Below are 52,174 nucleotides of genomic sequence, written 5' to 3'. Positions count from 1 at the left end.
CGCACGGCGTGCTGAAACGCGCGCAATGGTTCAGTCGGCGGTTCGTCATGGGCATAACGCAGTTCCAGGTAACTCCTCATCAGGCTTGCCAGTTCATCGCGTTGACCCGGCAGCGCACGGGCGGCGCGGCTCAGGTAATGCTGCGGGCCTTCGGCGGGGCGGCGCGCAATGCCCTTGCGCGCCAGCTTCCGCTCCAGCTCGCGCAGCGCGCCGCGCAACGGATCGCGTGGCTGCCGCCGCAACAATGCCCACGCCAGCCCGATCGCGACGAACAGCACGCTGCTGATCGCCAGCAGCACGCCGAGCGTCGCCGTGTCGGCATCGCGGATGCCGAACGGTGTCAGCAGGCCGCGCTGGCGTAGCGCATCAAAGCCGATAACGCCCTGGTCCCACCAGCGGTTGACGATGTCCCAGCGATTGCGCAGGCCTTGCAGCCAGTCGTTGCGGTACCAGGACAACTGGTCGCCGGCGGCCGCGGCCGCGCCCAGCGAAACCCGCTCCGGGCGCACCGCGCCGGTGGGATCGACGCGCACCCAGCCGCGTCCGGCCAGCCACACCTCGCTCCACGCATGCGCGTCGGAATAGCGCACCAGTAAGTAATCGCCGAGCTTGTTCCAGTAGCCGCCCTGGTAGCCGGTGACCACCCGCGCCGGGATGCCGGCGGCGCGCATCAGCACGGTGAACGCCGACGAATAGTGCTCGCAGAAACCCTCGCGGGTGTCGAACAGGAAGTCGTCCACCGAGTCGCGCCCCAGCGGCGCCGGCGCCAGCGTGTAGCGGAAGCCGCCGTCGTGGAACAGGCCCAGCGCGGCCTGCACGATCGCGGCATCGTCGCCGCCGTAGCGCTGCCGCCACTGCGCGGCCAGTGCATGCGTGCGCGGGTTGAAATCCGCCGGCAGGCGCAGGCCGAGCCGGCGCGAGCGCTCGTCCAGACTGGGTTGCAGCCGGTACTGCAGCGCCGAGCGCGCGGCGTAGTCGAGCTGGTCGTTGACCGGCTTGTCGGCCATCACTTCATGGTCGGCTTGCAGGGTGGCCTGCGCCGGCGCCTGCAGCGGCACGTCCAGCATCGGCAACACGCGTCGCCGGGTGGGCTGCAGGTTGATCTGGTAGCGGATCGAGCCGGCGGCCTCGAGCGGCGCCGGCTGCCGTGGCGGGGCGTATCGCGGGTCGAGGTGGCGCCAGCTGCGGCCGTCGAAATTCCACATCACGTAGGCGCGGAAATAGCGCTGGTCCGGTGGTGGCGGCGCGCCGTCGAAACTGACCCGCATCGCCGGATGGTCGTCGGTGAGCAGGTCGGTGAAATTGCCCGGCGTCATGCTGTCGCTGAGGCCGGTGCGTGCCTGGTCCTGTGATGGGGCGCCCCACAGCGGCGAGCTCAGCCGCGGCACCAGCAGGAAGGCCAGCAGGGCCAGCGGCAGGGCCGCCGCGGACAGCGCCAGGCCGGGCAGCAAGGCGCGCGGCAGGCTGGTCGGCAGTTGCCCCGGTTCCAGCGCGCGCAAGGTGGCCAGCGCCGGCAGCAGGCCCAGCGCGACCACCACGGTGGCGATCAGGCCCTGGTCGAACAGCAGCGCGGTCATCAGCGCGAAGCAGGCGAAGCTGATGCCCACGCGGACGTCGCGCGCGGCCTCGGTCTCCAGCAGCTTCAGGACCAGCAGGCCGACCGCCAGCGCCGCCCCGGGTTCGCGGCCGAAGATGTTGCCGTACTGCACGATCACCGCCAGCGTCAGCAGGACCAGCAACGGCAGCTTGAGCCAGCGCGGCACCCGGCCGGCCTGGCGCCGCCGCTGCCACCAGCGCCAGCCGAGGATCAGCGCCAGCGCGATGCCGAGCCACCACGGCAGGTGCGGCGAGTGCAGGCCCAGCACCAGCGCCATGGTCAGGCTGAGCAGGTCGAACGCGCGAGTGTCGATCGGCCGCTCGCCTGGCGATTTTGGTCGTGGTGGCGTCATGGCAGTTGTGCCAGCGCGCTCATGCAATGCGCGTAGTGCAGCGGCCCGCTGCCGCCGGGAATTTCGTTGCCGGGCAGCCACAGGCTGTAGTGGCCGCGCTGGGCCTGTGCCTCGTTCAGCCAGCGCGCCAGCCGGGCGATGCGTGCCTCGTTGTCCAGTCCGCCCAGCCGGCGCCAGTCCAGCTGCCATTGCGGGCGGCTTTGCGGCTGCTCGAAATCCTTCACCAGCAGGTTCTCGTGGCGGGCGCTGGCCTTCCAGGCGATGTGTCGTTGCGGGTCGCCGGCGCGGTAGTCGCGCAACGCGGCCAGTTCGTCGCCGCGATGCAGGCGCATGTGGCGGGCGTCGTCGGCGGGTGCGTGCGGTTGCGGCCCGGCCGCTTCCGCGCGTGGCCACACCAGTATCGACTGCTCGGGGTGCAGCCAGCTCCACGCGCGGAACAGGCCCAGCGGCCAACTGGTCCACACCCGTATCCGCGGCAGCGGCAGCCAGCCGCGTTGCGCGGTGGGCAGGGCCAGCTTCACATGGATGCTGGTGCGGCCGTCGAGCGCGAAGGCGAGAGTGCGGTCACCGAGGTCGACGCGGATGGCGTTGCGCGGGCGGCCGGAGTCGAACGTCAGGATGAGTTCGAGGGGCTGGCCGGCGACCGCATGGCCGGCGCGGATGTGGCCCAGGCGCAAGCCGTCGAGGCTGCGGAACGCCACCAGCATGCTGGCCGCGCTGGCCGCGCCGAGCAGGCAGGTGAGCAGCAGGGCGGCGTTGTTCGCATAGTTCAGCGCGCCCACCAGCATCACCAGCAGCAGGACGGAGAAGCCGAGGCCGAAGCCGGTCGGCACGATATAGATGCGCCGCCGGTGCAGTTCGATCGGCAGGCTTTCCGGGCGGCGGTAGCGGGTGAGTGCGGGCAGCCGGTGCTCGGCCCGTCGTTGCAGGCGCTGCAGCAGATCGCGCATCAATCCACCGCCACCTCGGCCAGCAACTGCCGCGCCAGCGTGTCGCCGTTGGCGCCGCGCGCCGGCAGCAGGCGGTGCGCGGCCAGCGGCACGAACAGCGCCTGGATGTCTTCCGGCAGCACGTGGCCGCGGCCGCTGAGCAGCGCCCACGCGCGCGCCGCCGCGAGCAGCGCCAGGCCGGCGCGCGGGGACAGGCCCACGCGGATGTCGGCGTGCCGGCGGCTGGCGGCGAGCAGGGCCTGCAGGTAGTCGAGCAGGGCGGTGCTGGCGGTGATCGCCTGCGCCTGCCGGTGCAGCGCGAGCAATGCCGTGCCGTCGAGTTGCGGCATCAGCTGGGCCAGCAGGTCGCGGCGGTCGCTGCCGGTGAGCAGGGCGCGTTCGGCGGTGGCATCCGGGTAGTCCAGCGACAGCCGCAGCATGAAGCGGTCGAGCTGCGAGTCGGGCAGCGGGAAGGTGCCGTTGAGATCCAGCGGATTCTGCGTGGCGACCACGAAGAACGGCTGCGCCAGCGCATGCGTCTGGCCGTCCACGGTGACCTGGCCCTCGGCCATCGCCTCCAGCAGCGCGCTCTGCGTCTTCGGGCTGGCGCGGTTGATCTCGTCGGCCAGCAGCAGGCCGGTGAAGATCGGGCCGGGGTGGAAGCGGAACTGGCCGGTCTCGCGCTCGTACACGCTGACTCCGATGATGTCCGACGGCAGCAGGTCGCTGGTGAACTGCACGCGCTGGAACTCCAGCGCGAAGGTGGCCGCCAGCGCGTGCGCCAGCGTGGTCTTGCCCACGCCGGGCACGTCCTCCAGCAGCAGATGGCCGCCGGCGATCAGGCAGGCGAAGGCGAGTTTCACCTGACGCGGCTTGCCCAGCAGCACGCGATTGACCTGGGCCATCGCGGCGTCCAGTCGCTGCTGCAGAGGTTCGTCGTGGGGCTGGGTGATGGCGGACATGGATGCGGGTTCTTCGCTGGCAAGGTGGGACCGAGGGGCAGTGTAACTGCCGCTTTCTAGGGCAGCGCGATGCCTGCTTCGCGCAACAGTTGCGCCAGCGCGATCAGCGGCAGGCCGATCAGCGCGCTGGGGTCGGAGTTGTCGATCGCCTCGAACAGGCTGATGCCGAGGCCTTCGCACTTGAAACTGCCGGCGCAGTCCAGCGGCTGTTCGCGCTCGACGTAGCGGGCAATTTCCGCGGCGTCCAGCGTGCGGAAGCGCACGCGGGTGTGGTCGACGTGGGTATGCCGCCGGCCATTGCGCGTATCGAGCAGGCACAGCGCGGTATGGAAGTGCACCTCGCGGCCGGAACTGGCGGCGAGCTGGGCGCGGGCGCGTTCGGCGGTGCCGGGCTTGTCGAGGATCAGGCCGTCGAGCTCGGCGACCTGGTCGGAGCCGATCACCAGGGCATCCGGATAGTCGCGCGCGACCGCCGCGGCCTTGGCGATCGCCAGGCGCAGGGCGCGCGCCGCGGGCGCCTCGTTCGGCAAGGGGGTTTCGTCGGTTCCGGGTGCGGCCTGCTCGAAGTCCGCGAGCAGCCGGCGCAGCAGCTCGGCGCGGTAGCGCGATGTCGAACCCAGCACGATGCGTGGCGGTTGGCGGGTCGGGATCATGTATCCGATTCGCGCCGGATGTGTTCGCGCATCGCGCTGTTCAGGTCGGTCTGGGCCTGGTCGAGGGCCTTCAGCAAGGGTTGCAGACGGTCGCGGGTGCCGCGCATCGACGCAGCGGCCTCGTCCAGTTCGTGCTGGCTGGCGTGCGGCGAGCGGTCGCGGATCCACAGCCGTTGCTGCAGCAGCGCGCGCAGGCCGGCGTCGATCGCATGCTGGGCGTCCTGTTCGCTGGCAGCGGGCAGGTCGGGGTTGAGCGACATCACCGCGTGCGCCTGCTGCAGGCGACTGCGGCAGGTCTTCAGGTCGGTCTCCAGCCGGTCGGCCAGGTCGAGGAGGGTCTTGAGGCTGCTGCCGCGCAGTGTCTGGCGCCGGCGCAACAGCAGGGCCGCGCCCACCAGGGCAATCAGCAGCCCCAGCAGCACGGCGGCACCGAGCGTCAGATAAGAGTTCAAGGGGCAGTGGCTCAGGCGGCAGGGAGATTCAGTCTGCCGCATCGGGGCCGCATCAGGCAAAATAAGCGACCGCCGGGGCGGGGCAGGGCCGTTCCGGCGCCATGCCGGTTGACTTCAGGCGGCTTCGAACCTAACATTTCACGATTATGTCCGTGACACTGCCAGAGTCCGTGGACGCTTGGCGCATGGTCTCGGCGCGGCGTTCGTTCGAGGGAACGCTACCCATCGCGACCATGTCCCGCCTGTGCGAGATGCTGGCAAGCACTGACGGGCTGCTGCAGTTCGAACTGGATTTCGGGCGCGACGAACTGGGTATCAGCTACGTCGACGTTCACGCGCGGGCTTCGCTGACGCTGGTCTGCCAACGCACGCTGGAACCGTTTGTACTGCCGGTCGCGGTGGATACCCGGCTAGGCCTGATCAGGCAGGAGCGCGATGAGGCCGGTTTGCCGCCCGATTGCGAACCGCTGCTGGTGGCCGAGGATGGCCGGCTGAATCCGGCGGATGTGATAGAAGACGAATTGCTGTTGGCGCTGCCGCTGATTCCGGTCAACCCGGACAGCAGCCTGCCCGACGAAGTGACAGGCCACGACCCGGACTCTGCCGGCGAGGGGCACTCCGAAAGTCCGTTCGCGGTGTTGCGCGAACTGAAGAAGTAACCGCCGACCCGGATCATCCGACCCGGGTCATGACGCCACAGATCATCCTGGTTTCAATCATCAAGTTTCAGTTGGAGAACTACCATGGCAGTTGCCAAGAGCCGCCGTACCCCGTCCACCCGCGGCATGCGTCGTGCGCACGACGCGCTGAAGACCGTGCAGTTGTCCACCGATCCGACCAGTGGCGAAGTGCACCTGCGCCATCACGTCACCAAGGACGGCTACTATCGCGGCAAGAAAGTGATCGAGACCAAGGGCGCGGTGTCGGTCGAGGATTGACCGGTTTCGCGGAACCCTGCGGGGTTCCCGGACTTCGGTCAGGCGAGACGGCGCGGCGACGCGCCGTTTTGCGTTGACGGACATCATGAATGCCGCAGGGGACGGTTGCGCTGGCGCCGCCCAGGGCGTTCAATCCTTCGTTTACGTTGATGGACAGCTGAATGGCCCAGATCTACTCCCGCATCATCGCCACCGGCAGTGCGTTGCCCGAGCGCGTGGTAACCAACGCCGACCTGGAAAAGATCGTCGACACCAGTGACGAGTGGATCCGCACCCGCACCGGTATCCGCCAGCGCCACATCGTCGCCGACGGCGAGACCACCGGCGACCTGGCATTCCTTGCCGCGCAGCGTGCGCTGGAAGCGGCTGGCGTCAAGGCGTCCGAACTCGATCTGATCATCCTCGGCACGACCACGCCGGACATCATCTTCCCGTCCACCGCCTGCCTGGTGCAGCATCGCCTCGGCGCGAACGGCTGCGCCGCGTTCGACGTCAATGCGGCGTGCTCGGGCTTCGTCTATGCGCTGGGCATCGCCGACAAGTTCATCAGGAGCGGGCAGTCGAAGAAGGTGCTGGTGATCGGCGCCGAGACGCTGACCCGGATGGTCGACTGGAGCGAGCGCGAAAGCTGCGTGCTGTTCGGCGACGGCGCCGGCGCGGTGGTGCTGGAGGCGTCCGGCGAGCCGGGCATCTACACCACCTGCCTGCATGCCGACGGCGGCTACAAGCACCTGCTGTACAACCCGGTCGGCGTGTCGGTCGGCTTCAAGGACGAACCCAATCACGGCGTGCGCATCAGGATGGCCGGTCGCGAGGTGTTCAAGGTTGCGGTGAAGACGCTCGATTCGCTGGTCGATGAGACCCTGCAGGCGGCCGGCATGGCCGAGTCGGACATCGACTGGCTGATTCCGCACCAGGCCAACCTGCGCATCATCGAGGCGACTGCCAAGCGCCTGAAGATGTCGATGGAGCGGGTCATCGTGACGGTCGACAAGCACGCCAACACCTCGTCCGGTTCGGTGCCGCTGGCACTGGACTACGCGGTGCGCTCGGGCAAGGTACAGCGCGGCCAGAACCTGCTGCTGGAAGCGTTCGGCGGTGGCTTTACCTGGGCTTCGGCGCTGCTGCGCTACTGAGCCGTCATACGTTCGAAGCGTCCTCCGCGATGCCGCCTGCCCGGGCGGCATCGTGCTTCGTGTCCCGGAAAACGGCGAATACAGCTGCGTATGGGCGGTGATGCTGGCACCATGGCGGTTTTCGTCGGCAGGATTTGCGCATCCATGAGTTCCACTTCCGCTTCGCTCGCTTTCGTTTTCCCCGGCCAGGGCTCGCAGTCGGTCGGCATGCTGGCCGAACTGGCCGTCGCGCATGCCGAGGTGCAGGCCACGTTCGAGGAGGCCTCGCAAGGCGCCGGCGTCGATCTGTGGAAGCTGAGCGCGCAGGGCCCGGAAGACCAGCTCAATCGCACCGAGAACACCCAGCCGGCGCTGCTGGCTGCCAGCGTGGCGGTGTGGCGGGTGTGGCAGAAGCTGGGCGGCGCGCAGCCGGCGCAGTTGTCCGGCCACAGCCTGGGCGAGTACAGCGCGCTGGTCTGCGCCGGCGCGCTGTCGCTGCATGACGCGGCGGCGCTGGTGGCCGAGCGCGGTCGGCTGATGCAGATGGCGGTGCCGGCCGGCGTGGGCGCGATGGCGGCGATCCTGGGCGGCGACGACGCGCAGATCGCGCAGGTGTGCGAGGACGCGGCACAGGGCCAGGTAGTGGCGCCGGCCAACTTCAATTCGCCGGGGCAGCTGGTGATCGCCGGCAACGCCGAGGCGGTCGATCGCGCGCTGGCGAAACTGGCCGAGCTGGGCGTGAAGAAGGCGATCAAGCTGGCCGTGTCGGTGCCGTCGCATTGCGCGCTGATGCGCGGGGCGGCCGACCGCCTGGGCGAGCGGATGGCCGCGATCGACTGGCAGCCGCCGTCGATCCCGGTGATCCAGAACGCCGAGGCGCGCAGCTACGCCACGCTCGATGACATTCGCGGCGCGCTGCAGCGCCAGCTGTACCTGCCGGTGCGCTGGACCGAGTGCGTGCAGGCGCTGGCCGCCGGTGGCGCCGCACGCATCGCCGAATGCGGTCCGGGCAAGGTGCTGGCCGGCCTGATCAAGCGCATCGACAAGAGCGTCGAGGCCCGTGCCATCGGCACCCCGGCGGAACTCGACGCTGCACGTGCCGAGTGGGGCTAGGTGGCGACGGCTTTTGTGAAGAGTGCAGCCAGGGATGGCTGCTTCTTGATCCTCGCGATCATGGACGGTCGCATCAACGAACGGCATGAGAAGACGACATGACTCTCCCACTGCAAGGTGAAATCGCGCTGGTCACCGGCGCCAGCCGTGGCATCGGTGCGGCGATCGCGGACGAACTGGCGGCGATGGGCGCGACGGTGGTCGGCACCGCCACCAGCGAGAACGGCGCCGCCGCGATCGACGAACGGCTGGCCGCGCATGGCGGCCATGGCCGCGTGCTGAACGTCACCGACGGCGCGGCGGTCGACGGGCTGATCGACGCGATCGCGAAGGAATTCGGCGCGGTCTCGATCCTGGTCAACAACGCCGGCATCACCCGCGACCAGTTGCTGATGCGGATGAAGGACGAGGACTGGCAGGCGATCATCGACACCAACCTCACCTCGGTCTACCGCACTTCCAAGGCGGTGATGCGCGGCATGATGAAGGCGAGGAAGGGCCGCATCATCTCGATCGCCTCGGTGATCGGACTCACCGGCAATCCGGGCCAGTCCAATTACGCCGCGGCCAAGGCCGGCATCATCGCGTTCTCCAAGTCGCTGGCGCGCGAGATCGGCAGCCGCGGCATCACCGTCAACGTGGTGGCGCCGGGCTTCATCGACACCGACATGACCCGCGCCCTGCCGGAAGAATCGAAACAGGCGCTGCTCGGCCAGATCGCGCTGGGGCGGCTGGGCGAGGCGACGGACATCGCCAAGGCGGTGGGCTTCCTGGCCTCGCCGGCAGCGGCCTACATCACCGGGGAAACCCTGCACGTCAACGGCGGCATGTACATGCCGTAGGACGTGTGGACGCAGTTGTCGCCAGCGGCCCCGTTTTAGGCGACAATTGCGCTTTCGCGCCGGTCATCGGGGGGCCGCGCCCTCGTGTCACCGGCGAATCGTGGCGGCCTCGCGGTTTAGCCACTACAATGCGCCGGCCTTTTGCAGGCCTTATGCCGGCACAAACAAATCAATTACTCCTTGAGAGGTATGGGCAACATGAGCACCATCGAAGAGCGCGTCAAGAAAATCGTCATCGAGCAGTTGGGCGTGAAGGAAGATGAAGTCACGGCGAACGCTTCGTTCGTGGACGATCTGGGCGCAGATTCGCTGGACACGGTGGAACTGGTGATGGCGCTCGAGGAAGAGTTCGAGACCGAGATTCCCGACGAAGATGCCGAGAAGATCACCACCGTGCAGCAGGCCGTTGATTACATCAAGGCCCACTCCAAGGATTGATCGATCCGGGATTGATCGCCGCGCATCTGGACTGGCACGCGCCCGCTGGCCAGTCCGCCTACACGCGGCGATATCGAATGCTGCGCCATCTTGGCGCAGTTTTCGTTTCTGCAATTTGTAACGTCCGACCCCGTATGGTGGGCAGGATGCCTGCCAGGCGCAACCGGGCGACGTCCCCGCGACCCGTGCGAGGTGGCTGCCGGCAACGGCGGATCCACGCAATCACGTAAGGAACATCAGCATGAGCAAGCGACGTGTGGTAGTGACCGGCATGGGCATCATCTCGCCGGTCGGCAACGACATCGCCAGCGCCTGGGAGCGTGTCCTCAAGGGCGTCAGCGGCATCGGCCCGGTCACCCATTTCGACACCTCCGCTTATTCCACGCGCATCGCCGGCCAGGTCAGCGGCTTCGATCCGGCCGAGTGGATGCCGCTCAAGGACGTCAAGAAGATGGACCCGTTCATCCACTACGGCGTGGCGGCAGGCACCCAGGCCCTGCGTGATTCCGGGCTGGAAGTGACCGAGGCGAACGCACCGCGCATCGGCGTGGCGGTCGGTGCCGGCATCGGCGGCCTGTACACGATCGAGGCGACCACGCTGGAACTGGCGGCAAAAGGCCCGCGCCGGGTCTCGCCGTTCTACGTGCCCAGCTCGATCATCAACATGGTCTCGGGCCAGTTGTCGATCATGTTCGGCCTGAAGGGCCCGAACATCGCCTGCGTCACCGCCTGCACCACCGGCGCGCACAACATCGGGCTGGCCGCGCGCATGATCCAGTACGGCGATGCCGACGCGATGATCGCCGGCGGCGCCGAGTTCGCCACCACCGGTACCGCGATGGCCGGCTTCTGCTCGGCCAAGGCGATGTCCACCCGCAACGACGAGCCGACCAAGGCCAGCCGTCCGTGGGACAAGGACCGCGACGGCTTCGTGCTGTCCGACGGCGCCGGCGTGCTGATGCTGGAAGAGTACGAACACGCCAAGGCCCGCGGCGCGCGCATCTACGCCGAGCTGGTCGGTTTCGGCATGAGCGGCGACGCGTTCCACATGACCGCGCCGAGCGAGGGCGGCGAGGGTGCGGCACGCTGCATCCAGACCGCGCTGGACGACGCCGGCCTCAATCCGGCTGACGTGCAGTACATCAATGCGCACGGCACCTCCACGCCGCTGGGCGACCTCGGCGAGGTGATGGCGGCGAAGAAGGTGTTCGGCGACCACGCGTACAAGCTGGCGATGAGCTCGACCAAGTCCACCACCGGCCACCTGCTCGGTGCGGCCGGCGGCGTCGAGGCGATCTTCAGCATCCTGGCGCTGCGCGACCAGGTACTGCCGCCCACGATCAACCTCGACGAGCCGGGCGAAGGCTGCGACCTGGACTTCGTGCCGAACACGGCACGCGAGGCGAAGGTCGGCGTGGCGATCTCCAACTCGTTCGGTTTCGGCGGCACCAACGGCACGCTGGCATTCCGCCGCGTCTGAGCGTGACCTGCCATCGCCGTATCCTGGACGGCCGGCGCGACTTGCTCGCGCCGGCCGCTGCTTTTCCGCAGCGTTATCCGTGCCTGCTGGAAAGCGTGGTGCACGGCACCGCGCAATCGCGCTACGACATCCTGTTCGCGTTCCCGCGCGAGCGGCTGACCCTGCACGCCGACGGCTGCCTGCGCGATGACGCGGGTGTGGTGCGGCAAGGGCGCTTCCTCGACGCACTGGATGCCGCCTGGCGGGCCGAGCGGCTGCCGCCGGAGGGCGACGGGTTGCCGTTCCACGGCGGCTGGGTATTGCTGCTGGCCTACGAACTGGCCGGCGAGATCGAGCCGACGCTGAAACTGCGGCCGCCGACGACACTGCCGCTGGCGCTGGCCGTGCGCTGTCCGGCCGCGGTGATCGTCGACCATGTGCGCGATTGCACGATCCTGGTCGCCGAGGCCGGCCACGAGGATCTGCTCGATGTACTGGAAGCCGATCTCGCGATCGTGTCGCCGATTCCGCCGCTGGCCGCCCCGGTCGATTGGGACGAGGATGCGCCGCAACAGTTCCTCGACGGCGTGGCGCGCATCCACGAACACTTGTATGCCGGCGACATCTTCCAGGTGAACCTGTCGCGTGCCTGGCGTGCGCGCTACGCGCAACCGCCCGTGCCGGCATCGCTGTATGCGGTGCTGCGCCAGGCCAATCCGGCGCCGTTCGCCGGCCTGCTGCAGCAGCCGGGCTGGGCGGTGGCGAGCTCCTCGCCGGAACGGCTGGTCGAGGTGCGCGGTGGCGTGGCGCAGACCCGGCCGATCGCCGGTACGCGCCCCCGATTGCCCGGCGACGACGAACTGGCGCGCATCCGCGAATTGAGCGCGCACCCGAAGGAACGCGCCGAGCACGTGATGCTGATCGACCTGGAACGCAACGATCTCGGCCGCGTCTGCATGCCGGGTTCGGTCGAGGTCGACGAGCTGATGGTGGTGGAGAGTTACGCCCACGTTCACCACATCGTCTCCAATGTACGTGGGCGCCTGCGTGCCGACGTGACGCCCGGCGAGGTGATCGCCGCCACCTTCCCGGGCGGCACCATCACCGGTTGCCCCAAGGTGCGCTGCATGGAAATCATCGCCGCGCTGGAAGACGCGCCGCGTGGCGCGTACACCGGCGCGCTGGGCTATCTCGATCGCAACGGAGAGCTCGACTTGAACATCCTGATCCGCACCCTGACCCTGGCCGGCGATGAAGTGAGCCTGCGCGCCGGCGCCGGCATCGTGGCCGACTCGGTCGCCGCCAACGAGCTGGACGAGACCCGCGCCAAGGCGCGCGGCCTGCTCCGCGCGCTGGGAGTGCCGGACTGATGACGGCGCGCATGCTGGTCAACGGCGTGGCGGCGGCACAGGTGTCGGCGCTGGATCGTGGCCTGGCCTATGGCGACGGCCTGTTCGAGAGCATCCGCCTGGTCGGCACGGTGGCGCCGTTGTGGTCGCGGCACATGCAGCGGCTGACCGAAGGTTGCGCGCGCCTGCAGATACCGGCACCCGATCCGGCGCAGCTGTGGCGCGAAGCGCTGGAGGTCAGCCGTGGCATGCCGCAGTCGGTATTGCGCATCACCGTCACCCGCGGTCCCGGCGAGCGCGGCTACAGCCTGCCGGCCTCACCGCAACCGACACGAATAGTGGCCGCGTTCGTGCCGCCGACGGTCGCCGCCGATGTCTATGCGCAAGGCGTGCGCATGCGCGTGTGCAACATCCGTCTGGCGGAGCAGCCGCTGCTGGCCGGCATCAAGCACCTGAATCGGCTGGAGCAGGTGCTCGCGCGCGCCGAATGGAACGATCCGGCGATTGCCGAAGGCCTGCTGCTCGATAGCCACGGGCGGGTGATTTCGGCGACCATGGCCAATCTGTTTGCGGTGGTCGACGGTGAACTGCTGACGCCGTCGCTGGACCGCTGCGGCGTGGCCGGGGTAGCCAGGGCCGAGGTGCTGGCTGCGTGTCCGCAGGCACGGGTAGGCGAGCTGACGCTGGATACACTGCTGGGTGCCGGCGAAGTCTTCCTCAGTTCGAGCGTGCGCGGCATCCTGCCGGTACGTTCGCTGGATGGCTGCGGCTATGCGCCAGGTGCGACGACCCGCCGGCTGCAGCAGCATTGGCGGGACTTGGGATTTTCGATGGAGCAGGACGGATGAGCGACAAACCGATGCGCGGGCGCGCATGGCCACGGCTGCTGCTGATCGTGCTGCTGGCTTCGGTCGGCGCGCTGATCTATGGCTGGAACGACTTTGCCCGCTTCGGCACGGCACCGCTGAACGTGGCGGCGCAGGGCGACAGCATCGACATCGGCCGCGGCAGCAGCTTCAAGAGCATCGTGGGCGAGCTGCGCCAGCGTGGTTTCAGCTCGGCCAATCCGCTGTACTGGCGCCTGCTGGCCGAGCAGATGCACGTGGCCGGCAAGCTGCATGCCGGCGAGTACGCGCTGGAGCCCGGCATCACGCCGCGCCAGCTGCTCGCGAACATGGCGGCCGGGAGGGTGCTGCAACGTCTGTTCACCATCGTCGACGGCTGGACCTTCGGCGAGTTGCGCCAGGCGCTGGCCAAGGCCGAGAAGCTGAACCACGACAGCGCCGCGCTGGACGATGCCGCGATCATGCAGAAGATCGGCGCCGGCGGCGAAGCGCCGGAAGGCCGTTTCCTGCCCGAGACCTACGCCTACGTGAAGGGCGACAGCGACCTGGACATCCTCCGGCGCGCGCACGCCGCGATGGTGAAGACGCTCGACGAACTGTGGGCGGGGCGCGCGCAGGACCTGCCGCTGGCCACGCCGTACGAGGCGCTGATCCTGGCCTCGATCGTGGAGAAGGAAACCGGCATTCCGGCGGAGCGCGCGCAGATCGCCGGCGTGTTCGTGCGGCGCCTCAAGGACCGCATGCTGCTGCAGACCGACCCCAGCGTGATCTACGGCATGGGCGCGAACTACGCCGGCAACATCCGCCGCAGCGACCTGACCGCCGATACGCCGTACAACACCTATACCCGGCCTGGCTTGCCGCCGACGCCGATCGCGTTGCCGGGCAAGCCGGCGCTGGTCGCGGCGCTGCACCCGGCCGCCGGCGACGCGCTGTATTTCGTGGCGCGCGGCGACGGCGGCCACGTGTTCGCCCGCACGCTGGAGGAACACAATCGCAATGTCGACTGCTACCAGCGGAAACATTGCCGATGACGGCCCTGCGCGGAAAATTCATCAGCCTCGAAGGCGGCGAGGGCGCCGGCAAGAGCACCTTGCTGGCCGGCCTGCGCGAGCACATCGAACAGCACGGCATCGCGCTGGTGCAGACGCGCGAACCCGGCGGCACCGCCGTGGGCGAGGCGGTGCGCGCGATCGTGCTCGACCCGGCCCAGCACGGAGTGGCTGCCGAGACCGAGCTGCTGCTGATGTTCGCCTCGCGCGCGCAGCTGGTGCGCGAAGTGATCGAGCCAGCCTTGAGTGCGGGCCAGTGGGTGCTGTGCGATCGTTTTGCCGATGCCAGCTACGCCTACCAGGGGGGCGGCCGCGGCCAGCCGACGCCGCGCATCGCGGAGCTGGAACGCTGGGCCTGTGCCGGCGTGAAGCCCGACCTGACCTTATTGCTCGATCTGCCGGTGGCGACCGGCCGTGCGCGCGCTGCCGGCCGCGGCGACGCCGACCGCATCGAGGTCGAGGCCGATGCCTTTTTCGAGCGGGTGCGCACGAGTTACCGCGAGCGCGCCGCGGCCGAGCCGCAGCGTTTCCGGGTGATCGACGCCAGCCAGTCGCCTGCTGCCGTCCTGCGGGCGGCGACGCGGGCGCTGGCGGCATTGTTTGGAGAAGCTCAGGCATGAACGGATTGCCCTGGCACGCCGAACATTGGGCGCGGCTGCAGGCGCGCCGGCAGCGCGGTGCGCTGCCGCATGCCTTGCTGCTGTGCGGCGCCGCGGGCCTGGGCAAGCGCGCCTTCGCGCAGCGCTTCGTGCAGGGACTGCTGTGTGCCGAGCCGACCGGTGGCGATGCCTGCGGGCATTGCCGCAGCTGCCTGCTGCTCGCCGCCGGCTCGCACCCGGATGTGGTCACGCTGGGCTTCGGCTTGCGCAAGGACGGCGTGCAGCGCAGCGAGATCGTGGTCGACCAGATCCGCGAACTGTCGGCGCGGCTGGCCATGAACAGCCAGTTCGGCGGCTGGCAGGTGGCCAGCATCGACCCGGCCGACGCGATGAATCCCGCCGCCGCCAATGCGCTGCTGAAGACGCTGGAGGAACCGGCCGCGCAGACCATGCTGATCCTGCTGGCCGACGCGCCCTGGCGCCTGCCGCAAACCATCCGCAGCCGCTGCCAGCGGATCGAGTTCCACCTGCCCGCCACTGCCGACGCGCTGGCCTGGCTGCAGGCCGAAGGCGTGCGCGATGCGGCGGGTGCGCTTGCCGCAGCCGGCGGCAATCCCGGCCTGGCGAGGGCCTGGGCCGGGGAAGGTGCGCTGGAGCGGCGGCAGGAAGTGCGCAAGGATCTGGCCGCGCTGGCCGCCGGTCGCGGCCAGCCGACCGAAGTGGTCAAGCGCTGGCTGGACAGCGAACCGGCGCAGCGGCTGTGGTTTGCCGCCCAGGCCAGCGCCGACGAGATCAAGGCGCGTTCGACGGCTGGTCACGGGCCGCTGGCCAGCGCGATGGACGTCGAGGCGCTGGGCCACTGGTACGACGCGGCCAATCGCACCCGCGAGGGTTTGCGTGGTCCGTTGCGCGCCGACCTGCTGCTGCTGGAATTGCTGGCGCAGTGGCGATGAGCGGAACCGGCGCCCGCTCATCGCCGGCCACGGTGAACGGGTTGCCGGTATTTTCCGCGCAGACCCGCCTGCTGGTGGTGGCGCCGCACCCGGATGACGAGACCATCGCGACCGGCCTGCTGATCCAGCAAGTGCGGGCGGCCGGCGGCGATGTGCGGATCCTGCTGCTGACCGAGGGCGACAACAACCCGTGGCCGCAGCGCTGGCTGGAACGGCGCGTGCGCATCCGCGTTGCCGATCGCCGGCGCTGGGGACACCGCCGCCATGCGGAGATGCTGCAGGCGCTGCAGTGCCTGGGGGTGCCGGCGCAGGCGCTGCAGCCGCTGGGCTGGCCGGACATGGGCGTCACCGATGAGCTGCTGCGGTCGTGCCGCGCCGCGGTATCGGTGTTGGTTGCGGCGATTGGCCAGTTCGGCCCCAGCCTGGTGGTGGCGCCGGCGCTGGCCGACCGCCATCCCGACCATGCCGCGGCGCATGTGCTGGTGCGCCTGGCGCTGGCGGAACAGGCCCATCCGCCGCCACTGCTGAACTACCTGGTGCATGGTCGCGCCGGGGACGGCGATTCTTTCGAGATTCCTGGCACGGCGGCGCAATCGGCACGCAAGCGCGCCGCGCTGGCTGAACATCGCAGCCAGATGGCGTTGAGCGGCAAGCGCATGCTGCGCCTGGCCGCCCGCCCCGAACGTCCTGCCGGGCTGGCGTCGCCGCTGGCCGCCCTGCCGTGGCGACCGCCGGCCTGGCTGCGGCCCTGGCTGCGGCTCAGCGTGGCCAGTCCGGCGGGCACGCATAGCTGGCGTTGGCGCGACGCGCCGCTGCAGCGCGACCAGGCCGGCCGGTTGCACTTGTCGGTGCCGGCGGGGGCTCCGTGTTTCGTGCGGCTGGCGCTGACCTTGCGTTCACCGTGGATTTTCGACCACTGGGGCTGGTGCGAGCTGTCGGGCCATTCCGGCGGCGTCGCGGCGGGTCTTGCGCAGGCCGATTGACCGGACTAGCTTCGCGCCAGGGGAAATGGCTGCGGCACGGCTTGTCGTCGCGGCTTGCCGTGCTCGACCGGCACCGGCTGATCCAAGGCTCGTCTGAAGCAAGGCAGTAGCGGCTGAATCCGTCCATCTGGCTGACCCAAGCGAATGCATACACCGGATCAGAATTCGATGCAGGTCGATACAGGGGCGACGGCGGCGTCCAGCGAGAGTTTCTATGCCGCGTTGTCCGAGATCGGCCAGCTGCTGGTGCGTTCGCTGGATCCGCCGGTGCTGTACGAGGCGGTGATCGAGGTACTCGAGCGGCGGATCGGTGCGCGGTTGGTGATGGTGGGGGAACTGGACCGAGGCAACGGATGGCTGCGGCGGATCGCGCCTGCGCAGGTGGCGCCCGACATGGCCGACATCTACCCCGAGCGCATCCCGTTCTCGCTGGCGCGGCCGGCGTTCTGGCAGGGCGAGCCGCAACTGGAGGCCGATGTCCGCCATGCCGAGGGCCTGGAGATGTTCCGGCCGGCCTATGTGAGGCATGGCGTGCATGCCGTGGTCGCCGTACCGGTGCTGAAGTTCGGCGAGGTATGCGCGGCGCTGGTGATACGCGCTTCCCGGGCCGGCTTTTTCACGGCGCGGATGATCGAGCTGCTGCAACAGGCGGCGGCGAGCATCGGGCTGGGGCTGGAAGCGCATGAACAGCGTACGCGGCTGCTGCAATCGGTGCGGGACGAGGCGCGCCAGCGTCGCGCGCTGCGCTTGCTCAGCGAGATGGTCAAGCTGGTCACCCATAGTGCGGACGAACAGGCGCTGCTGGCCGGGGCGTGTCGCGTGGCGCACTGCATCGGCGGCTACCGCGTCGCCTGGATCGGCTTGTTCGACGAAGACGATCCGGCGAGCCTGCGGGTGCGCGCGCAGGAGGGACTGGCCGACGGCGTCGCGGCGGATTTCCGTTTCACCCGGGACGGCAGCGCGCATGCCGGGGATGCCGTGGCGCGCGCGCTGTCGAGCGGCCAGGTGCAGGTCGGCCATCCGGCGGGGGTGGATCATCTGGACTGGATGCCCGGCGCGCGCGCGTTGCTGGCGCTGCCGTTGCGGACGGACGGGGCGATCGTGGGCTGCTTCGTCATCGGCGCGGATGAGGTCGACGCGTTCAGTGCGGTCGAAGTCCAGGTCTTCACGGAAATGGCGGTCGAGCTGGGCCTGGGCATCCAGATGCAGTGCGCGCAGGCGGCCCGTCTGGCGGCGGAGCAGGAGCTGCGCTTCAACCTGCAGCACTTCCACACCATCCTGTCCAAGCAGTACGCGGGCATCCTGGTGATGTCCGAAGAGCATCGGGTGAGCTTCGCCAACGAGGCGTTCTGTACGTTGTTCGGCCTGTCAGAGACGCCGGCGGAACTGGAAGGCAAGTCGGTGGAGGCGCTGTACGCGCTTCTGCAGCAGGCTTACCGGGACCCCGAGCGCGAATGGCGCAGGATCCAGGAGATCATGGCCGCCGACGAGCCGGTCAAGGGCGACGAGGTGGCGATGAAGGGCGGGCGCACCTTCCTGCGCGATTTCACCCCGATCCGGATCGATGGCGTGCCGCAGGGACGGCTGTGGCACCAGCGCGACATCACCGAGCAGAAGATGCATGAGGCACGGGTCGAGCGGCTGGCCTTCTACGACGTGGTCACCGGCCTGCCGAACCGGCGGCTGCTGTTCGAGTTGCTTGAGCAGGCACGTGCGCGGGCCATGAAACAGGGCACCCTGCTGGCGGTGGGCGTGCTCGACCTCGACCGCTTCAAGAGCGTGAACGACACGATCGGCCATGGCGGCGGCGACCATGTGCTGGCGGAAGCCTCGGCGCGGATCCTGGGCATGTTGCGCGAGGCCGACGTGCTGGCCCGCTTCGGCGGCGACGAGTTCGCGCTGATGATCTCCGGCCTGGACAGCCGCGAGCAGCTGGACGTGATCAGCCGCTGCATCCTGCAGGCGCTGCGGGCGCCGCTCAACCTGATGGGCGAGCAGCTGTACCTGTCCGCCAGCGTGGGTTGGACCCTGTACCCGCTGGACGAGTCGGATGCGGAAGGCCTGGTGCGGCACGCCGACCTGGCGATGTACGCGGCCAAGGAGGAGGGCAAGGACCGTGGCTTGCTGTACGAGCCGGCGATGGAGCTGGAGCAGGTGCGGTTGCAGGCGATGCGCGAGCGGATCGCCCAGGCGTTGCAGCAATCGCGCCTGCAGTTGCTGTTCCAGCCGATCGTGTACATCGACGGTTTGCCGGGCCTGCACGGCGTCGCCGGGATGGAGGCGCTGCTGCGCCTGGGCGACACCCATGAGCTGATCGAGCCCGCGAAGTTCATGCATGTGCTGGACGACCCGCAACTGGCCCGGCCGATCGGCCGTTACGTGCTGGACGAGGCGCTGCGCTGCTGCCAGTCGTGGATGCGCTCGGGCATCTCGATCCCGGTCTCGATCAACATCAGTACCCGCCATCTGCTGCACCCGGCGTTCTTCACCGACATCGACGCGGTGCTCGACAACTACCCGGACGTGATGGACGTGGGCTTCGGTGTCGAGGTGACCGAAACCGGCCCGTCGATGGATCACGCCCGCGCCAAGATCGTCATCGAGGAGTGTCGCCGGCGCGGCATCCGCGTGGGCCTGGACGATTTCGGCACCGGCAGCGCATCGCTGAGCCACATCCAGAAGCTCGACATCGAGCACATCAAGCTCGACCAGAGTTTCGTGCGCGACATCCTCAGCGACGAGCGCAACATGGCGATCGCGGCGGGAGTGATCACCACCGCGCGCATGCTGGCCAAGACGGTGATCGCCGAAGGCGTCGAGACGGCGGAGCAGGGCGACCTGCTGGCTTCGCTGGGGTGCCACCAGCTGCAGGGTTTCTCGATCTCCCGGCCGATGCCCGCCGAGGCGGTGCCGGGGTGGGTCGCCGGCTGGGTGCCGCCGGCGTCGTGGGGCAGCCTCGTCAACGAACGCCAGTCATTGCTGGCCAGCCAGGCGGACGGCGCCTGAAGGTGCTGCGCGTCATGGCTGCGGCAAGGCGCATGCCGCAACAGTGGTGCGGGCGGATCACAACATCTAAGATCCGGGTCATCGATCGGGCGGTCCGGACGTCCGGCAGGAGCCAAGCATGAAACCCATGGCGGCCCGGCAGGGCATCATCTCGCTGAAAATCAAGGATGCGGCCTCGCTGTACAACGCCTACATGCCGTTCCTCAAGCATGGGGGCCTGTTCGCGGCGACGGCGCAGTCCTATTCGCTGGGCGACGAAGTGGTGTTGCTGGTGACCCTGGCCGAAGAGACCGAGCGCCTGTCGGTGGTCGGCAAGGTGGTCTGGATCAGCCCCGTCGGCGCGCAGGGCAACCGCACCGCCGGCATCGGCATCCACTTCAACGAGTCGGGCGATGCCGAAGCCGCCCGCAGCCGGATCGAGAACATCCTGGCCGGCACACTGAACTCCGAGCGCCCCACCCACACGATGTGATGCCGTGTCACGCAGGCATCACGAGTTTGCGGCGTTAATCCGCACGCGATCGGTCGTCAAGGCTTGTTGTACCCCCGCGCACTGATACAATGGGGAGATCGCGAATTCACCTCGCGAAACGTCGGACGCACGCGGCTGCCATGCCTGCGCGCGGGGCTGAGCAGCCCGTGGCCGTGCTGGCCCTGCCGAATCGAAATCGCCGGACCGTGAATTGCTGAATTCAAATCCCCACGGTCACTGATGCGCCCTGGCGCGGAGGTAAGTTGCATCGTGCTTGCCGAATACTGGCCCGTCCTGTTGTTCATCGGCGTTGCTGCCGGGCTTGGCCTGGTGCTGCTGGCCATCGGCCTGCTGGCCGGCCCGCGCCGCCCCGAAGCCGACAAGCTTTCGCCCTACGAGTGCGGTTTCGAGGCGTTCGAAGACGCCCGCATGCGCTTCGACGTGCGCTACTACCTGCTCGCCATCCTGTTCATCATCTTCGATCTGGAGATCGCCTTCCTGTTTCCGTGGGCGGTGGTGTTCCAGCAGATCGGCCTCATCGCGTTGATCGAGATGGGCCTGTTCCTGCTGCTGCTGGTCGTCGGTTTCGCCTACGTGTGGAAGAAGGGAGCACTCGAATGGGAGTGATCGATTCCGTCAGCCGGGTGATGCACAACCCGGAGCCGCTGAACCTGGTCGACGACATCCTGCTGCCGGCCGGCAACAATCCGGTGGTACAGCGCGGCTTCGCCACCACCAGCGTCGACGCGTTGATGAACTGGGCGCGTACCGGCTCGATGTGGCCGATGACGTTCGGCCTGGCCTGCTGCGCGGTCGAGATGATGCACGCCGGCATGTCGCGGCTGGACCTGGACCGCTACGGCGTGATCTTCCGCCCCAGCCCGCGCCAGTCCGACGTGATGATCGTGGCCGGCACCCTGGTCAACAAGATGGCCCCCGCGCTGCGCAAGGTCTACGACCAAATGCCCGAGCCGAAGTGGGTGATCTCGATGGGCAGCTGCGCCAACGGCGGTGGCTACTATCACTATTCCTACTCCGTGGTGCGCGGTTGCGACCGCATCGTGCCGGTGGACATCTACGTGCCGGGTTGCCCACCCACGGCCGAAGCGCTGATCCACGGCATCCTGCAGTTGCAGAAGAAAATCCGCCGCACCAGCACCATCGCGCGCTCTTGAACGGCACACTCCGAAGGCGCAGTCCATGACTGACATCCAAAAGACCTCGCTGGCCGGGCAGCTCGCTGCGCGATTCGGCGATACGCTGACCATCACCACGGTGCGCAACGAGACCGTCGCCGAACTGGCCGCCGCCGACCTGGTCGCCGTGGCCACGGCGCTGCGCGACGAGCCGGCGTTCCGCTTCAGCGAGCTGATCGATCTGTGCGGCATCGACTACCTCGGCTACGGCCAGACCGAGTGGGATACCGAGACCGTCTCCGGCACCGGTTTCTCGCGCGGTGTGGAAGGCCAGGCGCAAGGGCGTTTCGACTGGGCCGGGCGCCCGCGCGGCAACGGCGAGAACCAGCCGCGCCGCTTCGCCGCGGTGATCCAGTTGCTCTCGATCGAACACAACCGCCGCCTGCGCCTGCGCGTGTTCTGCGCGGACGACAGCCTGCCGATGGTACCGTCGCTGACCCTGGTGTGGCCGGGCGTGAACTGGTTCGAGCGCGAGGCGTTCGACCTCTACGGCATCATCTTCGACGGCCATCCCGACCTGCGCCGCATCCTCACCGACTACGGTTTCGTCGGCCACCCGTTCCGCAAGGATTTCCCGCTGATCGGCAACGTCGAAGTGCGCTACGACCCCGAGCAGAAGCGGGTGATCTACGAGCCGGTGTCGATCGAGCCGCGCGTGCTGGTGCCGCGCACCATCCGCGACGACGCCGACCTGATGCAGGCCAGGGCCGAAGCCGCCGACGACTGGCAGAGGAACTGAGCGTGCAAGAGATCCGCAACTACACGATGAACTTCGGCCCGCAGCATCCGGCCGCGCACGGCGTGCTGCGCCTGATCATGGAGATGGACGGCGAAACCATCGTCCGCGTCGATCCGCACGTGGGCCTGCTGCATCGCGGTACCGAGAAGCTGGCCGAGTCCAAGCCGTTCAACCAGTCGATCGGCTACATGGACCGGCTCGACTACGTGTCGATGATGTGCAACGAGCACGCCTACGTGCGCGCGATCGAGACCCTGCTGGGGATCGAGGCGCCGGAGCGCGCGCAGTACATCCGCACCATGTTCGACGAGATCACCCGCATCCTGAACCACCTGATGTGGATCGGCTCGAACGCGCTCGACCTGGGCGCGATGGCGGTGATCCTGTATGCGTTCCGCGAGCGCGAGGAACTGATGGACGTCTACGAGGCGGTGTCGGGCGCGCGCATGCACGCCACGTACTACCGCCCCGGCGGCGTCTACCGCGACCTGCCGGCGCAGATGTCGAAGTACCGCGAGTCGCCGTGGCACAAGGGTGCCGACCTGAAGCGCATCAACAGCTGGCGCGAAGGCTCGATGCTCGACTTCCTCGACGCCTTCACCGCCGACTTCCCGTCGAAGGTGGACGAGTACGAGGAGCTGCTCACCACCAACCGCATCTGGAAGCAGCGCACCGTCGGCATCGGCGTGGTCAGCCCGGAACTGGCCCAGCAGTGGGGCATGACCGGCGCGATGCTGCGCGGCTCTGGCGTCGAGTGGGATCTGCGCAAGAAGCAGCCGTACGCAAAGTACGCCGAGATGGATTTCGACATCCCGGTCGGCGTCAACGGCGATTGCTACGACCGCTACCTGGTGCGCGTGGAAGAGATGCGCCAGTCGAACCGCATCATCCGGCAGTGCGTGGAGTGGCTGCGCGCCAACCCGGGCCCGGTGATGGTGCAGAACTTCAAGGTGGCGCCGCCGTCGCGGGTCGAGATGAAGGAGAGCATGGAAGCGCTCATCCACCACTTCAAGCTGTTCACCGAAGGCTACTGCGTGCCGGCCGGCGAAACCTACTGCGCGGTCGAGGCGCCGAAGGGCGAGTTCGGCTGCTACCTGGTTTCCGACGGCGCCAACAAGCCGTTCCGCGTGCATCTGCGCGCCCCGGGCTTCGCCCACCTGTCATCCATGGACACCATCGTGCGCGGCCACATGCTCGCCGACGTGGTGGCCATGATCGGTACCTATGACCTCGTGTTCGGCGAAGTGGATCGCTGAGCCGGCACGACGGAGAAACGCATGAAAGCCACCGGACATTTCGAGCAGGTCAGGAACGTCGACCCCCTCGCCGTACTTACCGAGCACACCCGCCGTCACATCGATGAGTGGGTGGCCAAATTCCCGCCGGATCGCAAGCGTTCGGCGCTGATCCAGGCGCTGTTCGGCGCGCAGGAGCAGAACCAGGGTTTCCTCACCGACGAACTGATCACCGCCGTCGCGAAATACCTCGACGTGCCCTCGATCTGGGCGTACGAGGTGGCCAGCTTCTATTCGATGCTGGAGACCAAGCCGGTCGGCCGCAACAACGTGGCGATCTGCACCAACATCTCGTGCTGGCTCAACGGCGCCGAAGGCCTGGTGCGCCATTGCGAGAAGAAGCTCGGCATCAAGGTGGGCGAGAGCACGCCCGATGGCCGCGTCTACCTGAAGCAGGAAGAGGAGTGCATCGCGGCCTGCGTGTATGCGCCGGCCGCGACGGTGAACGGGCATTACCACGAGCACCTCACCATCGAGAAGCTCGATGCGATCCTCGATGGCCTGAGCATCGACGGACCCGCGCATGCCCATGACGCTGAGGGAAAACGCTGATGGCCGTCGGACCCGCCCCCCAGGACCATCAGGTCGTCTACACCACGCTGCATTTCGACACGCCGTGGTCGATGGACAGCTACCTCCAGGTCGATGGCTACAAGGCGTGGAGGAAGATCCTCGCCGAGAAGCCCGACCCGGCGTCGCTGATCGACGAGATCAAGAAGAGCAGCCTGCGCGGCCGTGGCGGCGCGGGCTTCCCGACCGGCTTGAAGTGGTCCTTCATGCCGAAGGGCGACATGCAGAAGTACATCCTGTGCAACTCGGACGAGTCCGAGCCGGGCACGGCGAAGGATCGCGACATCCTGCGCTACAACCCGCATGCGGTGATCGAGGGCCTGGCGATCGCGTGCTACTGCACCGGCTCGACCGTGGCCTACAACTACCTGCGCGGCGAGTTCCACCACGAGCCGTACGAGCATTTCGAAGCGGCGTTGAAGGAAGCCTACGCGGCCGGCCTGCTCGGCAAGAACGTGCAAGGCACCGGCATCGACGTGGACATCTACGCCGCGCTCGGCGCCGGCGCTTACATCTGCGGCGAAGAAACCGCGTTGATGGAGTCGCTGGAAGGCAAGAAGGGCCAGCCGCGCTTCAAGCCGCCGTTCCCGGCCAACTTCGGCCTGTACGGCAAGCCGACCACGATCAACAACACCGAGACCTATGCCTCGGTGCCGGCGATCCTGCGCAACGGCGCCGACTGGTTCCTCAATCTGGGCAAGCCGAACAACGGCGGTCCGAAGATCTTCTCGGTGTCCGGCCACGTCAACCGGCCAGGCAATTACGAGATCCGCCTCGGTACCCCGTTCAAGGACCTGCTTGAACTGGCCGGCGGCGTGCGCAACGGCCACAAGCTGAAGGCGGTGATCCCCGGCGGTTCCTCGATGAAGGTGCTGCCGGCCGACATCATGCTGGAGAGCACGATGGACTACGACTGCCTGCAGAAGGCCGGTTCGGGCCTGGGCTCCGGCGCGGTGATCGTGATGGACGAGACCACCTGCATAGTCAGGGTCTGCCAGCGTATCGCGCGCTTCTACAAGGCCGAGTCCTGCGGCCAGTGCACGCCATGCCGCGAAGGCACCGGCTGGATGTACCGCGTGCTGACGCGCATCGTCGAAGGCAAGGGCACCGAGGACGACCTGCACCGCCTGAAGGCGATCGCCGGCCAGATCGAGGGCCACACCATCTGCGCATTCGGCGAGGCTGCCGCGTGGCCGGTGCAGGGCTTCCTGGCGCGTTTCTGGAACGAATTCGAATATTTCGTGCAGCACGGTCGCTCGATGGTCGAGGACAAGCTCGCCGAAACCAACAGTGGAGTTGCTGCATGAGTGCGCAGCCAACCAGCACCGCACCCGACCTGGTCAACATCGAGGTCGACGGCAAGCCGACGCAGATCCGCAAGGGTGCGATGATCATCGAGGCGGCCGACGCGATCGGCGTATCGATCCCGCGTTTCTGCTACCACCGCAAGCTGCCGATCGCCGCGAACTGCCGCATGTGCCTGGTCGACGTGGAGATGGGCGGCAAGCTGATGCCCAAGCCGCAGCCGGCATGTGCTACTCCGGTAGCGGATGGCATGAAAGTGATGACGCGCTCGGACAAGGCGCTGAAGTTCCAGAAAGACGTGATGGAGTTCCTGCTGATCAACCATCCGCTGGACTGCCCGATCTGCGACCAGGGCGGCGAGTGCGAGTTGCAGGACGTGGCGCTGGGCTATGGCCGCAGCGTCTCGCGCTTCACCGAACGCAAGCGCACCGTGGCCGACGAGAACATCGGGCCGCTGGTGGCCACCGAGATGACCCGCTGCATCCATTGCACCCGCTGCGTGCGTTTCACCAGCGAGATCGCGGGCACCTACGAACTGGGTGGCATGAATCGCAGCGAAGACCTGCAGATCGGCACCTACATCGGCAAGACGATCGAGACCGAGCTGTCCGGCAACATCATCGACGTGTGCCCGGTCGGCGCGCTCACCAACAAGCCGTTCCAGTTCAAGGCGCGCGCCTGGGAACTGATCGCCAAGCCGTCGATCGGCTATCACGATGCACTGGGCTCCAACCTGTGGCTGCATGTGCGCCGGGGCGAAGTGCTGCGCACGGTGCCGCGCGACAACGAGGCGGTCAACGAGTGCTGGCTGTCCGATCGCGACCGCTACAGCCACCAGGGCATGTACGCCGCCGATCGCATCGGTGCGCCGGAAGTGAAGCGCAACGGCCAGTGGCAGACGACCACCTGGGAAGATGCCTTGCAGTTTGCCGGTGAGGCGTTGAAGAAGATGCCGGGCAGCGAGCTGGGCATTCTGGTGCACCCGTCCACTTCGAACGAGGAGGGCGACCTGCTGGTGCGGCTGGCCCGCGGCCTGGGCAGCGCGCACGTCGACCATCGCCTGCGCCAGCTCGACTTCGCCGACAACGCCGTGGCGCAGCCGTTCGCGCTGCCGGTGGCGGAAGTCGAGCAGATCCGGGCCGCCTTGCTGGTGGGCTCCGACCTGCGCCATGAAATGCCGCTGCTGAACCATCGCGTGCACCAGGCGACCAAGAGGGGCGCGAAGGTCTACGCGGTCAATCCGGCACACTTCGATTTCAATTACAAGCTGGCCGGTGAGGCGATCGTGGCGCCGCAGGCACTGGTCGATGCGTTGCTGGCGCTGGCCAAGGCTGCCGTGACCGCGGGCGTGGCCGCACCGGCTGCGCTGGCCGACGCGATCGCTGCGGCTCAGAGCGACCAGGGCGACAGCGACGCGATCGCCGCGCTGAAGTCGGGCAAGGCGGTGGTGATTCTCGGCGAAGCCGCGGCGACTCATCCGCAGGCGTCCTGGCTGCGTGCGATCGCCCGTTTCATCGCCGATGCCACCGGTGCCGGTTACGACGAACTGCCGGTCGGCGCGAATGGCGTTGGCCTGGCGCGGCTCGGCGTGGTGCCGGGCAACGGCGGGCTGGATGCGCAGGCGATGCTGACGCAGCCGCGCAGGAGCTACCTGCTGTACGGGGTCGAGCCGCCGCACGATTTCGCCGATGGCGGCGCGGCCTTGAAGGCACTGCGCGGCGCGGACCAGGTGGTGGCGTTCAGCGCCTATGCCAGCCCTGCGCTGCGCGAGGTGGCCGACGTGATCCTGCCGATCGCGCTGCTGCCGGAGAACGATGCCACCCTGGTCAACGTCGACGGGCTGGCCCAGGGCGTGATGGCCGGCGCGAAGGCACCCGGCCAGGCCCGGCCGGGCTGGAAGGTGCTGCGTGCGCTGGGTGGCGCATTGCAACTGGCCGGCTTCGAATTCGACGATCTCGCCGGCCTGCGCGACGGTATTGCCGAGCGTGCGGCGACGCCGCGCAGCGGCCTGGCTGCGCGTGCGGCCGTCGGCGGCCTGACCCGCCTGGCGACCTGGCCGATCTACCGTACCGATGCGGTGCTGCGCCGTGCGACGGCGCTGAATGCGCATCCGCTCAACCGTGCCCCGGCGGTGCGTTTGAATGCGGATGAGGCACAGCGGCTCGGCCTTTCCGCCGATGGTCAGGTACGCATTGCGGACGTGTCGCTGCCGCTGGCGATCGATGCGGCCGTGCCGGATGGCACGGCATGGATCGAGGCTGCGCAGGACCTCACCGCCACGCTGCCGCCGTACGGCGCGTCCATCACCCTGAGCAAGGCTTAAAGCAGATGCTTGATCAACTCATCCATCAGCTCGTCGTGCCGGTCCTTTACATCCTGGCGATCGTGCTGCCGCTGGTGCTTGCCGTGGCGATGTTCGTGTACTGGGAGCGCAAGGTGCTCGGCTGGATGCACGTGCGCATGGGGCCGAACAAGGTCGGTCCGTTCGGCCTGCTGCAGGCTTTCGCCGACGTGGTCAAGCTGCTGATCAAGGAAGTGATCCTGCCGACCAAGGCGAACCGCTTCCTGTACTACATGGCGCCGATGATCGCGCTGATCCCCGCGCTGGCGGTGTGGGCGGTGGTGCCGTTCAGCAGCACGATGGTGCTGTCGAACGCCAACGCCGGCGTGCTGTACCTGCTGGCGATGACCTCGATGGGCGTGTACGGCATCATCATCGCCGGCTGGGCGTCCAACTCGCGCTATGCGCTGCTCGGTGCGATGCGCTCGGCGGCGCAGGTGATCTCCTACGAACTGGCGATGGGCCTGTGCCTGGTCTGCGTGCTGGTGCTGGCCGGTTCGCTGAACCTTACCGAGATCGTCAACGCACAGGCCGGCAGCAAGGGCATCTTCGACTGGTTCTGGCTGCCGCTGCTGCCGGTGTTCGTGATCTATTTCATCTCCGGCGTGGCCGAGACCAATCGCTCGCCGTTCGACATGGCCGAGGGCGAGTCGGAGATCGTGGCCGGCTTCCACGTGGAGTATTCCGGCTCGGCGTTCGCACTGTTCTTCCTGGCCGAATACGCGAACATGATCCTGGTCAGCTTCCTGGCCGCAGTGCTGTTCATGGGCGGCTGGCTGTCGCCGTTCCCGGCCTCGTGGGGTTTCATCGGCCATGGCGGTTTCCCCTGGCTGTTGGTCAAGGCGTTCCTGTTCTCGTTCATGTTCCTGTGGTTCCGCGCCACGTTCCCGCGCTATCGCTATGACCAGATCATGCGGCTGGGCTGGAAGGTATTCATTCCCATCGCCATCGCGTGGGTTTTCGTGGCTGGCCTGCTGAAGTACTACGGCCTGGTCGGCATTGGCACGGGGGCTTGAGGCATCCGATGAATCGCATTACCGCCTATTTCAAGAGTCTGCTGCTGATCGAGCTGTTCCAGGGCATGGGCCTGACCCTGCGCTACCTGTTCAAGCCGAAGTACACGATGCGCTACCCGATGGAGCACATCCCGAAGTCAAACCGCTTCCGCGGCCTGCATGCGCTGCGCCGCTACGCGAACGGCGAGGAGCGCTGCATCGCCTGCAAGCTGTGCGAAGCGGTGTGCCCGGCGCTGGCGATCACGATCGACTCGGCGCCGCGCGAGAGCGACGGCCAGCGCCGCACCACCCGCTACGAGATCGACCTGTTCAAGTGCATCTACTGCGGTTTCTGCGAGGAGAGCTGCCCGGTCGATTCGATCGTGGAGACTTCGATCCACGAGTATCACTTCGAGAATCGCGGCGAGAACGTGGTGGACAAGCAGAAACTGCTCGCCATCGGCGATCGCTTCGAACAGCAGATCGCCGCCGACCGCGCGCAAGACGCGGCGTACCGCTGAGGCCAACGATGAATCCCCAACTGCTCCAACTCATCTGTTTCTATGCCTTCGGCTTCGTCACCGTCGCCGCCGCGCTGTCGGTGATCACGCTGAAGAACTCCGTGCATGCGGTGCTGGCGCTGGTGCTGACCTTCTTCAGCGCGGCCTGCCTGTGGATACTGCTCGAAGCCGAGTTCCTCGCGCTGGCGCTGGTCGTGGTCTATGTCGGTGCGGTGATGGTGCTGTTCCTGTTCGTGGTGATGATGCTCGACATCGACCAGGAAAAAATGCGCGAGGGCTTCGTGAAATTCCTGCCGGTCGGCCTGATCGTGGCTGCGGTGATGCTGGTGGAGATGCTTGGCCTGATCGGGGTGCGCGCGATGCAGACGCACGTCATGGGTGCCGATCCCGCCATCGCCGCGGGCATGTCCAACACCGCGTGGCTGGGCCATGCGCTGTACACGACGTTCCTGCTGCCGTTCGAGATTGCCGCGCTGATCCTTACCGTGGGCATCGTGGCGGCGGTGGCGCTGACCCTGCGCGAGCGCCGCGCCGCGCGCTGGGAGCCGGCCAGCCAACAAGTCAAGGTCAATCCGGGCGACCGCGTGCGCATCGTGAAGATGGCGGCCGTCCGCCCCGACGAGCCGCCCGCCCCACAGGAGCCGCAGCCATGATTTCGCTCGCGCACTACATCGTGCTCGGCGCGATGCTGTTCTGCATCGCCGTCGCCGGCATGTTCATCAACCGCAAGAACGTGATCGTGCTGCTGATGTCGATCGAGCTGATGCTGCTCGCCGTGAACATGAACTTCGTGGCGTTCTCGCGCTTCCTCGGCGACGTCTCCGGGCAGGTATTCGTGTTCTTCATCCTCACCGTGGCCGCGGCGGAAGCCGCCATCGGCCTGGCGATCCTGGTGCTGCTGTTCCGTACGCGCAGCACGATCAATATCGCCGACATCGACAGCATGAAGGGTTGACCCGATGCAGCTTTCGACTTCCATCCTGCTGACGATCGCACTGGCGCCGCTGGTGGGCTGCGTGCTGGCCGGTTTCCTGGGCAAGTTCCTGGGGCGTGCCGGTTCGCACAGCATCACCATCCTCGGCGTGGCGGTATCGTGCGCGCTGTCGTTCTACGTGCTGTACCAGCTCACCATGGGCGGCGCGGCCGAGTACAACCAGAACATCTACACCTGGTTCCAGATCGGCCCGTTCAACGCCAGCGTCGGCTTCATGGTCGACCGGCTGACCGCGATGATGCTGGTGGTGGTGAGCTTCGTGTCGCTGCTGGTGCACGTCTACACCATCGGCTACATGGCCGACGACGACGGCTACACGCGCTTCTTCAGCTACATCTCGCTGTTCACCTTCTCGATGTTCATGCTGGTCATGAGCAACAACTTCATGCAGCTGTTCTTCGGCTGGGAAGCGGTGGGCCTGGTGTCGTACCTGCTGATCGGCTTCTGGTACAAGCGGCCGACGGCGATCTTCGCGAACCTGAAGGCGTTCCTGGTCAACCGCGTGGGCGACTTCGGCTTCCTGCTCGGCATCGCGGCGGTGCTGTATTTCCTCGGCACGCTGGACTATGCCACTGCGTTCAGCGCGGCGCCCACGCTGCTCGGCAAGACCCTGCAGATCACCGCGAACACGCAGTGGGATGCGGCCACGGTGATCTGCATCCTGCTGTTCGTCGGCGCGATGGGCAAGTCGGCGCAGGTGCCGCTGCACGTGTGGCTGCCCGACTCGATGGAAGGTCCGACCCCGATCTCCGCGCTGATCCATGCCGCGACGATGGTCACCGCGGGCATCTTCATGGTGGCGCGCATGTCGCCGCTGTTCGAGATGTCGTCGACCGCGCTCAGCTTCGTGCTGGTGATAGGCGCGACCACGGCACTGTTCACCGGCTTGATCGGCATCGTGCAGAACGACATCAAGCGGGTGATCGCGTACTCCACGCTGTCGCAACTGGGCTACATGACGGTGGCGCTGGGCGTGTCGATGTACTCGGGTGCCGTGTATCACCTGATGACCCACGCGTTCTTCAAGGCGCTGCTGTTCCTCGGTGCCGGCTCGGTGATCATCGCCATGCACCACGAGCAGGACATGCGCTACATGGGCGGCCTGCGCAAGTACATGCCGGTCACCTGGATCACCATGTGGGCCGGCTCGATTGCGCTGGTGGCGGTGCCGTTCACTTCCGGCTTCTATTCGAAGGACGCGATCATCGAGGCGGTCGGCGAGTCGCATCGCTGGGGCGCGCATTACGCCTATTTCTGCGTGATGGCCGGCGTGCTGGTGACGGGGCTGTACACGTTCCGCCAGATGTACCTGACCTTCCACGGCAAGGAGCGCTTCACCGTCGTGGCTGGTCACGGCCATGGTCATCATGTCGAGCATATGGACGACCACGGCCACCACGAGCAGGGCATCATGCACGAGCTGCCGAAGGAGTCGCCATGGGTGGTAACCGTGCCGCTCGTGCTGCTGGCTATCCCGTCGCTGCTGGTCGGCTACGTCACGGTCGGGCCGATGCTGTTCGGCAACTGGTTCGGCAACGCGATCCACGTGGAAGAGGCAAACAACGTGCTGGCCGAGATGGGCCAGCACTTCCACGGCGCGGCGGCGATGGCGCTGCACGGGTTCACCCAGCTGCCGTTCCTGCTGGTGCTCGCCGCCTTCGCGATCAGCACCTACATCTATCTGTTCAATCCGGCCGTGGCGGACAAGCTGAAGAACGCGCTGCGCCCGTTCTACCAGATGCTCAACCACAAGTACTGGTTCGACGCGGTGTACTACGTGGTGTTCGCCCGCGGCGGCGTCGCGCTGGGTCGCGGCTTCTGGAAGGCCGGCGATACGGCGGTGATCGACGATGCGATGGTCAACGGCTCGGTGAACCTGGTGCACCGCGTCGCCGCCACGATGCGCCGCCTGCAGTCGGGCTACCTCTACCACTACGCCTTCGCGATGATTCTCGGCTTGATCCTGCTGCTTGGCGGGTACTGGCTCATCGGTTCCGGGCCGGTCGGGCAATAAGGGAAACAGATCCATGTTCAATCACTTGCTCAGCCTGCTGATCTGGCTACCCGTCGTCGGGGCCATCCCGGTGCTGCTTGCCGGCTCGGCCCGACCCCATCTGGCGCGCTGGCTGTCGCTGCTGGTGGCGGTGCTCGCCTTCGTGGCCAGCCTGTTCCTGCTGGTGCAGTACAACCCCGGCGGCGCCGCGATGCAGCTGGTCGAAAGCCACCTGTGGATCGCCTCGTGGGACGTCCATTACGGCTTGGCAGTCGACGGCATTTCGGTGGCGCTGATCGTGATGACCACCTTCGTCGGCATCCTGGTGATCGCCGGCGCATGGGAAGTCATCCAGGACAAGCCGCACCAGTACATGGCCGCGATGCTCATGCTGGAAGGCCTGCTGATCGGCGTGTTCTGCGCCACCGACGCGCTGCTGTTCTACGCGCTGTTCGAGGCGATCCTGATCCCGATGTTCATCCTGATCGGCGTCTGGGGCGGCCCGCGCCGCGTCTACGCAACGCTGAAGTTCTTCATCTACACGTTCTTCGGCTCGGTCTTCATGCTGATCGCGCTGCTGTACCTGTACCAGAAGGCGCACACGTTCGATCTCGCCACGCTGGCGGCGCTGCCGCTGACGTTCAAGGAGCAGGCCTGGATCTTCTTCGCGTTCCTGATCGCGTTCGCGATCAAGGTGCCGATGGTGCCGGTGCACACCTGGCTGCCGGATGCGCACGTCGAGGCGCCGACTGGCGGTTCGGTGGTGCTGGCGGCGGTGATGCTGAAAGTGGGCACGTACGGCATGCTGCGCTTCATCCTGCCGATCGTGCCGGACGCGGGCGCGCATTTCGCCTGGCTGATCATCGTGCTGAGCCTGATCGCGATCGTCTACATCGGCTACGTCGCGCTGGTGCAGGAGGACATGAAGAAGCTGGTGGCGTATTCGTCGGTGGCCCACATGGGCTTCGTCACGCTGGGCATCTTCATCGCCTTCATGCTGGTGCGCGAGCAGGGCAATACGGACATGGCGCTGCTCGGCATGCAGGGCGCGATGATCCAGATGATCTCGCACGGCTTCGTTTCCGGCGCGATGTTCACCTGCATCGGCGTGATGTACGACCGCACGCATACGCGCCTGATCAAGGACTACGGCGGCGTCATCAACGTGATGCCGTGGTTCGGCTTCTTCTACGTGCTGTTCGCGATGGCGAACTGCGGCCTGCCGGGCACCAGCGGCTTCGTGGGCGAGTTCATGGTGATCCTGTCCAGCTTCAGCGCCAATCCGTGGATCGCGCTGTTCGCCGCGTTCACCCTGATCATCGGCGCGGGTTACACGCTGTGGCTGGTGAAGCGCGTGCTGTGGGGCGAGATCGCCAACCCGCACGTGGCGGAGATGAAGGAAATCAACGCGCGCGAGACGTTCGTGCTGGGCGCCTTTGCCGCCGCCGTGCTGGCGCTGGGCATCTGGCCGCAGCCGCTGGTCCACCTGATGGACAACTCGGTGGCACAGCTGGTGCAGCAGCTCGCCATTCACAAGATTTGATCGGGACCCGACATGCCGACTCTCAATGACATCCTGATCCTGCTGCCGGAGTTCTATTTGGTGGGGGCCGCGTGCGTGCTATTGCTCGCTGACGCCTTCTTGAGGCCGGCGCAGCGTCCCTGGCTGCACTGGATCTCGATCGCGGTGCTGCTGATGGCGATCTACCTGGTGATCGCCGGCCAGCCGCCGCAGGCGGTGACCGCGTTCGGCGGCATGTTCGTGCGCGACGACGTGGCCGAGATCCTCAAGGTGTTCGCGCTGGGCACCACCGCCATGGTGTTCGTCTACGCGCGCCCGTACCTGATCGACCGCAAGCTGCTCGGCGGCGAGTTCTATACGCTGATGATCTTCGCGGTGATCGGCATCATGCTGCTGGTTTCGGCCGGCAACCTGGTGACCGTGTACCTGGGGCTGGAGCTGCTGTCGCTGTCGTCGTACGCGCTGGTCGCGCTGAACCGCGATGCGAAGCTGCCGCCGGAGGCGGCGATCAAGTACTTCGTGCTGGGTGCGCTGGCCTCGGGCATGCTGCTGTACGGCATGTCGATGGTCTACGGCGCCTCCGGCATGGGCGGCACGCCGTCCCTGGACCTGGCGCAGCTGCACGGCGTGATGAGCTACACCACGGCGCCCACCCTGCTGCTGTTCGGCCTGATCTTCATGATCGTGGGCATCGGCTTCAAGCTGGGCGCCGCGCCGTTCCACATGTGGATCCCCGACGTCTACCAGGGTGCGCCCACCCCGGTCACCACCTTCATCGCCTCGGGTTCGAAGCTGGCGGCGTTCGGCATGGCCTATCGCCTGCTCGATGCCGGCATGGGCGACCTGTCGCAGCACTGGCAGCTGATGCTGGCCGTGCTGGCGGTGGCTTCGCTGGCGATCGGCAACCTGGTCGCGATCGTGCAGACCAACCTCAAGCGCATGCTGGCGTATTCGACCATCTCGCACATGGGCTACCTGCTGCTCGGCCTTTCCGCCGCCGGCCCGGAAGGCTATGCCGCCGCGATGTTCTACGCGATCTGCTACGCGCTCATGGGCGTGGCCGCGTTCGGCGTGATGCTGGCGCTGACCCGGGCGGGTTTCGAGTGCGAGGAAATCGCCGACCTGAAAGGGCTCAACCAGAAGTCGCCGTGGATGGCGTTCCTGATGCTGCTGGCGATGTTCTCGCTGGCCGGCGTGCCGCCGCTGTTCGGCTTCTGGGCCAAGGTGCTGGTGCTGGAGGCGGCGATCCATGCGGACATGCTGTGGCTGGCCATCGTCGGCATCGTGTTCGCCATCGTCGGCCTGTACTACTACCTGTACGTGGTCAAGGTGATGTATTTCGACAAGCCGGTCGAGGGCAGCGTGCTGCAGGCGCAGCCGGACCGGCCGTTGCGCGTGGTGCTGTCGCTGAACGCCTTGTCGCTCCTGGTGCTGGGCCTGTACTGGGGCCCGCTGCTGGGCTGGTGCCGGCGCGCGTTCGGGTTGTGAGTCGCTGCCTGGCGCCGAACGCCTTCGATTGAGACTTGCAAGAAACCGGCCACCTGGGTAAACTCTTCGGACTCTGATGCGGGGTGGAGCAGTCTGGCAGCTCGTCGGGCTCATAACCCGAAGGTCGCAGGTTCGAATCCTGCCCCCGCTACCAGCTTTAGCTGACAATCTGAACCGGCGATCTCTGCGAAGAGTTCGCCGTTTTCGTTTCTGACCATCACGCTTTCCCCCAGCAGCTCGCGCAAGGCGTTGCGTGCTTCGGGAAGGTTCCTCGCGTGGTCGGCCAGCCTGGATACCATCCCCCGCCATGCTTCACGCGCCCTCGGCAGGATCTGCGATGGCTGAAACGACTGCAGAGCCGCCAGCTCCGCGTGTGCCGCCGCCACCATACGCTCCGCCTCGATCAGCTCAGCTTTCGTGCTGGCAGTGATGATGCCGGCGCGCAGGGCGGCGAGGATGTTCCCTTGTACGCGCTCCGCGTCGACCACTCGACGGCGGGCTGCTTCCGGATCCGGCATGGCACGTTTCAGTTCGGCGGTGACGCCACGCTGGAAGCGCTGGAATGCCGCCTCGCTCAGCAGGCTTTCGCGAATGCCGGCCAGGAGAGCGGTCTCGGCGATCGCGCGCGACACCCGGACGCGGGATGGGCAGGCGGCTTGCCCGCGATCCTTGTGCGTGCTGCAGCCGTAGCGGTAGCGGTCCACGATCACCATCGGGCCGCCGCAATGACCACAGCGCAGGATGCCGCTCAGCAGGTGTCGCGGCGGCCGGCCCGGGCCTGCGCCCTTGGTGGCGTCCGCGCGTTGCGGCTGGGCCTGTTTCACGCGGTCCTGCGCTGCTTGCCATAGTGCCGGCGTGATGATGGCCAGCTCCGGGTGCTCCGTGGTGATCCATTCGGATGGCGGCCGGTTCTTGCGCACGCGCCTTCCGGTGTCCGGATGCTTGATCCACTGGCTGCGGTTCCACACCTGTCGGCCCGCATAGATCGGGTTGGCCAGGATGCCGATCCCGCGCTTCACGTCGCCGTAGATGGCCGACATCGCCCATGTGCGCGCGCGTGCCGGCGGTATGCCGTCGCGGTTCAAGCCGTCGGCGATGGTGCGCGGGCTGTTGCCGGCCAAGTATTCGGCGAAGATCCGCCGCACGATGACCGCCTGGCTCTCGTCGATGGCGCGCTGGCCGATCTCCGTCACGCGGTAGCCGTAGGGCAGGCCGCCCGCGCTGGCGCCCGCGAGAGCGCGTCCGGTGAGGCCGCGATGTGTCTTGTCGGCGAGGTCGGTGAGGTAAAGCTCCGACATCAGCCCGCGCAGGCCTACATCGAGCTTGTGACCCTTGCGGCTGGTGTCCACGCCATCGCTGACGCCGAGCAGGCGCACGCCTTGAAAGCTCAGCTGCTTGATCGCCTGCGCGACGTTGATGCTGTCGCGGCTCAGGCGGGACAGGTCGTCGACCAGGATCACGTCATAGCGTGTCGCGTCGGTGAGCAGGCGCAGATAGCCGGCGCGGTCGTTCCGTGCGCCACTGGTGGCGGCGTCGGTGTATTCCGTCGGCGCTGGCCAGCCCTGGCGCTCGCAGTACTGCCGGCAGTTTCGCAGCTGGTCGTCCAGGCTGGCGTCGCGCTGGGAGTCGGAGCTGTATCGGGCGTATGCAGCGGTTCGCATCGGGCGGAGCCTAAGCCGCCTTGTGCACTGGCAGCAATGGGACGTGATCCGAGCGCTCGGCTGCGGAAGCGCGCTGCGCTGCGGCCTGAGCTGTCAGATAATCCGCTGCAGCCTGACGCGCGAGGGCGTCGATCAGGCGGGCGATGGTCGGGTGAAGTACCGGATCGCTCATGCTGCTGTCGCCTCCGCGTACGCTTTCTGGATATGGTTCATTTGCGGCTACCTAGCGGGAGCGCATGCAGCCGCAGACTGCCATCGCTGCTCAGTGTCACCACGACCGCGTGCTTGAGCAGCCTCGCGGTATGCACGGCTGAACGTGCGCCTTCCGGAATCGTCAAGGTCGCAATGTTGGCGCCACCCGGATAGGTATCGGACCACGCGTTCCGGCGGCGGTCTTCAATCGATTCCAGTTCGATCACGCGCCGCTTGAGTTCGCGGGCTTCGCGCTGTGAGATTGCCTTTCGAGTCGTCATGCAACTTTCCTCAGTGCTTCGAATATGTGCATCGCGCCCAGGCGCGGCACGGCGTTGCCGAGCAGCTTCATGGCGTCGGCATGCCTCGACGGCAGCACGTAGTCGTCCGGAACCGTCATCGCTCGCCGCGCCTCCGTGATCGACAGCATGCGCATCCGGTCGCCGTCGATGACGGCCCAGCGGTCAACCGTTGGGATCGTGCCAATGGGACGGCGCAAACTGCGACCGGTCAGGCCGGATCCATTGCTGTAGTACGGCGCAATGAATCGCTCGCCGTGCTCGCGGCGACCGCACTCGATGCGAGCGATCGTGTTCGGCGAGCGCCCAGGCTTGCGGATCGGCGACCATTTGCCGGCGTCGAAATCGACGATCCGAGCCGCCGGGATGTGCGGGAACTTCGGCAGTTGAAGTTCGATCGGGTACTTCGACCGGGACAGCACGATGATGACGCGCTCCCGGTTCTGCGGCACGTCCAAGTCGGCGAAGTCGACCAGATGTGGCGAGATGGCATACCCGAGAGCAGTGACGGCGTGGCACCACGCGGGGAACAGCACCCAGCGCGTGAAGGCGGCCACGTTCTCCACCACGCCGTAGCTCGGCCGGTGGCATTCCAGCGCCGACACCACCGCCCAGGCCGTCGCGCGATCCGCGTCGTGGTGCGGGCGGTCTTTGCCGCGGGCCGGCGTGTGACCCGTACAGGCTGGCGAGGCAATCAGCAGGTCGTGCGCGGGAACCTGCGTCCAGTCGGCTTGATGCAGATCCTGGCACTTCGGTTCGATGGCATGATTCGCGGCGTAGCAGTCGACAGCTACCTGCCAATGGTTCGCAGCCCATACGACGGTGATCCCCGCATCCTCGGCGCCGCGGCTGAACAGGCCGGAGCCGGCGAACAGGTCGATGGCGCGCATCACGCCGCCTCCCGTGTCGCCACCGGACCCAGGTGCACAAACCCAAATCGCCGTTCCCTAACTTCACTCCGACACGCACGGCAGCGATCGAACCGGAGCCGGCCGTACTGCATCGGGAAGAACTCCGACGTCGCCGGGAGCCACGCATCGGGGCCGTAGCCGTTGCGGGCGCAGCTGGCGCACTTTGCATATTCGCCGTCGGGGCGGGATTGGAAGGTGGTCATGCGACGCCCACGAACAGTTGGGATTGGCGGCCTTCGCGGTCCAGCCATTCACAGGCTGCCCGATAGAAGTTCTTTTTGATCTCGAATCCGTACCCGGAACGCTGACTACGCCGGGCCGCAATGACGGTTGAACCGCTGCCGCAACACGGGTCGATGACCACTTCGCCGGGATCGGTGAATAGGGCAATCAACTGCTGAAGCAATGCGACCGGCTTCTGTGTTGGGTGAACCTTGCTGTCAGATTCTCTCGGCCACGGCATGGCGTTAAACACCATCTTTCCGTGGTTGTTGAACTTCGGGAGTTTGTCGCGGTAGAACAGCACGGCATATTCACAATTGCCGACAACCCGCATGTTTGCCTTCAGCACCTGGGGCGAAAAGTTCTTGTAGAACACCAGCGGGATGTGACCTTTGAACCCGTATTCCTGGGCAAGCTGGATCAATCCGAATTGCTGCTGGTGGGCGCAGAACACGATCATGCATGGCGCCTTGCCGGTTTCTTTCGGCTCCTTTACCAGCAGCGTCGAGCAGAAATGCATGAACTCGTTGATGTTGAAATTGGCATCCGTGTCGAAGAACTGCGCGCCGGCCAGCTTGCTTTGCCCGTTCTTGATTTCGCCACCGACGTACCAGTTTGGATTGGAGCCGTAGGCGTTCTTACCGACGTTGTACGGAATGTCCGCGATGACCAGTTGAGCCTTCGGCACCCCGTACCGGCGGTAGTTCTGGAAATGGTCGTGGAAGATTTCCTGCTTGCAGCGGCGAATCGGGCGCTCCATCACACAACCCCCATCAGTGCCAGATCGACCTCGTCGACCTGGTCGCGCAGCGCATGCCGCGCGCGGTTGATTTCAGTAGCGATCGCAGCGCGCGACCACTCGGTGCGCGGCACGATCTGTTTGCAGTGCAGGGCGCCGCGCTGGTCTCGCCGGAAGAGACGCCACGTCACCAGTCCTTCGGTCGAGACCGAGCGCCCCCAGCTGAAGCCGGCGGTCTTCTTCGGGGCGCGGGGCTGGTGGTGGCGCATTAGCCCGCCTTCTCCTGTAGCGCGGCGGCGAGCTTGTCGCGCAGCGCGTGCAATTTTTGGCTGCCCGAGAGGTTGATTGGCAATCCCCATGTTTCAGGCGTCAAGTCCGCAATCACCTCCCGCACCTTCTCCACATCCACCGACTGCGCGGGCTGGGTGAGGTGGGCGAGGTGGGCGAGGTGGGCGTCGATGGCGCGAATAACGGAATCAGCTTCCGAATGGGACAGAGTTACCGGCATGCCTAAATTGGAGTCTCGGAAAGCGACTCGGACTAGAGTACGCACCTGTTCCAGCGTCATCGTCATGCCGACTCTCCCGGCGATGGGGCGGCGACGAGCATGTTGAAATTTTCCAGCTGTCCAACGGCGTCACGCATGGCCTGCCGATAGAGGGTACTGAAATCCTCATCGTCACGTGAACGACGAAGCATGTTTATCGCCTCATCCGGCACTGCGCGAGGCTGGGTGGCTAGGCAGTCGGCGGCATCCTCAATCGCGTAAGCGAGCCTGTGGTTCTTGCGTGGACCGTCGCAATCGAAATTGTCCGTATGCAGCGTGGCCGCCTGCTCTCGCATCCACGCGATCACTTCCGCCTCACCCTGCGCCGCTGGCTCGGCGGGGGGCGCGTTGTATCGCGAATCTTCGAGCATCGCCGCAACCTGCCGTTGCAGGAACTCTTCGGTGATAGTCTCGCCCTCGCACTTGTCGATCAGCCACGATGGGAAGTTGTCCCAGCTAAATCCTTCCACCTGCGCCGCCTGTGCTGTCGGGTTCGGCCACTCATCCATTAGGCATTCAGCAAGAATCTCGATTTCTTCCATACCCGGCTTGATGGTGCCGCCCTCTCCGGGGGATAGCACATCGACAAGGGGGAGGCCGTCACCTTCTTCATCAACTGTCCGACTACAGCGATAGTCCATCAGAGCCTTGATTAGAAACGCCCGCAGCGCATCGTCCGAAAACTCCTGTGCTGGCGGGTGGGCGAATAGCGGGACATTGTGAAACTCGCTTGGCTTACGCATTGCGAGAAAGCCGTCATTCACTTGTTTGAAGTGGTGGACGTTTGCATAAGCCACCGGAACCGCCACCTCGTCCGCCTCGATGCGCTCGGCGTAGGCGCGGAGCATGCCCGCTGCATCGTCAATCTCAGACAGCAGCGCCGTGCCAGCGCGCAACGTGCGGGCCATCGCCTCAAGCTGCCCGACCGAGTACTCAGCCATCACGCCACCGCCGCAATCGGGTTCATCGCGAAGTACACCTCGGCGCAGGCCAGGGCATCGAACAGGGCGCTGTGCGCGTCCTCGCCGAGATCCTTGCCGGTGTGGTACTTGTAGGCCTCCACCAGCTTCGGCCACTTGACGCCGCGGGCCTTCGCGTCGGCCTTCATCGTGCAGTACTTCGGCGCGGCCTTGAACGCGTCAGCGATCGCGTCGCGTTCCTCCTGCGTCAGTCGATCCCAGCCGTGCGCGCCGTGGCCGTACCGCTTGATTGCGATCCGCACGATGCGCTGGTCGAAGTCTTCGTTGTGCGCGACGCGCAATTCCGCTCGCCGGTGCAACGCCAGGAGGTCGCGCAGCACCTCATGCTCCGGCCGGCCCTCGTCCATCGCGCGCTCGGTGGTAATGCCGTGGATTGCGGCGACGTCGTCGGGGATGACCCAACCATCTGGCCGCACGATCGAGTGCAGCTGCTCGACCAGCTCGCCGGTCGTGTCGTCGTACAGCAGCACAGCCAGCTCGACGATGTGCGGTTGGTGCGGCATTTCGCTCGGCTGCTTGTAGTCGGGCAGACCGCTGGTCTCGGTGTCGAAGATGAGGATGTTCACGCCGCCATCTCCGCCTGCTCGGGCTCCTCATCGCCCGGCGGCGTCAGGGTCATCTCGACGGTCTCCTGGATCAGGCGATCGAGCTTTCCGGACACCATCCATTCGAGCGGCGCGGGGATCGAGAGCGTGAAACTGATACGCACGCTGCCGCCGTCGAGGGCTTCGAACACCAGCTTCGACAGCTTCAGCTTCGCGAGGCTGATTTCGTCCTTGAGCTTGATGCCCGACGAGAACGACGCCGAGTAGCCCGGCCAGTCCTCGTCCCACACCTGCGGCTTCACATGCGGCAGGCGGCGTGCGGTCAGGCCGTCGGTGACCTCGATCGCCAGTTCGCCCTGCACGGTCTCGTCAGCATCGGGCTTGCGGTACAGCAGCGCACGCAGCGCCGGATCGAAGCTGTCGAGGATGCTGTTGTGCTGCGTCGTCTCGCACGTCAGGGTGCCGGCGAGGACACGCAGTTCGCCGTTCAGCTCCTTGCGCGCCGTATAGTTGTTGATCTTCACTGGGTGATTGGTGAGGCTGAACATGCGGGCTCTGCTCCAATGGGAAGGGATAGCCGATTACGTCGGCGAGGCGTGTTGGGATGGGTTAGTGGAAGCTGACGGCACCGTTGTCGGCTGCCATCTCGAAAGCTCGTCGCCAGTCGGCGTAGCGATCGCGGAATCGCTCGTCGGGGTGGGCGTCCGCCTTGGCCTGGTACTCGGCGAAGTCCTTGGCGAGCTTTGCGGCAACCGATGCGCCGATGACGCCTTCGTTGTCGGCGAAATTGATCAGCTCCGAGAAAGGCCCTGTCTCGCCGTTCCAGAACCCGACACATCGGCTTTCGGTCGTGACTCCACACTGCACGTATTCGCCGATCGGATACCCGGCAAGCTCGGCGAGCTGTTCGCGCCATTGGTTGTAGCCGCGATACGATCCGGCGCGGAAGTCGAAGGAGTCCGATGGGACGTAGGCCACTGACTCATCGATGTCGTCAGCGCGGCCCGGGAAATCGCCGTTCCGATAGAGGCGAACGGCATCCATCTGCAGCGGCTCGCCGTCGGCATCGAACCCTTGCATCGGTGCGGGTTCGAGCTTGCGATAGGCGGTGATGTCGAGTCCCATGTCATGCCTCCTGGAACTTGCCGGCGACGACCTTGCCGAGGTCGATCAGCGACTGCTGTTCCTTCGCGGGGAGCGTGCGCACCAGGTCGAGTGCCTCGTCGAGCTTGTCCTTGCTCGCCGCGTTGGCGATCGCGTCGTGGACTTCCTGCACGGTGAATGCGGGTGCGTCACCGCCAGGCCGGTCGCCTTCGGGCTGCTCGTCCGCTGCGCCGGTCAGTTCCTGCTCGATCTGCCGCAGTGTGCCGGGCGTGCGCGAGGCTTGCGTTACCGTAACGCCACGAACGGCCGCAATGTCTTCGGCCTCCTCGTCGGTATGGATGCCCATGCTCACTTCCGGCGCATAGACACGGGACCAAAAGCCGGCGGCGCGATACATGAACATAAGCTCCGGCATGGTCTTCCACTTGCTGCCGTTCTTGCTTAGCCATCCTTCCGCCTTGACCATCGCCCAGGTGATCCACGGGCCGAACCGGCGCTCACCAGTGCCCTTGTCGTCGGCATAGGCGCGCACCTTGTATCCGGCGTCTTCCGGCTCCGTTCCGACAGTCTCGAAGCACATGGAGTGGAAGCGGCCGCAGGAATTCACCGTGGCGATCAGGAACGACGACGACCACGAAGGACGGCCCTGCACGACATGCAGGTTCTGCATCACCATCAGCTCATTCGCGCCGATGCGGTTCGCGATCTCCATCGCGATCAGGACGTTCGCGACGTTATCGCGATAGGCTTGCGGGACGAGTGTCGATTGCGCGTAGGCGGACGCCTTGCGCTGCGCCAGTGCGAAGGCGCCGCCATCGGCTTGGTCGCCGGGCTTGATCTGTACCACTGCAGTGCTGTTTTCCATGCGGGTTTCCTCGGGTTAATCGTTCATTGCCCAGCGCGGTAGCGCGAGGCGGTGGATGGTCGGCTCGTAGCCGGGCCAGGTGTCGGTTTGCAGGCACTGGTTGAGCTTCGCCATGTCGCGGTCGCGCAACTCCATCCCGCGTGCCTCGGCGTCGGCGTCGATGCAGTGCACGTTGACGGCGTAGGGCGGAGTCTTCTCGACAGCAGCGAAAAGGAAGGCGCGCAGCTCCTGGCCGAGCGTCTGGAACGCACTGGCGTAGTGCGCGTGCTGCACGTGGTAGCGGTACTTCACGATGCTGCGGACAAACTCGCCTTCGCTGGCGTCGTCGGTGGACTTCAGGTCGATCACCAGCCCACGCGCGGCGACGCGGTAATCCATGCGTGCCTTGCAGAGCAGGCCGTGTTCCGGATCGGTCCAGATCGCAGTGGATTCGGCGACACCGCCGAGGAACAGCTTGCCGGCGATCGGGTGCGCCATCACGGCATCGCGCATGGCCTGCAGGCGCTCCCAGTCCTCGGCACTGACCGGCGTGACGCCGCGGTGCATGGATAGCCAATCGTCGCGCCGCTCCTTTCCGGCCTTCGTGCGCAGATCGCCGAACTCCGGCTGCCGCGCCCACTCGCGCGCGAACAGGTCCGGTTCCAGCACCAGGGCATGCAGGGCGCGACCAAAGAGCAGGGCCGGCGTCTCGTGCTGCTCGGTGGCGGCAAGCCACGCGCGGTAGTGCTTCGGCGTCTTGGCCAACTGGGTGAGGGCGCCGCAGTTGACGACGCCCAGCTCCTTGCGGTGGTAGACCTCGGCCGGGATGCCTTCGTGGATGCCGGGGGCGTAGTCGGTGATGCTCAGGGGGGCAAGCTGGGCGTTCATGCATCCACCCGATCGTAGGTGGCTGCGAAGATGTCAGGCTTGCAGGGGTAGTGTTCACCCTGCACGCCAGTGATGATCCAGTCGCCAATGGTCACCTCCATGCGACCCTCCGGCGTTGCAACGTAAAAGTGAGCACTCCAAACCTTTCGAGTCGGCGGGTGCGATGTGCACGCCCCAGCCCGCACCCCTTTCGGCAGTGGCTCCTTGTCGAATATGTGAGCGTCCCGCAGTTCTTCCGTGAACTGGACGGCGTCGATCACGACGGGCTTCTTGCGGAACTTCATGCCCGCGCTGCCCGCTTCGTGCGCGCCGGCTTGGCCGCGGCGGCATCGTTGGCCAGTGCCACACGGACGTCGTTAATCAACTGATTGACGCGATCGAACTCCGGTTCGTCCCGGTCGCAGTAATCGACGAGCGCTTCAGCCGCTTGACGCAGCCCAAGGTTCGCCAGCCGGTCGGCCTCGGCCTTCGCTGCCGCCGCTTCTCGCTCCTTCGCCAGCGCCACAGCCTCGCGCGCCAGAAGCTCCTGCTGTGCGTCCAAGCGCTCGCGCTCGGCCTGCAAGACGGCTTCATCCTGCTCGCGCTGGATACGATCCGCCTCGGCCTGCTCGGCGCGGATGCGCTCCTGTTCCTCGCGCTCGACCCGGGCGATCTCATCCAGCCGCGCCTGCTCGGCGGCACGCGCCGCGGCTTCCTCGGCTGCCACCCGGTCGCGCTCCACCTGCGCCAGCCGTTCCTGCTCGACCCGCTTCGCTTCCTCGGCCTCGTCGATCAGCCGCTGCTGCTCGGCCATCTTCACGCGCATGGCTTCCATCTCGGCGTCGCGCTCGGCCTGCCGCTTCTTCTCCGCGTCGGCCTCCTGCTGCGTCACCAGTAGCTGCTCCACGCGCGCGATCGCCGCGGTGAGGGCATCCGTAGCCGTGAGGTAGTCGGCGCCCAGCTCGGCCTCGTCCAGCACGGTCTCGCGCAACCTGGCCAGCTGGCCGCCGATGATCACGGACGGCTTTCCGACCAGCGAGCCGGGGACGTCGCGGATGGCCTGGATCTTCTTCTGGATCGCCTCGACGCGCAGGCGTTCGGCTTCGAACTTTTCCAGGCGTGCCGTTTCCGCGCGCGCCTCCTCGGCCTTGATCTGCACGTCGATCGGCTCTTCCAGCGCGACCAGCTCGGCGGTGATCCGCTTGGCCTCGGCGTCGATCAGCCGGCAGCGTTCCAGCGCCGGCGCCTTGATCTCGACGCGCTTCTTTTCCAGCCCGGTGCGCAGGCCGCGCAGCTCGGCGCGGGCTTCCTTCGCCAGCTTCATCTGCTTCGGCACGGTGACGTCGTACACGACGCCGGCGTGACGCTGGCGCAGGTCGGCCAGAGCTGCAGCGGTTTCGGTGTACTCCGCGATCGGCGTCAGGTTGCTGCCGGCGTCCTTCATTTCCACTTGTGCGTTCATCGAATTCTCCGCGCGGATGCCGCCGCGCACGGTGTTGGAATGGGGTCAGGCGAATGCGCTGTACTTGTGTTCGTCGCCGCGGTCGTCGCCGATGGGGTTATCGAATCCGTACTTCACCGCTGTCGCCTTGAAGAGCGGAAGCCCGTACTGCGCGTAATCAGTGAAGGATTCCAGCCCCTCTTCCAGAATCCAGTTCCACATCTGGACAACCTCATACATGAGCGACGACGAAATGCCGCGCTGGTTAAGCGCTTTTTCGAACCCGAATGCGACATCCTTCGCGAGCTGCGCAAGCACGGCCTCACGGGTCAGCGGTTTGTGTTCGTGCGTGCCGATGTATTCGGGTTTGAGGGTGATGCCGAAGTCACCGAGCTGATTCTCGGGAATGAAGTCCATCAGCCGGTTGAGGTCGCGGCCGTCGAGGGTGTTCGACTTGTACTGCGATGCGATCTGCTCCAAGGTCTTCATGTGTGCTTCCTTGCCGGCGCGATGACCGGCTCTGTTGAAAGATGGGTCAGTCGGACGCTTTCGCGTCCTTCGGGAGGGTGTTCGGGCGACCGTTGAGCGCCACCAGCACCGCGCGGCCGTCAACCAGCCGCACCTTCGGCTGTGCGGCGCCGGCGTTCTCGCGGGCTTGGATCTCGGCGGCGTAACGCTGCGAGTACGCAGCCATGCGCTCGGCGGCGGTCGGCGGCGTGCAGCCCGTCCAGCGCGGGCGCGGGGCGAACAACGAGGCACGGGTGCGGTTGAGGATGCTCATGCGGCTTCCGCCTTCGCAGCGTTCGCCTCGCCCTCCGGAAGCGGCGTGCTGGTGTCGATTCGCGAACGTGCCACCTCAATCAGCAAGTGGTACTCGCGACCGATCTTGGAGTCCTTTCCGTGGCGCGCATCAACTGCCGCCAGGAACTCCGCCTCCGTGCCAGCAAAACAGCCACGGTTAACCCAGAGTCCCGCCTTGGCGCGGCAAACGGTCAAGGTCCCTTGCTCGCTGCCGACGCGGGACGCCCAGAAGATGGACGCGTCGCCGGAGACCCACGCGTCGCCGGAGACCCACGCGTCGCCGGAGACCCGCGCGTCGCCGGAGACCTGCGCGTTGCCGAAGACCCGCGCGTCGCCGGAGACCCACGCGTTGCCGGAGACCCGCGCGTCGCCGGAGACCCACGCGTTGCCGGAGACCCGCGCGTTGCCGAAGACCCGCGCGTTGCCGAAGACCCACGCGTCGCCGTCCTGGCTGATGTTGGTTTCCTTCTCGACATATCCGCCCAACTCGCCCTTGCTCACGCCGCCGAACGCCACGCAGGCGCGGATGCGGAACAGCTTGCGGCCGAATATTTCGATGGCGCTCTCGGCGACCAACTCGAACTTCTTGCTCATGCGCTTACTCCTTGCTCGATAAGGTCGCCACGCGCAGCGGTATCAGCAGGCGAGGGGGTCACCTGTCCACTGCGCGCAGTGGTTGAAAGGGGATCGCCAGCCACGGCACGATCCAGGGGACTGAAATCTCCGGCAGCGTCTCGCGACGGGCCTGCCGTGGCTGGCGTTGAAGAGTTGCGCGCGTGGAAGCGAGCGGCGCGGGCCTGCTCTTCCTCGCTGCGTTTGATGCGGAGGGCTTCGACCAGGGCGACGGAGACACGCTGTTCCGGCGTCCAGTCGGGGTGGTCCATGTAGTCGCAGAAGCTGCTCATGACTTGGCCTCGCGGGCGGCGCGCTTGCTGCGCTGCCATTTGAGGTACATGCGCTCGCTCATGCCCCACGTTGTCGCGTGTTCCTTGGACCCGCTTTTTGCGTGCACGATGACGGGCTCGCCCTTCATTGCGACCATGCGAAGGATCTCGTAGCCGCCTTTGACGGCGACGCGCCGGAACCCCTGCGTTTCGCAGTACGCGGCGAACTCGTCGATCTTCGACAGGTGCAACTGGCAACGGCTGCGGAATACGGCGTTCAAGCGACCTCCCTCCACGCCTGCACCGCCTGCCGTGCCGCCAGCTCGCAACCGACCGCCGCCTCGATCAGGCGCAGCTGCCAGCGCGGCGTCGCGCAGACCTGGCGCAGCCACGCATACGCGCCGGGGTCACGCCGGCGACGCTGCCGGGCATGGCGCAGCCGCAGCAGGGGGTCGCGGTAGCCGTCGGTGATGCAGCCCTCGCCGCAGCACAGCGAGCAGGTGGACGACGTGCACAGCTCCGGCTGCCAGTGGTCGCGGTCGATGATGCCAGCGCCGTAGCAGCGCGGGCAGGTGGCGAGGCCGGATCCATCGGGGTGGCAGGGTAGGCCGCGGTCGGCGCGGCTCGGGTAGCTGTCGCGGACTCGGCGGCGCTGGATGTTCCAGCTGGCGCGGTTCATGACGCGCTCCGGATGTTGGCGAGGGCGGCGGCTCGACGTTCGCGGGCGGCCTTCAGCCTGTCGGCAGACCTCGGATGAACGGAAGCGTCCCACTCGGCGCAAGCCGCGTCGTATTCCTTGTCCGCCTCGATCAGCTCGGCCACGCCGGATCGGACGGCTTTGACGTTTTCAGAGCGCTCGTCATCCCCGCGACCTTCGGATGAGCGATACAGCCAGTCGGCAGCCTCATCCAGCACCGCCAGCACATCCACCGGCCCGCTCATGACAACCACCCGCACTGCACGGCCGCCAGCACCATCCCGACGATCAGCAGCAGCGTCCAGAGCGACGAGCCCACAGCCACAAGCCACAGCGGCGCCGGTGGCGGCACTTCCTCGTAGTCCGCGCAGCCTGCAGCGTCGTTCTGGCGGATGCGGTCCAGCAGGGCATCGACCTGCAGATCGGCGCGGATACGCTCGAAGCGGGCACGCTCGGCTTGCAGCTCGCGCTGCTGCATGCGGTAGAGCAGGATGGCGCGCTGCTGGGCGAGGGTCGCGCCGATGTGGGGCGTGGGGCGGGCGTTCATGCGGCACCGCCAATGGTGGCGAGGGAAGCGTCCGTGAGCGTCCAGTACTTCTCGGCCGTATCAGCGGCGTTCTTGTTCCATGCTCGGCAATGTTCCGCGCCAGTTCCGACGCACGTAACGATGCCGTCGCGCTCCGCGCGCTCAAGTGCAGCCAGGACTGTTTGTGTTGACGGGTTGCGATACAGCCTGCCGCCGCGATAGCGCGCACGGTTCGCCACAAGCCCTGTTCCGAATGGCCGGTTCCAGCTCGGAACAAATTCCTTGCCGTTCATGACGAAGCTGGTCATCACCGCCAGGACGTTCACCGGAGCGCTCATGCGGACACCGCCCGGGCGAACTGGTCGCCGGTCTGCTGCATCGTCCGCCACATGCTCGCCGCGGCGGACTTCGCCGTTTCAGCGGATGCATACAGCCCGGTGCGGGCGACGCAGTTCTGGGTGGCGAGGTCGATGACCTGGCCGATGAAGTCGAGGCCCTGGCGCTCAGCGATGAAGGTGACGTCCATGGTCAGCCCTCCCGCGCGGCTTCAGCCGCGTCCGCGCCTTCGATCAGCGCGCAGGCGATCGTGCGGGCTTGGTCGGGGGTGAGCACCAGATCACTGGCCTGCACCGCGTCGTTGTACGTGCCCAGAATGACGGTGCTGGCGGTCGCCTTGACGTCGGCGTGCAGCTCGTCGCGGATCTGGATCGGGCCGGATGCCCAGAGGATGTCCATGTGTCTCTCCCGTGCCGTGGTGGCGTGGGATAAGCATCACATAACGTGTTTTGTCATGTCAACACATTTCGTGATGTTTTTTTACGAGGCATGAAAAAGCCCGCCGGAGCGGGCTTGGTGCGGGGTGAGGCACAGTGCTATTTGCTGACGTGCTTGCCTTGGGGTGATGGGCGTTCGGCGCGTCGCTCCCGGATGGCCTTGCCCAAGAATGACGTCACGATTGCGACCACAGTAGACCCGCCGAGAATCGACGCCGCAGTGAATGCCTGGAGATACGCCAGCCCGAGTGTCGTGATCAAGCAGATGGCCAAGGCCAGGAAGGCGGTGCGGCGCTTGCTGATGTTGTCCCGCTCCGAGGTTTCCAGGAGCTGCTGGCGGAACCTTTGATCGTTGCGAGCGACTTCGTGAGCCATTTCCTGCTGGCGTTCGGTCAGGGCAAAGATGCGTTCCGCTGCGCCAGGCAACACCTGCTCAAACGCCTCCAAGTGCTTCGGATGCGGCAGTTGGCCTTCGTAGAATTCTTGCTCGGCAATGATTCTTTGCTCGGTAACGCGAGCTTGATTAGCGACGCGAGCCTGCTGAGGCATGGCCCTGCTGTTGGCGATTTGCTGCTTTTTGTTTCGCTGTCGTTTGTTCATGCTCGAAGGTCTCCATGACCAACCGCATGTGATCGCCGACAGCAGCAAAGTGATCGCCCACTGTTTTCTGCTCGATCTTCGGGAAGTCGAGCGTATCCAGACGCTGGGTGCCGCCTAGATCTAGCAGGGACGACCATGCGTCCGAAAGCTTGATGCGTGGCAGATAATCTTTCATGTTCATAAACGTACACCTTCCGCCGTGACGGGAACGTTGCGGGCTTAGATGCTTGAAAGGAATCTTCGTTCAATTCCACCCCCGTGTCACTCTTTCGTTAACTCAAAGGCAAATGCACCACATCATCCGCGGGCTGCCCGCCTTCTTGTTTCCATCGGCCCCAGGGCGAAGATTGCTGGGCGTTGTGCTGCCGGCTTTTTGACGGCTGTCGGTTCCTTGACGATCCTCAGCTTAGGCGTTGCGCTTTCGACTGGGCCGAATTCCTTCTGTAACAGCGCCAGCAGGCGCCGCATCTTGACTTCCTCGTTCATTCCCGCTCGCCCCCTGTGGCGATAAGTCTGCGTGACGGATGACCAGATTGAAGATCTCAGGTTCGTCATAAGCATCGGACATGCCAACCCAAAGCTCATACGCCCTGACAAACTCCTCAGCCTTATCCGCAAGGCTGTAGCCGCCATCGCTCTTGTATCTTTCCGACAACGCGGTGGCGACACGGCGAACTATCAGAGGGTCGAGTCGCACGGGTTGCGAATGGCTTGGAGCCTCACCGAACAGCTCGCCAACCTGGACGCCAAGGGCTCGGGCGATGGTGGGGATTTCGTCGAGTTCGGGCTCTCGAAGGCCGGATTCATAGTTGCCGACCCTACTTTGCCCTGACCACCCGCAGGCGAGAGCAAGCCCCTCCTGGCTGAGTTTGGCCGCCTTGCGGAGGCGCTTTAAGTTGGCTGCGAATTTCATGGCGCTATTGATTCACGAGCCGTGATGGCCGTCTAACACGATTGGTGTTGACTCAAACAACACAAACCGTGATGATCGGCACCTATGAACCCACTCAACAAAGCAATCGACCACGCCGGAGGCGTCACCGCACTGGCTGAGAAACTTGGCGTTCGCCAATCCGTCGTCAGCAACTGGCGGACGAGGGGCGACGATCCTCGCGCCCCGGCCGAGCGCTGCATTGCCATTGAGCAGGCGACCGACGGCGCGGTCACGCGTTATGAGCTGCGCCCCGATGTGTTCGGCGAGGCGCCACCCAAGCCCGACGGGCAGGGCACCAAGCCCTCGAAGCAAGAGGCGGCGTAGACCGTGCGTCAGCTCGCCTTCGGCTTCTCCGACTACTCCGCCAACCACTCGGCGAACGTCGGCTCGTCCATCTCCTCGGCTTCCAGGATCCACTCCAACAGCTCGTCCGGTGTCGGTTTGTCGGGCATGCGCGGGGGTCTCGGTTTCTTGAATGGTCATGGCAAAAAAATTTGCCCGACCCGGCTGATAACGGCTGATAACACATCGTATCGGGGATTCTCATGCAGCAACTGAGCCTCAGTCTGGAGCCCGGCCTGGCCCAGCGTTACCGCGACATGCGCGAATGTTTCGCCGCCTGCGTCTACCAGCGCGGGCTGGGCCGGGTGGCGGCAGCGTGCGATGTGGCGCCATCCAACCTCAGCACCATGCTCAGCGGCGAGCGCAACCTCGATTCGTCGCTGATCGAGAAGTACATGACCGAGTTCGGCGACACCACGCCAGCCCTGTATTGGGCGGCTCGTCACCTGCAGGACTCGGCGACGCTCAGGCAGCAGGCCATTGCCGCCATCCCTGACCTTGTCGCCCAGCTGCAACGGCTGGTGAAGGAGGCTGCGTGAACATTTCCGACCATGGCCATAACGACCCCATCCCGTTCGAGCTATCCGACGTCGACCGCGCCATCGCCGATCAGTGCAAGCACGCCATCGCCCAGCAGCGCTACTACCTCAACACCCAGGAGCGCGTGCGGCGGGAGGCCCGAGTCCGCTACGAACAAGCTGAACACGACTACCACACCCACAACCCGAACTTGGACGGTCAATCATGAGCGACGTTATCGCCTGGTGCGTGTACGACCCGGACACCGACGAGCTCGTGCTGATCTGCCAGAGCCGATCCGAGGCGCGACGCATCGCTGCGGAGTGCAGTGGCCGCGTCGCGGTGATCCGGAGGTCATGGTGATGCGGATGACCTTCAACATCATCGAGCGCGCGATCTGGCTGCGAACCTGGCTGGCGCTGCGGGAGTTTCGGGTGGACGGGCAGGGCGGCGAGAAGGTGCGGCGGTTGGTCCTTGCTGCGCCACACCTCGCCGCAGGAGCCTCCCGGCCATGACCCGCTATTCCGATGCCTGGTTCGAACGACAAGCCGCCCACGCGCGGAAATGCCTCGCCATGGCCGACAAACGCCACACCACGGAAGAGCTGGCCGCCGCGCGCGCTGCGCTGAATATTCCGCCACTCGACCTGCAACCCGAACTTGAATTGAGGCCCGCAGC

The 52,174-nt window shown here is 66.4% G+C and carries 70 protein-coding genes and 1 tRNA gene (2 of these 71 running past the window's edge); 38 read left to right on the top strand and 33 right to left on the bottom strand.

Going from position 1 to position 52,174, the window contains the following annotated elements; genetic code table 11:
• The 5 genes in view from KK131_RS01940 to KK131_RS01920 are tightly spaced (at most 56 nt apart) and all read right to left on the bottom strand, a layout consistent with a single transcriptional unit that may run on beyond the window.
• A protein-coding gene (locus KK131_RS01940) for a DUF3488 and transglutaminase-like domain-containing protein (RefSeq protein ID WP_214554894.1) crosses the window boundary here: on the bottom strand, positions 1-1,949 show its 5' portion. It extends 31 nt beyond the left edge of the window; 1,949 of the gene's 1,980 nt are visible here — the first part of the coding sequence; the start codon lies at positions 1,947-1,949; its stop codon lies off the left edge, out of view.
• On the bottom strand, positions 1,946-2,899 hold the full coding sequence (locus KK131_RS01935; RefSeq protein WP_214554892.1) for a DUF58 domain-containing protein: 954 nt from the start codon (positions 2,897-2,899) through the stop codon (positions 1,946-1,948). Before KK131_RS01935 ends, KK131_RS01940 begins: the two co-directional genes overlap by 4 nt.
• A complete protein-coding gene (locus KK131_RS01930) occupies positions 2,899-3,840 on the bottom strand; it encodes an AAA family ATPase (protein WP_214554890.1) in 942 nt (313 codons plus the stop codon). The genes KK131_RS01935 and KK131_RS01930 overlap by 1 nt, the downstream gene beginning before the upstream one ends.
• 56 nt (positions 3,841-3,896) lie before the next feature.
• Positions 3,897-4,493: a Maf family nucleotide pyrophosphatase gene (locus tag KK131_RS01925; protein WP_214554888.1), complete on the bottom strand. Its 597-nt coding sequence runs from the start codon at positions 4,491-4,493 to the stop codon at positions 3,897-3,899.
• Positions 4,490-4,945, bottom strand: coding sequence for a hypothetical protein (locus KK131_RS01920; protein WP_214554886.1), 456 nt, complete (start codon positions 4,943-4,945; stop codon positions 4,490-4,492). Before KK131_RS01920 ends, KK131_RS01925 begins: the two co-directional genes overlap by 4 nt.
• A 185-nt stretch (positions 4,946-5,130) precedes the next feature.
• On the opposite strand from KK131_RS01920, the gene KK131_RS01915 reads away from it, so the two are divergent.
• The 32 genes from KK131_RS01915 (at position 5,131) to KK131_RS01760 (ending at position 36,268) form a co-directional block, all read left to right on the top strand.
• The gene (locus KK131_RS01915) at positions 5,131-5,604 is read left to right on the top strand and encodes a YceD family protein (protein WP_214556621.1); all 474 of its coding nucleotides are present in this window, start codon (positions 5,131-5,133) and stop codon (positions 5,602-5,604) included.
• Positions 5,605-5,688: 84 nt separating this feature from the next.
• Entirely contained in the window at positions 5,689-5,883 is a 195-nt protein-coding gene (gene rpmF / locus KK131_RS01910) for a 50S ribosomal protein L32 (RefSeq protein WP_149365336.1), read from the top strand.
• Positions 5,884-6,044: 161 nt separating this feature from the next.
• Positions 6,045-7,019 (top strand): beta-ketoacyl-ACP synthase III, encoded by a 975-nt coding sequence (locus tag KK131_RS01905; protein ID WP_214554884.1) that lies wholly within the window; start codon positions 6,045-6,047, stop codon positions 7,017-7,019.
• 144 nt (positions 7,020-7,163) lie between these two features.
• Positions 7,164-8,111, top strand: a complete 948-nt coding sequence (fabD, locus tag KK131_RS01900; RefSeq protein ID WP_214554882.1) for an ACP S-malonyltransferase — start codon at positions 7,164-7,166, stop codon at positions 8,109-8,111.
• Positions 8,112-8,209: 98 nt separating this feature from the next.
• Positions 8,210-8,953 (top strand): 3-oxoacyl-ACP reductase FabG, encoded by a 744-nt coding sequence (fabG, locus tag KK131_RS01895; RefSeq protein ID WP_214554880.1) that lies wholly within the window; start codon positions 8,210-8,212, stop codon positions 8,951-8,953.
• A 198-nt stretch (positions 8,954-9,151) separates the two neighbouring features.
• A complete protein-coding gene (gene acpP, locus KK131_RS01890) occupies positions 9,152-9,391 on the top strand; it encodes an acyl carrier protein (protein ID WP_007805185.1) in 240 nt (79 codons plus the stop codon).
• 241 nt (positions 9,392-9,632) lie between these two features.
• Positions 9,633-10,871: a beta-ketoacyl-ACP synthase II gene (gene fabF / locus KK131_RS01885; protein WP_214554879.1), complete on the top strand. Its 1,239-nt coding sequence runs from the start codon at positions 9,633-9,635 to the stop codon at positions 10,869-10,871.
• Between the two features lie 2 nt (positions 10,872-10,873).
• Positions 10,874-12,220, top strand: a complete 1,347-nt coding sequence (locus KK131_RS01880; protein WP_214554878.1) for an aminodeoxychorismate synthase component I — start codon at positions 10,874-10,876, stop codon at positions 12,218-12,220.
• Complete coding sequence (gene pabC / locus KK131_RS01875; RefSeq protein WP_214554877.1) at positions 12,220-13,047, top strand: aminodeoxychorismate lyase; 828 nt, start codon at positions 12,220-12,222, stop codon at positions 13,045-13,047. The genes KK131_RS01880 and pabC overlap by 1 nt, the downstream gene beginning before the upstream one ends.
• A complete protein-coding gene (gene mltG, locus KK131_RS01870) occupies positions 13,044-14,078 on the top strand; it encodes an endolytic transglycosylase MltG (protein ID WP_214554876.1) in 1,035 nt (344 codons plus the stop codon). Before pabC ends, mltG begins: the two co-directional genes overlap by 4 nt.
• A complete protein-coding gene (tmk, locus tag KK131_RS01865; protein WP_214554875.1) occupies positions 14,075-14,716 on the top strand; it encodes a dTMP kinase in 642 nt (213 codons plus the stop codon). Before mltG ends, tmk begins: the two co-directional genes overlap by 4 nt.
• A complete protein-coding gene (gene holB, locus KK131_RS01860; RefSeq protein ID WP_214554874.1) occupies positions 14,713-15,648 on the top strand; it encodes a DNA polymerase III subunit delta' in 936 nt (311 codons plus the stop codon). Before tmk ends, holB begins: the two co-directional genes overlap by 4 nt.
• Positions 15,645-16,631 (top strand): PIG-L family deacetylase, encoded by a 987-nt coding sequence (locus KK131_RS01855; protein ID WP_214554873.1) that lies wholly within the window; start codon positions 15,645-15,647, stop codon positions 16,629-16,631. Before holB ends, KK131_RS01855 begins: the two co-directional genes overlap by 4 nt.
• Before the next feature lie 168 nt (positions 16,632-16,799).
• Positions 16,800-19,637 (top strand): EAL domain-containing protein, encoded by a 2,838-nt coding sequence (locus KK131_RS01850; RefSeq protein WP_214554871.1) that lies wholly within the window; start codon positions 16,800-16,802, stop codon positions 19,635-19,637.
• Positions 19,638-19,755: 118 nt separating this feature from the next.
• Entirely contained in the window at positions 19,756-20,109 is a 354-nt protein-coding gene (locus tag KK131_RS01845; RefSeq protein ID WP_214554869.1) for a PilZ domain-containing protein, read from the top strand.
• Between the two features lie 270 nt (positions 20,110-20,379).
• A complete protein-coding gene (locus KK131_RS01840; RefSeq protein WP_214554867.1) occupies positions 20,380-20,736 on the top strand; it encodes an NADH-quinone oxidoreductase subunit A in 357 nt (118 codons plus the stop codon).
• The gene (locus KK131_RS01835) at positions 20,727-21,284 is read left to right on the top strand and encodes an NADH-quinone oxidoreductase subunit B (RefSeq protein WP_214554866.1); all 558 of its coding nucleotides are present in this window, start codon (positions 20,727-20,729) and stop codon (positions 21,282-21,284) included. The genes KK131_RS01840 and KK131_RS01835 overlap by 10 nt, the downstream gene beginning before the upstream one ends.
• A 25-nt stretch (positions 21,285-21,309) precedes the next feature.
• Positions 21,310-22,044 carry an NADH-quinone oxidoreductase subunit C gene (locus KK131_RS01830; protein ID WP_214554864.1) on the top strand — a complete coding sequence of 245 codons (735 nt, stop codon included), beginning with the start codon at positions 21,310-21,312 and terminating at the stop codon, positions 22,042-22,044.
• Between the two features lie 26 nt (positions 22,045-22,070).
• The gene (locus tag KK131_RS01825) at positions 22,071-23,300 is read left to right on the top strand and encodes an NADH-quinone oxidoreductase subunit D (RefSeq protein WP_250887196.1); all 1,230 of its coding nucleotides are present in this window, start codon (positions 22,071-22,073) and stop codon (positions 23,298-23,300) included.
• A 21-nt stretch (positions 23,301-23,321) separates the two neighbouring features.
• Entirely contained in the window at positions 23,322-23,891 is a 570-nt protein-coding gene (nuoE, locus tag KK131_RS01820; RefSeq protein ID WP_214554860.1) for an NADH-quinone oxidoreductase subunit NuoE, read from the top strand.
• A complete protein-coding gene (gene nuoF / locus KK131_RS01815) occupies positions 23,891-25,216 on the top strand; it encodes an NADH-quinone oxidoreductase subunit NuoF (RefSeq protein ID WP_214554858.1) in 1,326 nt (441 codons plus the stop codon). The genes nuoE and nuoF overlap by 1 nt, the downstream gene beginning before the upstream one ends.
• Positions 25,213-27,537 carry an NADH-quinone oxidoreductase subunit NuoG gene (nuoG, locus tag KK131_RS01810; RefSeq protein WP_214554856.1) on the top strand — a complete coding sequence of 775 codons (2,325 nt, stop codon included), beginning with the start codon at positions 25,213-25,215 and terminating at the stop codon, positions 27,535-27,537. The genes nuoF and nuoG overlap by 4 nt, the downstream gene beginning before the upstream one ends.
• Positions 27,538-27,542: 5 nt before the next feature.
• Entirely contained in the window at positions 27,543-28,571 is a 1,029-nt protein-coding gene (gene nuoH / locus KK131_RS01805; RefSeq protein WP_214554854.1) for an NADH-quinone oxidoreductase subunit NuoH, read from the top strand.
• Positions 28,572-28,579: 8 nt separating this feature from the next.
• The gene (nuoI, locus tag KK131_RS01800; RefSeq protein ID WP_214554852.1) at positions 28,580-29,071 is read left to right on the top strand and encodes an NADH-quinone oxidoreductase subunit NuoI; all 492 of its coding nucleotides are present in this window, start codon (positions 28,580-28,582) and stop codon (positions 29,069-29,071) included.
• A gap of 8 nt (positions 29,072-29,079) precedes the next feature.
• Positions 29,080-29,724, top strand: coding sequence for an NADH-quinone oxidoreductase subunit J (locus tag KK131_RS01795; RefSeq protein ID WP_214554850.1), 645 nt, complete (start codon positions 29,080-29,082; stop codon positions 29,722-29,724).
• Positions 29,721-30,026: an NADH-quinone oxidoreductase subunit NuoK gene (gene nuoK, locus KK131_RS01790; RefSeq protein WP_214554848.1), complete on the top strand. Its 306-nt coding sequence runs from the start codon at positions 29,721-29,723 to the stop codon at positions 30,024-30,026. Before KK131_RS01795 ends, nuoK begins: the two co-directional genes overlap by 4 nt.
• A gap of 4 nt (positions 30,027-30,030) precedes the next feature.
• Positions 30,031-32,079 carry an NADH-quinone oxidoreductase subunit L gene (gene nuoL, locus KK131_RS01785; protein WP_214554846.1) on the top strand — a complete coding sequence of 683 codons (2,049 nt, stop codon included), beginning with the start codon at positions 30,031-30,033 and terminating at the stop codon, positions 32,077-32,079.
• A 13-nt stretch (positions 32,080-32,092) separates the two neighbouring features.
• Positions 32,093-33,601, top strand: a complete 1,509-nt coding sequence (locus KK131_RS01780) for an NADH-quinone oxidoreductase subunit M (protein WP_214554844.1) — start codon at positions 32,093-32,095, stop codon at positions 33,599-33,601.
• A gap of 12 nt (positions 33,602-33,613) precedes the next feature.
• On the top strand, positions 33,614-35,068 hold the full coding sequence (gene nuoN / locus KK131_RS01775) for an NADH-quinone oxidoreductase subunit NuoN (protein ID WP_214554842.1): 1,455 nt from the start codon (positions 33,614-33,616) through the stop codon (positions 35,066-35,068).
• A 77-nt stretch (positions 35,069-35,145) separates the two neighbouring features.
• Positions 35,146-35,222, top strand: a tRNA-Met gene (locus tag KK131_RS01770).
• Positions 35,223-35,532: 310 nt separating this feature from the next.
• Positions 35,533-35,916 (top strand): hypothetical protein, encoded by a 384-nt coding sequence (locus KK131_RS17595; RefSeq protein ID WP_250887147.1) that lies wholly within the window; start codon positions 35,533-35,535, stop codon positions 35,914-35,916.
• A gap of 181 nt (positions 35,917-36,097) precedes the next feature.
• Positions 36,098-36,268 carry a hypothetical protein gene (locus KK131_RS01760; protein ID WP_214554840.1) on the top strand — a complete coding sequence of 57 codons (171 nt, stop codon included), beginning with the start codon at positions 36,098-36,100 and terminating at the stop codon, positions 36,266-36,268.
• A 471-nt stretch (positions 36,269-36,739) separates the two neighbouring features.
• On the opposite strand, the gene KK131_RS01750 is transcribed toward KK131_RS01760, so the two are convergent.
• The 28 genes from KK131_RS01750 to KK131_RS01615 all read right to left on the bottom strand — a co-directional run bounded on the left by KK131_RS01750 (position 36,740) and on the right by KK131_RS01615 (position 50,614).
• Complete coding sequence (locus KK131_RS01750) at positions 36,740-36,901, bottom strand: hypothetical protein (RefSeq protein WP_214554838.1); 162 nt, start codon at positions 36,899-36,901, stop codon at positions 36,740-36,742.
• Positions 36,902-36,938: 37 nt separating this feature from the next.
• The gene (locus KK131_RS01745; RefSeq protein ID WP_214554836.1) at positions 36,939-37,202 is read right to left on the bottom strand and encodes a hypothetical protein; all 264 of its coding nucleotides are present in this window, start codon (positions 37,200-37,202) and stop codon (positions 36,939-36,941) included.
• Positions 37,199-38,110 carry a DNA cytosine methyltransferase gene (locus tag KK131_RS01740; protein WP_214554834.1) on the bottom strand — a complete coding sequence of 304 codons (912 nt, stop codon included), beginning with the start codon at positions 38,108-38,110 and terminating at the stop codon, positions 37,199-37,201. Before KK131_RS01740 ends, KK131_RS01745 begins: the two co-directional genes overlap by 4 nt.
• A gap of 220 nt (positions 38,111-38,330) precedes the next feature.
• Entirely contained in the window at positions 38,331-39,113 is a 783-nt protein-coding gene (locus KK131_RS01735) for a site-specific DNA-methyltransferase (protein WP_214554832.1), read from the bottom strand.
• Positions 39,113-39,361 (bottom strand): hypothetical protein, encoded by a 249-nt coding sequence (locus KK131_RS01730; protein WP_214554831.1) that lies wholly within the window; start codon positions 39,359-39,361, stop codon positions 39,113-39,115. The genes KK131_RS01735 and KK131_RS01730 overlap by 1 nt, the downstream gene beginning before the upstream one ends.
• Positions 39,361-39,666, bottom strand: coding sequence for a hypothetical protein (locus tag KK131_RS01725; protein ID WP_214554830.1), 306 nt, complete (start codon positions 39,664-39,666; stop codon positions 39,361-39,363). The genes KK131_RS01730 and KK131_RS01725 overlap by 1 nt, the downstream gene beginning before the upstream one ends.
• Positions 39,663-40,580: a hypothetical protein gene (locus KK131_RS01720; protein WP_214554829.1), complete on the bottom strand. Its 918-nt coding sequence runs from the start codon at positions 40,578-40,580 to the stop codon at positions 39,663-39,665. The genes KK131_RS01725 and KK131_RS01720 overlap by 4 nt, the downstream gene beginning before the upstream one ends.
• Positions 40,580-41,185, bottom strand: coding sequence for a 3'-5' exonuclease (locus KK131_RS01715; protein WP_214554828.1), 606 nt, complete (start codon positions 41,183-41,185; stop codon positions 40,580-40,582). Before KK131_RS01715 ends, KK131_RS01720 begins: the two co-directional genes overlap by 1 nt.
• On the bottom strand, positions 41,182-41,712 hold the full coding sequence (locus KK131_RS01710; RefSeq protein WP_214554827.1) for a hypothetical protein: 531 nt from the start codon (positions 41,710-41,712) through the stop codon (positions 41,182-41,184). Before KK131_RS01710 ends, KK131_RS01715 begins: the two co-directional genes overlap by 4 nt.
• A gap of 61 nt (positions 41,713-41,773) precedes the next feature.
• Positions 41,774-42,289 carry a hypothetical protein gene (locus KK131_RS01705; protein WP_214554825.1) on the bottom strand — a complete coding sequence of 172 codons (516 nt, stop codon included), beginning with the start codon at positions 42,287-42,289 and terminating at the stop codon, positions 41,774-41,776.
• Between the two features lies 1 nt (position 42,290).
• Positions 42,291-43,133 carry a hypothetical protein gene (locus KK131_RS01700; RefSeq protein WP_214554824.1) on the bottom strand — a complete coding sequence of 281 codons (843 nt, stop codon included), beginning with the start codon at positions 43,131-43,133 and terminating at the stop codon, positions 42,291-42,293.
• A gap of 15 nt (positions 43,134-43,148) precedes the next feature.
• Positions 43,149-44,000: a PD-(D/E)XK nuclease-like domain-containing protein gene (locus KK131_RS01695; protein WP_214554823.1), complete on the bottom strand. Its 852-nt coding sequence runs from the start codon at positions 43,998-44,000 to the stop codon at positions 43,149-43,151.
• Complete coding sequence (locus tag KK131_RS01690; protein WP_214554822.1) at positions 43,997-44,284, bottom strand: hypothetical protein; 288 nt, start codon at positions 44,282-44,284, stop codon at positions 43,997-43,999. The genes KK131_RS01695 and KK131_RS01690 overlap by 4 nt, the downstream gene beginning before the upstream one ends.
• Complete coding sequence (locus KK131_RS01685) at positions 44,281-45,423, bottom strand: hypothetical protein (RefSeq protein WP_214554821.1); 1,143 nt, start codon at positions 45,421-45,423, stop codon at positions 44,281-44,283. The genes KK131_RS01690 and KK131_RS01685 overlap by 4 nt, the downstream gene beginning before the upstream one ends.
• 63 nt (positions 45,424-45,486) lie before the next feature.
• Positions 45,487-45,909, bottom strand: a complete 423-nt coding sequence (locus tag KK131_RS01680) for a hypothetical protein (protein WP_214554819.1) — start codon at positions 45,907-45,909, stop codon at positions 45,487-45,489.
• A gap of 46 nt (positions 45,910-45,955) precedes the next feature.
• The gene (locus tag KK131_RS01675) at positions 45,956-46,201 is read right to left on the bottom strand and encodes a hypothetical protein (protein ID WP_214554817.1); all 246 of its coding nucleotides are present in this window, start codon (positions 46,199-46,201) and stop codon (positions 45,956-45,958) included.
• Positions 46,198-46,815, bottom strand: a complete 618-nt coding sequence (locus tag KK131_RS01670) for a hypothetical protein (RefSeq protein WP_214554816.1) — start codon at positions 46,813-46,815, stop codon at positions 46,198-46,200. Before KK131_RS01670 ends, KK131_RS01675 begins: the two co-directional genes overlap by 4 nt.
• Positions 46,812-47,126 carry a hypothetical protein gene (locus KK131_RS01665; protein ID WP_214554815.1) on the bottom strand — a complete coding sequence of 105 codons (315 nt, stop codon included), beginning with the start codon at positions 47,124-47,126 and terminating at the stop codon, positions 46,812-46,814. Before KK131_RS01665 ends, KK131_RS01670 begins: the two co-directional genes overlap by 4 nt.
• Complete coding sequence (locus KK131_RS01660) at positions 47,123-47,386, bottom strand: hypothetical protein (protein ID WP_214554814.1); 264 nt, start codon at positions 47,384-47,386, stop codon at positions 47,123-47,125. The genes KK131_RS01665 and KK131_RS01660 overlap by 4 nt, the downstream gene beginning before the upstream one ends.
• Positions 47,383-47,784, bottom strand: a complete 402-nt coding sequence (locus KK131_RS01655; protein ID WP_214554813.1) for a hypothetical protein — start codon at positions 47,782-47,784, stop codon at positions 47,383-47,385. Before KK131_RS01655 ends, KK131_RS01660 begins: the two co-directional genes overlap by 4 nt.
• Complete coding sequence (locus KK131_RS01650) at positions 47,781-48,047, bottom strand: hypothetical protein (protein ID WP_214554812.1); 267 nt, start codon at positions 48,045-48,047, stop codon at positions 47,781-47,783. The genes KK131_RS01655 and KK131_RS01650 overlap by 4 nt, the downstream gene beginning before the upstream one ends.
• Positions 48,044-48,349 (bottom strand): hypothetical protein, encoded by a 306-nt coding sequence (locus KK131_RS01645; RefSeq protein ID WP_214554811.1) that lies wholly within the window; start codon positions 48,347-48,349, stop codon positions 48,044-48,046. The genes KK131_RS01650 and KK131_RS01645 overlap by 4 nt, the downstream gene beginning before the upstream one ends.
• On the bottom strand, positions 48,346-48,666 hold the full coding sequence (locus KK131_RS01640) for a hypothetical protein (protein ID WP_214554810.1): 321 nt from the start codon (positions 48,664-48,666) through the stop codon (positions 48,346-48,348). Before KK131_RS01640 ends, KK131_RS01645 begins: the two co-directional genes overlap by 4 nt.
• Positions 48,663-48,854, bottom strand: coding sequence for a hypothetical protein (locus KK131_RS01635; protein ID WP_214554808.1), 192 nt, complete (start codon positions 48,852-48,854; stop codon positions 48,663-48,665). The genes KK131_RS01640 and KK131_RS01635 overlap by 4 nt, the downstream gene beginning before the upstream one ends.
• 2 nt (positions 48,855-48,856) lie before the next feature.
• Complete coding sequence (locus KK131_RS01630; protein WP_214554806.1) at positions 48,857-49,063, bottom strand: hypothetical protein; 207 nt, start codon at positions 49,061-49,063, stop codon at positions 48,857-48,859.
• 137 nt (positions 49,064-49,200) lie between these two features.
• Positions 49,201-49,701: a DUF2335 domain-containing protein gene (locus KK131_RS01625; RefSeq protein WP_214554804.1), complete on the bottom strand. Its 501-nt coding sequence runs from the start codon at positions 49,699-49,701 to the stop codon at positions 49,201-49,203.
• Positions 49,625-49,882 (bottom strand): hypothetical protein, encoded by a 258-nt coding sequence (locus tag KK131_RS01620; RefSeq protein ID WP_214554802.1) that lies wholly within the window; start codon positions 49,880-49,882, stop codon positions 49,625-49,627. Before KK131_RS01620 ends, KK131_RS01625 begins: the two co-directional genes overlap by 77 nt.
• A gap of 225 nt (positions 49,883-50,107) precedes the next feature.
• The gene (locus KK131_RS01615) at positions 50,108-50,614 is read right to left on the bottom strand and encodes a helix-turn-helix transcriptional regulator (protein ID WP_214554800.1); all 507 of its coding nucleotides are present in this window, start codon (positions 50,612-50,614) and stop codon (positions 50,108-50,110) included.
• Positions 50,615-50,698: 84 nt separating this feature from the next.
• Here KK131_RS01615 and KK131_RS01610 point away from each other — a divergent pair, with 84 nt between their 5' ends.
• From KK131_RS01610 to KK131_RS01585, 6 genes are all read left to right on the top strand, one after another.
• On the top strand, positions 50,699-50,959 hold the full coding sequence (locus KK131_RS01610) for a helix-turn-helix domain-containing protein (protein WP_214554799.1): 261 nt from the start codon (positions 50,699-50,701) through the stop codon (positions 50,957-50,959).
• 221 nt (positions 50,960-51,180) lie between these two features.
• Positions 51,181-51,516, top strand: a complete 336-nt coding sequence (locus tag KK131_RS01605) for a hypothetical protein (RefSeq protein ID WP_068091270.1) — start codon at positions 51,181-51,183, stop codon at positions 51,514-51,516.
• Complete coding sequence (locus KK131_RS01600; RefSeq protein ID WP_214554797.1) at positions 51,513-51,725, top strand: hypothetical protein; 213 nt, start codon at positions 51,513-51,515, stop codon at positions 51,723-51,725. The genes KK131_RS01605 and KK131_RS01600 overlap by 4 nt, the downstream gene beginning before the upstream one ends.
• Entirely contained in the window at positions 51,722-51,859 is a 138-nt protein-coding gene (locus tag KK131_RS01595) for a hypothetical protein (RefSeq protein ID WP_214554795.1), read from the top strand. The genes KK131_RS01600 and KK131_RS01595 overlap by 4 nt, the downstream gene beginning before the upstream one ends.
• Before the next feature lie 5 nt (positions 51,860-51,864).
• On the top strand, positions 51,865-52,011 hold the full coding sequence (locus KK131_RS01590) for a hypothetical protein (protein WP_214554794.1): 147 nt from the start codon (positions 51,865-51,867) through the stop codon (positions 52,009-52,011).
• Positions 52,008-52,174: the 5' portion of a hypothetical protein gene (locus KK131_RS01585; protein WP_214554793.1), read on the top strand. 4 nt of this gene lie beyond the right edge of the window; only the first 167 of its 171 coding nucleotides appear in the window; its start codon is at positions 52,008-52,010; the stop codon falls past the right edge of the window. Before KK131_RS01590 ends, KK131_RS01585 begins: the two co-directional genes overlap by 4 nt.

The organism is Rhodanobacter sp. LX-99, assembly GCF_018599185.1.
In the GTDB taxonomy this organism is placed as follows: Bacteria; Pseudomonadota; Gammaproteobacteria; order Xanthomonadales; family Rhodanobacteraceae; genus Rhodanobacter.
Note: the sequence above shows the minus strand (reverse complement) of the source record. Positions and strands in the feature narration are given on the sequence as shown.

Excerpts from the sequence above, each read along its gene's own strand:
- KK131_RS01935 (WP_214554892.1), bottom strand. The coding sequence starts at position 2,899 with ATGCGCGATCTGCTGCAGCGCCTGCAACGACGGGCCGAGCACCGGCTG.
- KK131_RS01930 (WP_214554890.1), bottom strand. The coding sequence starts at position 3,840 with ATGTCCGCCATCACCCAGCCCCACGACGAACCTCTGCAGCAGCGACTG.
- KK131_RS01925 (WP_214554888.1), bottom strand. The coding sequence starts at position 4,493 with ATGATCCCGACCCGCCAACCGCCACGCATCGTGCTGGGTTCGACATCG.
- KK131_RS01915 (WP_214556621.1), top strand. The coding sequence starts at position 5,131 with ATGGTCTCGGCGCGGCGTTCGTTCGAGGGAACGCTACCCATCGCGACC.
- rpmF (WP_149365336.1), top strand. The coding sequence starts at position 5,689 with ATGGCAGTTGCCAAGAGCCGCCGTACCCCGTCCACCCGCGGCATGCGT.
- KK131_RS01905 (WP_214554884.1), top strand. The coding sequence starts at position 6,045 with ATGGCCCAGATCTACTCCCGCATCATCGCCACCGGCAGTGCGTTGCCC.
- fabD (WP_214554882.1), top strand. The coding sequence starts at position 7,164 with ATGAGTTCCACTTCCGCTTCGCTCGCTTTCGTTTTCCCCGGCCAGGGC.
- fabG (WP_214554880.1), top strand. The coding sequence starts at position 8,210 with ATGACTCTCCCACTGCAAGGTGAAATCGCGCTGGTCACCGGCGCCAGC.
- acpP (WP_007805185.1), top strand. The coding sequence starts at position 9,152 with ATGAGCACCATCGAAGAGCGCGTCAAGAAAATCGTCATCGAGCAGTTG.
- fabF (WP_214554879.1), top strand. The coding sequence starts at position 9,633 with ATGAGCAAGCGACGTGTGGTAGTGACCGGCATGGGCATCATCTCGCCG.
- pabC (WP_214554877.1), top strand. The coding sequence starts at position 12,220 with ATGACGGCGCGCATGCTGGTCAACGGCGTGGCGGCGGCACAGGTGTCG.
- mltG (WP_214554876.1), top strand. The coding sequence starts at position 13,044 with ATGAGCGACAAACCGATGCGCGGGCGCGCATGGCCACGGCTGCTGCTG.
- tmk (WP_214554875.1), top strand. The coding sequence starts at position 14,075 with ATGACGGCCCTGCGCGGAAAATTCATCAGCCTCGAAGGCGGCGAGGGC.
- holB (WP_214554874.1), top strand. The coding sequence starts at position 14,713 with ATGAACGGATTGCCCTGGCACGCCGAACATTGGGCGCGGCTGCAGGCG.
- KK131_RS01855 (WP_214554873.1), top strand. The coding sequence starts at position 15,645 with ATGAGCGGAACCGGCGCCCGCTCATCGCCGGCCACGGTGAACGGGTTG.
- KK131_RS01850 (WP_214554871.1), top strand. The coding sequence starts at position 16,800 with ATGCAGGTCGATACAGGGGCGACGGCGGCGTCCAGCGAGAGTTTCTAT.
- KK131_RS01845 (WP_214554869.1), top strand. The coding sequence starts at position 19,756 with ATGAAACCCATGGCGGCCCGGCAGGGCATCATCTCGCTGAAAATCAAG.
- KK131_RS01835 (WP_214554866.1), top strand. The coding sequence starts at position 20,727 with ATGGGAGTGATCGATTCCGTCAGCCGGGTGATGCACAACCCGGAGCCG.
- KK131_RS01830 (WP_214554864.1), top strand. The coding sequence starts at position 21,310 with ATGACTGACATCCAAAAGACCTCGCTGGCCGGGCAGCTCGCTGCGCGA.
- KK131_RS01825 (WP_250887196.1), top strand. The coding sequence starts at position 22,071 with ATGAACTTCGGCCCGCAGCATCCGGCCGCGCACGGCGTGCTGCGCCTG.
- nuoE (WP_214554860.1), top strand. The coding sequence starts at position 23,322 with ATGAAAGCCACCGGACATTTCGAGCAGGTCAGGAACGTCGACCCCCTC.
- nuoF (WP_214554858.1), top strand. The coding sequence starts at position 23,891 with ATGGCCGTCGGACCCGCCCCCCAGGACCATCAGGTCGTCTACACCACG.
- nuoG (WP_214554856.1), top strand. The coding sequence starts at position 25,213 with ATGAGTGCGCAGCCAACCAGCACCGCACCCGACCTGGTCAACATCGAG.
- nuoH (WP_214554854.1), top strand. The coding sequence starts at position 27,543 with ATGCTTGATCAACTCATCCATCAGCTCGTCGTGCCGGTCCTTTACATC.
- nuoI (WP_214554852.1), top strand. The coding sequence starts at position 28,580 with ATGAATCGCATTACCGCCTATTTCAAGAGTCTGCTGCTGATCGAGCTG.
- KK131_RS01795 (WP_214554850.1), top strand. The coding sequence starts at position 29,080 with ATGAATCCCCAACTGCTCCAACTCATCTGTTTCTATGCCTTCGGCTTC.
- nuoK (WP_214554848.1), top strand. The coding sequence starts at position 29,721 with ATGATTTCGCTCGCGCACTACATCGTGCTCGGCGCGATGCTGTTCTGC.
- nuoL (WP_214554846.1), top strand. The coding sequence starts at position 30,031 with ATGCAGCTTTCGACTTCCATCCTGCTGACGATCGCACTGGCGCCGCTG.
- KK131_RS01780 (WP_214554844.1), top strand. The coding sequence starts at position 32,093 with ATGTTCAATCACTTGCTCAGCCTGCTGATCTGGCTACCCGTCGTCGGG.
- nuoN (WP_214554842.1), top strand. The coding sequence starts at position 33,614 with ATGCCGACTCTCAATGACATCCTGATCCTGCTGCCGGAGTTCTATTTG.
- KK131_RS01760 (WP_214554840.1), top strand. The coding sequence starts at position 36,098 with ATGGCCGACATCGCCCATGTGCGCGCGCGTGCCGGCGGTATGCCGTCG.
- KK131_RS01750 (WP_214554838.1), bottom strand. The coding sequence starts at position 36,901 with ATGAGCGATCCGGTACTTCACCCGACCATCGCCCGCCTGATCGACGCC.
- KK131_RS01745 (WP_214554836.1), bottom strand. The coding sequence starts at position 37,202 with ATGACGACTCGAAAGGCAATCTCACAGCGCGAAGCCCGCGAACTCAAG.
- KK131_RS01740 (WP_214554834.1), bottom strand. The coding sequence starts at position 38,110 with ATGCGCGCCATCGACCTGTTCGCCGGCTCCGGCCTGTTCAGCCGCGGC.
- KK131_RS01735 (WP_214554832.1), bottom strand. The coding sequence starts at position 39,113 with ATGGAGCGCCCGATTCGCCGCTGCAAGCAGGAAATCTTCCACGACCAT.
- KK131_RS01730 (WP_214554831.1), bottom strand. The coding sequence starts at position 39,361 with ATGCGCCACCACCAGCCCCGCGCCCCGAAGAAGACCGCCGGCTTCAGC.
- KK131_RS01725 (WP_214554830.1), bottom strand. The coding sequence starts at position 39,666 with ATGACGATGACGCTGGAACAGGTGCGTACTCTAGTCCGAGTCGCTTTC.
- KK131_RS01720 (WP_214554829.1), bottom strand. The coding sequence starts at position 40,580 with ATGGCTGAGTACTCGGTCGGGCAGCTTGAGGCGATGGCCCGCACGTTG.
- KK131_RS01710 (WP_214554827.1), bottom strand. The coding sequence starts at position 41,712 with ATGTTCAGCCTCACCAATCACCCAGTGAAGATCAACAACTATACGGCG.
- KK131_RS01705 (WP_214554825.1), bottom strand. The coding sequence starts at position 42,289 with ATGGGACTCGACATCACCGCCTATCGCAAGCTCGAACCCGCACCGATG.
- KK131_RS01700 (WP_214554824.1), bottom strand. The coding sequence starts at position 43,133 with ATGGAAAACAGCACTGCAGTGGTACAGATCAAGCCCGGCGACCAAGCC.
- KK131_RS01695 (WP_214554823.1), bottom strand. The coding sequence starts at position 44,000 with ATGAACGCCCAGCTTGCCCCCCTGAGCATCACCGACTACGCCCCCGGC.
- KK131_RS01690 (WP_214554822.1), bottom strand. The coding sequence starts at position 44,284 with ATGAAGTTCCGCAAGAAGCCCGTCGTGATCGACGCCGTCCAGTTCACG.
- KK131_RS01685 (WP_214554821.1), bottom strand. The coding sequence starts at position 45,423 with ATGAAGGACGCCGGCAGCAACCTGACGCCGATCGCGGAGTACACCGAA.
- KK131_RS01680 (WP_214554819.1), bottom strand. The coding sequence starts at position 45,909 with ATGAAGACCTTGGAGCAGATCGCATCGCAGTACAAGTCGAACACCCTC.
- KK131_RS01675 (WP_214554817.1), bottom strand. The coding sequence starts at position 46,201 with ATGAGCATCCTCAACCGCACCCGTGCCTCGTTGTTCGCCCCGCGCCCG.
- KK131_RS01670 (WP_214554816.1), bottom strand. The coding sequence starts at position 46,815 with ATGAGCAAGAAGTTCGAGTTGGTCGCCGAGAGCGCCATCGAAATATTC.
- KK131_RS01665 (WP_214554815.1), bottom strand. The coding sequence starts at position 47,126 with ATGAGCAGCTTCTGCGACTACATGGACCACCCCGACTGGACGCCGGAA.
- KK131_RS01655 (WP_214554813.1), bottom strand. The coding sequence starts at position 47,784 with ATGAACCGCGCCAGCTGGAACATCCAGCGCCGCCGAGTCCGCGACAGC.
- KK131_RS01650 (WP_214554812.1), bottom strand. The coding sequence starts at position 48,047 with ATGAGCGGGCCGGTGGATGTGCTGGCGGTGCTGGATGAGGCTGCCGAC.
- KK131_RS01645 (WP_214554811.1), bottom strand. The coding sequence starts at position 48,349 with ATGAACGCCCGCCCCACGCCCCACATCGGCGCGACCCTCGCCCAGCAG.
- KK131_RS01640 (WP_214554810.1), bottom strand. The coding sequence starts at position 48,666 with ATGAGCGCTCCGGTGAACGTCCTGGCGGTGATGACCAGCTTCGTCATG.
- KK131_RS01635 (WP_214554808.1), bottom strand. The coding sequence starts at position 48,854 with ATGGACGTCACCTTCATCGCTGAGCGCCAGGGCCTCGACTTCATCGGC.
- KK131_RS01630 (WP_214554806.1), bottom strand. The coding sequence starts at position 49,063 with ATGGACATCCTCTGGGCATCCGGCCCGATCCAGATCCGCGACGAGCTG.
- KK131_RS01625 (WP_214554804.1), bottom strand. The coding sequence starts at position 49,701 with ATGAACAAACGACAGCGAAACAAAAAGCAGCAAATCGCCAACAGCAGG.
- KK131_RS01620 (WP_214554802.1), bottom strand. The coding sequence starts at position 49,882 with ATGAACATGAAAGATTATCTGCCACGCATCAAGCTTTCGGACGCATGG.
- KK131_RS01615 (WP_214554800.1), bottom strand. The coding sequence starts at position 50,614 with ATGAAATTCGCAGCCAACTTAAAGCGCCTCCGCAAGGCGGCCAAACTC.
- KK131_RS01610 (WP_214554799.1), top strand. The coding sequence starts at position 50,699 with ATGAACCCACTCAACAAAGCAATCGACCACGCCGGAGGCGTCACCGCA.
- KK131_RS01605 (WP_068091270.1), top strand. The coding sequence starts at position 51,181 with ATGCAGCAACTGAGCCTCAGTCTGGAGCCCGGCCTGGCCCAGCGTTAC.
- KK131_RS01595 (WP_214554795.1), top strand. The coding sequence starts at position 51,722 with ATGAGCGACGTTATCGCCTGGTGCGTGTACGACCCGGACACCGACGAG.
- KK131_RS01590 (WP_214554794.1), top strand. The coding sequence starts at position 51,865 with ATGACCTTCAACATCATCGAGCGCGCGATCTGGCTGCGAACCTGGCTG.